This window comes from Rhodococcus sp. 2G, assembly GCF_001886355.1.
Classification (GTDB): Bacteria; Actinomycetota; Actinomycetes; order Mycobacteriales; family Mycobacteriaceae; genus Rhodococcus; species Rhodococcus pyridinivorans.
In genome coordinates, this window is sequence record NZ_CP018064.1 from 57,672 (window position 1) to 115,163 (window position 57,492).

Annotated in this window: 55 protein-coding genes, 3 pseudogenes and 1 riboswitch (1 of these 59 cut by a window edge); of the genes and pseudogenes, 25 read left to right on the forward strand and 33 right to left on the reverse strand. The window is 63.1% G+C overall.

The genetic code is table 11. From position 1 onward, the window contains the following. Window positions 1-128: 128 nt before the first annotated feature. From BO226_RS28490 to BO226_RS25125, 4 genes are all read right to left on the reverse strand, one after another. A complete protein-coding gene (locus BO226_RS28490; RefSeq protein ID WP_269666664.1) occupies window positions 129-254 on the reverse strand; it encodes a hypothetical protein in 126 nt (41 codons plus the stop codon). Between the two features lie 97 nt (window positions 255-351). After that, window positions 352-1,362, reverse strand: coding sequence for a prolyl aminopeptidase (pip, locus tag BO226_RS25115; RefSeq protein WP_071936606.1), 1,011 nt, complete (start codon window positions 1,360-1,362; stop codon window positions 352-354). Window positions 1,363-1,463: 101 nt separating this feature from the next. Further along, on the reverse strand, window positions 1,464-1,688 hold the full coding sequence (locus tag BO226_RS28495) for a hypothetical protein (RefSeq protein ID WP_071936607.1): 225 nt from the start codon (window positions 1,686-1,688) through the stop codon (window positions 1,464-1,466). Beyond that, on the reverse strand, window positions 1,606-3,060 hold the full coding sequence (locus tag BO226_RS25125) for a plasmid pRiA4b ORF-3 family protein (RefSeq protein WP_232238166.1): 1,455 nt from the start codon (window positions 3,058-3,060) through the stop codon (window positions 1,606-1,608). The genes BO226_RS28495 and BO226_RS25125 overlap by 83 nt, the downstream gene beginning before the upstream one ends. A gap of 187 nt (window positions 3,061-3,247) precedes the next feature. Between BO226_RS25125 and BO226_RS25130 the strand changes: the two genes are divergently transcribed. The 6 genes and pseudogenes from BO226_RS25130 (at window position 3,248) to BO226_RS25155 (ending at window position 9,715) form a co-directional block, all read left to right on the forward strand. Then, on the forward strand, window positions 3,248-4,375 hold the full coding sequence (locus BO226_RS25130; protein WP_071936608.1) for a hypothetical protein: 1,128 nt from the start codon (window positions 3,248-3,250) through the stop codon (window positions 4,373-4,375). A 442-nt stretch (window positions 4,376-4,817) separates the two neighbouring features. Beyond that, a pseudogene (locus BO226_RS28270) lies at window positions 4,818-5,552 on the forward strand (ABC transporter transmembrane domain-containing protein); the annotation flags it as partial. Between the two features lie 271 nt (window positions 5,553-5,823). Next, a complete protein-coding gene (locus BO226_RS28275; RefSeq protein WP_232238167.1) occupies window positions 5,824-6,492 on the forward strand; it encodes an ABC transporter ATP-binding protein in 669 nt (222 codons plus the stop codon). A gap of 296 nt (window positions 6,493-6,788) precedes the next feature. Beyond that, complete coding sequence (locus tag BO226_RS25140) at window positions 6,789-7,982, forward strand: IS110 family transposase (RefSeq protein ID WP_071936609.1); 1,194 nt, start codon at window positions 6,789-6,791, stop codon at window positions 7,980-7,982. Between the two features lie 643 nt (window positions 7,983-8,625). After that, window positions 8,626-9,030, forward strand: coding sequence for an AMIN-like domain-containing (lipo)protein (locus BO226_RS25145; protein ID WP_083543773.1), 405 nt, complete (start codon window positions 8,626-8,628; stop codon window positions 9,028-9,030). A gap of 208 nt (window positions 9,031-9,238) precedes the next feature. Then, on the forward strand, window positions 9,239-9,715 hold the full coding sequence (locus BO226_RS25155; protein WP_232238168.1) for a hypothetical protein: 477 nt from the start codon (window positions 9,239-9,241) through the stop codon (window positions 9,713-9,715). Window positions 9,716-9,878: 163 nt separating this feature from the next. Here BO226_RS25155 and BO226_RS25160 read toward each other — a convergent pair whose 3' ends face one another. Further along, window positions 9,879-10,451, reverse strand: a complete 573-nt coding sequence (locus BO226_RS25160) for a hypothetical protein (RefSeq protein ID WP_156895397.1) — start codon at window positions 10,449-10,451, stop codon at window positions 9,879-9,881. Between the two features lie 292 nt (window positions 10,452-10,743). Between BO226_RS25160 and BO226_RS25165 the strand changes: the two genes are divergently transcribed. Further along, the gene (locus BO226_RS25165; protein WP_156895398.1) at window positions 10,744-11,016 is read left to right on the forward strand and encodes a hypothetical protein; all 273 of its coding nucleotides are present in this window, start codon (window positions 10,744-10,746) and stop codon (window positions 11,014-11,016) included. 222 nt (window positions 11,017-11,238) lie between these two features. Here the strand turns inward: BO226_RS25165 and BO226_RS25170 are convergent, their stop codons facing one another. Both BO226_RS25170 and BO226_RS25175 read right to left on the reverse strand, forming a co-directional pair. Beyond that, complete coding sequence (locus BO226_RS25170) at window positions 11,239-11,685, reverse strand: hypothetical protein (RefSeq protein ID WP_156895399.1); 447 nt, start codon at window positions 11,683-11,685, stop codon at window positions 11,239-11,241. Between the two features lie 281 nt (window positions 11,686-11,966). Continuing rightward, a complete protein-coding gene (locus tag BO226_RS25175) occupies window positions 11,967-12,767 on the reverse strand; it encodes a DUF6924 domain-containing protein (protein WP_071936615.1) in 801 nt (266 codons plus the stop codon). A gap of 219 nt (window positions 12,768-12,986) precedes the next feature. Here BO226_RS25175 and BO226_RS25180 point away from each other — a divergent pair, with 219 nt between their 5' ends. Further along, on the forward strand, window positions 12,987-13,379 hold the full coding sequence (locus BO226_RS25180; protein WP_071936616.1) for a barstar family protein: 393 nt from the start codon (window positions 12,987-12,989) through the stop codon (window positions 13,377-13,379). Between the two features lie 281 nt (window positions 13,380-13,660). Continuing rightward, complete coding sequence (locus tag BO226_RS25185) at window positions 13,661-14,134, forward strand: hypothetical protein (RefSeq protein WP_156895400.1); 474 nt, start codon at window positions 13,661-13,663, stop codon at window positions 14,132-14,134. A 479-nt stretch (window positions 14,135-14,613) separates the two neighbouring features. Here the strand turns inward: BO226_RS25185 and BO226_RS25195 are convergent, their stop codons facing one another. Then, a complete protein-coding gene (locus tag BO226_RS25195; protein ID WP_071936618.1) occupies window positions 14,614-15,117 on the reverse strand; it encodes a hypothetical protein in 504 nt (167 codons plus the stop codon). Between the two features lie 223 nt (window positions 15,118-15,340). Between BO226_RS25195 and BO226_RS25200 the strand changes: the two genes are divergently transcribed. From BO226_RS25200 to BO226_RS27405, 3 genes are all read left to right on the forward strand, one after another. After that, a complete protein-coding gene (locus tag BO226_RS25200; protein ID WP_071936619.1) occupies window positions 15,341-15,826 on the forward strand; it encodes a hypothetical protein in 486 nt (161 codons plus the stop codon). Between the two features lie 252 nt (window positions 15,827-16,078). Beyond that, on the forward strand, window positions 16,079-16,522 hold the full coding sequence (locus BO226_RS27400; protein ID WP_156895401.1) for a hypothetical protein: 444 nt from the start codon (window positions 16,079-16,081) through the stop codon (window positions 16,520-16,522). 130 nt (window positions 16,523-16,652) lie between these two features. Further along, on the forward strand, window positions 16,653-16,901 hold the full coding sequence (locus BO226_RS27405) for a hypothetical protein (RefSeq protein WP_156895402.1): 249 nt from the start codon (window positions 16,653-16,655) through the stop codon (window positions 16,899-16,901). A 61-nt stretch (window positions 16,902-16,962) separates the two neighbouring features. On the opposite strand, the gene BO226_RS28280 is transcribed toward BO226_RS27405, so the two are convergent. The 4 genes from BO226_RS28280 to BO226_RS25235 all read right to left on the reverse strand — a co-directional run bounded on the left by BO226_RS28280 (window position 16,963) and on the right by BO226_RS25235 (window position 20,925). Continuing rightward, window positions 16,963-17,136 carry a hypothetical protein gene (locus BO226_RS28280; protein WP_232238169.1) on the reverse strand — a complete coding sequence of 58 codons (174 nt, stop codon included), beginning with the start codon at window positions 17,134-17,136 and terminating at the stop codon, window positions 16,963-16,965. 504 nt (window positions 17,137-17,640) lie between these two features. After that, on the reverse strand, window positions 17,641-18,411 hold the full coding sequence (locus BO226_RS25220; RefSeq protein WP_156895403.1) for a hypothetical protein: 771 nt from the start codon (window positions 18,409-18,411) through the stop codon (window positions 17,641-17,643). A 375-nt stretch (window positions 18,412-18,786) separates the two neighbouring features. Then, window positions 18,787-19,632 carry a bifunctional 5,10-methylenetetrahydrofolate dehydrogenase/5,10-methenyltetrahydrofolate cyclohydrolase gene (locus BO226_RS25230; protein ID WP_071936620.1) on the reverse strand — a complete coding sequence of 282 codons (846 nt, stop codon included), beginning with the start codon at window positions 19,630-19,632 and terminating at the stop codon, window positions 18,787-18,789. A 23-nt stretch (window positions 19,633-19,655) separates the two neighbouring features. Further along, a riboswitch (ZMP/ZTP riboswitch) is annotated at window positions 19,656-19,735 on the reverse strand. A gap of 284 nt (window positions 19,736-20,019) precedes the next feature. After that, complete coding sequence (locus BO226_RS25235) at window positions 20,020-20,925, reverse strand: aminoglycoside phosphotransferase family protein (protein ID WP_071936621.1); 906 nt, start codon at window positions 20,923-20,925, stop codon at window positions 20,020-20,022. 200 nt (window positions 20,926-21,125) lie between these two features. Between BO226_RS25235 and BO226_RS25240 the strand changes: the two genes are divergently transcribed. Beyond that, entirely contained in the window at window positions 21,126-21,605 is a 480-nt protein-coding gene (locus BO226_RS25240; RefSeq protein ID WP_064257580.1) for a GNAT family N-acetyltransferase, read from the forward strand. Window positions 21,606-21,637: 32 nt separating this feature from the next. Here BO226_RS25240 and BO226_RS25245 read toward each other — a convergent pair whose 3' ends face one another. Continuing rightward, a complete protein-coding gene (locus BO226_RS25245) occupies window positions 21,638-22,831 on the reverse strand; it encodes an IS110 family transposase (protein WP_064257581.1) in 1,194 nt (397 codons plus the stop codon). 415 nt (window positions 22,832-23,246) lie between these two features. Further along, window positions 23,247-25,424, reverse strand: coding sequence for a KAP family P-loop NTPase fold protein (locus tag BO226_RS25250; RefSeq protein ID WP_071936622.1), 2,178 nt, complete (start codon window positions 25,422-25,424; stop codon window positions 23,247-23,249). A 63-nt stretch (window positions 25,425-25,487) separates the two neighbouring features. On the opposite strand from BO226_RS25250, the gene BO226_RS25255 reads away from it, so the two are divergent. Continuing rightward, window positions 25,488-26,513: a phosphotransferase family protein gene (locus BO226_RS25255; protein WP_156895404.1), complete on the forward strand. Its 1,026-nt coding sequence runs from the start codon at window positions 25,488-25,490 to the stop codon at window positions 26,511-26,513. 86 nt (window positions 26,514-26,599) lie between these two features. Here BO226_RS25255 and BO226_RS25260 read toward each other — a convergent pair whose 3' ends face one another. Beyond that, window positions 26,600-26,965: a hypothetical protein gene (locus tag BO226_RS25260; protein ID WP_071936623.1), complete on the reverse strand. Its 366-nt coding sequence runs from the start codon at window positions 26,963-26,965 to the stop codon at window positions 26,600-26,602. 113 nt (window positions 26,966-27,078) lie between these two features. On the opposite strand from BO226_RS25260, the gene BO226_RS28290 reads away from it, so the two are divergent. The 3 genes from BO226_RS28290 to BO226_RS28295 are packed head-to-tail and all read left to right on the forward strand — an operon-like array spanning window position 27,079 to window position 28,614. Continuing rightward, complete coding sequence (locus BO226_RS28290; RefSeq protein ID WP_232238170.1) at window positions 27,079-27,237, forward strand: hypothetical protein; 159 nt, start codon at window positions 27,079-27,081, stop codon at window positions 27,235-27,237. Next, entirely contained in the window at window positions 27,228-28,388 is a 1,161-nt protein-coding gene (locus BO226_RS25265) for an Hsp70 family protein (RefSeq protein ID WP_232238171.1), read from the forward strand. Before BO226_RS28290 ends, BO226_RS25265 begins: the two co-directional genes overlap by 10 nt. Then, a complete protein-coding gene (locus BO226_RS28295; RefSeq protein WP_232238172.1) occupies window positions 28,348-28,614 on the forward strand; it encodes a hypothetical protein in 267 nt (88 codons plus the stop codon). The genes BO226_RS25265 and BO226_RS28295 overlap by 41 nt, the downstream gene beginning before the upstream one ends. A gap of 63 nt (window positions 28,615-28,677) precedes the next feature. On the opposite strand, the gene BO226_RS27410 is transcribed toward BO226_RS28295, so the two are convergent. Beyond that, on the reverse strand, window positions 28,678-29,721 hold the full coding sequence (locus tag BO226_RS27410; protein WP_156895405.1) for a hypothetical protein: 1,044 nt from the start codon (window positions 29,719-29,721) through the stop codon (window positions 28,678-28,680). A 539-nt stretch (window positions 29,722-30,260) separates the two neighbouring features. Here BO226_RS27410 and BO226_RS25280 point away from each other — a divergent pair. Beyond that, the gene (locus BO226_RS25280; protein ID WP_232238173.1) at window positions 30,261-30,866 is read left to right on the forward strand and encodes a transcriptional regulator; all 606 of its coding nucleotides are present in this window, start codon (window positions 30,261-30,263) and stop codon (window positions 30,864-30,866) included. A gap of 62 nt (window positions 30,867-30,928) precedes the next feature. Here BO226_RS25280 and BO226_RS25285 read toward each other — a convergent pair whose 3' ends face one another. From BO226_RS25285 to BO226_RS25290, 3 genes are all read right to left on the reverse strand, one after another. Continuing rightward, on the reverse strand, window positions 30,929-31,225 hold the full coding sequence (locus BO226_RS25285; RefSeq protein WP_071936626.1) for a hypothetical protein: 297 nt from the start codon (window positions 31,223-31,225) through the stop codon (window positions 30,929-30,931). Window positions 31,226-31,339: 114 nt separating this feature from the next. Then, window positions 31,340-31,516 (reverse strand): hypothetical protein, encoded by a 177-nt coding sequence (locus BO226_RS27415; protein ID WP_156895406.1) that lies wholly within the window; start codon window positions 31,514-31,516, stop codon window positions 31,340-31,342. A 382-nt stretch (window positions 31,517-31,898) separates the two neighbouring features. Then, complete coding sequence (locus BO226_RS25290) at window positions 31,899-32,864, reverse strand: ribonuclease HI (protein ID WP_071936627.1); 966 nt, start codon at window positions 32,862-32,864, stop codon at window positions 31,899-31,901. A gap of 204 nt (window positions 32,865-33,068) precedes the next feature. Here BO226_RS25290 and BO226_RS27420 point away from each other — a divergent pair, with 204 nt between their 5' ends. The 4 genes from BO226_RS27420 to BO226_RS25310 all read left to right on the forward strand — a co-directional run bounded on the left by BO226_RS27420 (window position 33,069) and on the right by BO226_RS25310 (window position 37,693). After that, window positions 33,069-33,653 carry a hypothetical protein gene (locus BO226_RS27420; RefSeq protein ID WP_156895408.1) on the forward strand — a complete coding sequence of 195 codons (585 nt, stop codon included), beginning with the start codon at window positions 33,069-33,071 and terminating at the stop codon, window positions 33,651-33,653. Window positions 33,654-33,871: 218 nt separating this feature from the next. Further along, window positions 33,872-35,386 (forward strand): DEAD/DEAH box helicase family protein, encoded by a 1,515-nt coding sequence (locus BO226_RS25295; protein WP_232238174.1) that lies wholly within the window; start codon window positions 33,872-33,874, stop codon window positions 35,384-35,386. A gap of 308 nt (window positions 35,387-35,694) precedes the next feature. Then, window positions 35,695-36,795 (forward strand): hypothetical protein, encoded by a 1,101-nt coding sequence (locus tag BO226_RS25305; RefSeq protein ID WP_198040691.1) that lies wholly within the window; start codon window positions 35,695-35,697, stop codon window positions 36,793-36,795. 10 nt (window positions 36,796-36,805) lie between these two features. Beyond that, a complete protein-coding gene (locus BO226_RS25310; RefSeq protein WP_071936631.1) occupies window positions 36,806-37,693 on the forward strand; it encodes a hypothetical protein in 888 nt (295 codons plus the stop codon). 110 nt (window positions 37,694-37,803) lie between these two features. On the opposite strand, the gene istB is transcribed toward BO226_RS25310, so the two are convergent. Then, window positions 37,804-38,568: an IS21-like element helper ATPase IstB gene (gene istB, locus BO226_RS27805; protein WP_064257733.1), complete on the reverse strand. Its 765-nt coding sequence runs from the start codon at window positions 38,566-38,568 to the stop codon at window positions 37,804-37,806. Between the two features lie 66 nt (window positions 38,569-38,634). Continuing rightward, window positions 38,635-40,176: an IS21 family transposase gene (istA, locus tag BO226_RS27810; protein ID WP_071934926.1), complete on the reverse strand. Its 1,542-nt coding sequence runs from the start codon at window positions 40,174-40,176 to the stop codon at window positions 38,635-38,637. A 240-nt stretch (window positions 40,177-40,416) separates the two neighbouring features. On the opposite strand from istA, the gene BO226_RS25325 reads away from it, so the two are divergent. Both BO226_RS25325 and BO226_RS28815 read left to right on the forward strand, forming a co-directional pair. Beyond that, window positions 40,417-40,716 carry a hypothetical protein gene (locus tag BO226_RS25325; protein WP_071936632.1) on the forward strand — a complete coding sequence of 100 codons (300 nt, stop codon included), beginning with the start codon at window positions 40,417-40,419 and terminating at the stop codon, window positions 40,714-40,716. Between the two features lie 195 nt (window positions 40,717-40,911). Beyond that, window positions 40,912-41,097: pseudogene (locus BO226_RS28815) on the forward strand (IS1634 family transposase); the annotation flags it as partial. A gap of 141 nt (window positions 41,098-41,238) precedes the next feature. Here the strand turns inward: BO226_RS28815 and BO226_RS27425 are convergent. Continuing rightward, complete coding sequence (locus BO226_RS27425) at window positions 41,239-41,391, reverse strand: hypothetical protein (RefSeq protein ID WP_156895410.1); 153 nt, start codon at window positions 41,389-41,391, stop codon at window positions 41,239-41,241. Window positions 41,392-41,547: 156 nt separating this feature from the next. On the opposite strand from BO226_RS27425, the gene BO226_RS25335 reads away from it, so the two are divergent. Then, window positions 41,548-41,940, forward strand: coding sequence for a hypothetical protein (locus BO226_RS25335; protein ID WP_071936633.1), 393 nt, complete (start codon window positions 41,548-41,550; stop codon window positions 41,938-41,940). Between the two features lie 166 nt (window positions 41,941-42,106). Here the strand turns inward: BO226_RS25335 and BO226_RS28300 are convergent. The 11 genes and pseudogenes from BO226_RS28300 to BO226_RS27440 form a co-directional block, all read right to left on the reverse strand. Then, a pseudogene (locus BO226_RS28300) lies at window positions 42,107-42,305 on the reverse strand (IS3-like element IS987 family transposase); the annotation flags it as partial. Window positions 42,306-42,420: 115 nt separating this feature from the next. Beyond that, window positions 42,421-43,584, reverse strand: a complete 1,164-nt coding sequence (locus tag BO226_RS25345) for a condensation domain-containing protein (protein WP_071936635.1) — start codon at window positions 43,582-43,584, stop codon at window positions 42,421-42,423. Window positions 43,585-43,715: 131 nt separating this feature from the next. After that, on the reverse strand, window positions 43,716-44,948 hold the full coding sequence (locus tag BO226_RS25350) for a class I SAM-dependent methyltransferase (RefSeq protein WP_156895412.1): 1,233 nt from the start codon (window positions 44,946-44,948) through the stop codon (window positions 43,716-43,718). Then, window positions 44,941-46,164, reverse strand: a complete 1,224-nt coding sequence (locus tag BO226_RS25355) for a hypothetical protein (protein ID WP_071936637.1) — start codon at window positions 46,162-46,164, stop codon at window positions 44,941-44,943. Before BO226_RS25355 ends, BO226_RS25350 begins: the two co-directional genes overlap by 8 nt. Further along, window positions 46,112-47,296, reverse strand: a complete 1,185-nt coding sequence (locus tag BO226_RS25360; protein ID WP_156895413.1) for a hypothetical protein — start codon at window positions 47,294-47,296, stop codon at window positions 46,112-46,114. The genes BO226_RS25355 and BO226_RS25360 overlap by 53 nt, the downstream gene beginning before the upstream one ends. Window positions 47,297-47,306: 10 nt before the next feature. Beyond that, window positions 47,307-48,590 carry a hypothetical protein gene (locus BO226_RS27430; protein ID WP_156895414.1) on the reverse strand — a complete coding sequence of 428 codons (1,284 nt, stop codon included), beginning with the start codon at window positions 48,588-48,590 and terminating at the stop codon, window positions 47,307-47,309. Further along, on the reverse strand, window positions 48,587-53,161 hold the full coding sequence (locus BO226_RS25365) for an AMP-binding protein (protein WP_071936639.1): 4,575 nt from the start codon (window positions 53,159-53,161) through the stop codon (window positions 48,587-48,589). The genes BO226_RS27430 and BO226_RS25365 overlap by 4 nt, the downstream gene beginning before the upstream one ends. A gap of 45 nt (window positions 53,162-53,206) precedes the next feature. Further along, window positions 53,207-53,713 (reverse strand): ATP-binding protein, encoded by a 507-nt coding sequence (locus BO226_RS27435; protein WP_156895415.1) that lies wholly within the window; start codon window positions 53,711-53,713, stop codon window positions 53,207-53,209. Between the two features lie 103 nt (window positions 53,714-53,816). After that, the gene (locus BO226_RS25370; protein ID WP_083543780.1) at window positions 53,817-55,196 is read right to left on the reverse strand and encodes a thymidine phosphorylase; all 1,380 of its coding nucleotides are present in this window, start codon (window positions 55,194-55,196) and stop codon (window positions 53,817-53,819) included. Continuing rightward, a complete protein-coding gene (locus BO226_RS25375) occupies window positions 55,106-56,404 on the reverse strand; it encodes an aminotransferase class III-fold pyridoxal phosphate-dependent enzyme (RefSeq protein ID WP_071936641.1) in 1,299 nt (432 codons plus the stop codon). Before BO226_RS25375 ends, BO226_RS25370 begins: the two co-directional genes overlap by 91 nt. Continuing rightward, window positions 56,405-57,492, reverse strand: the 3' portion of a protein-coding gene (locus tag BO226_RS27440) for a hypothetical protein (protein ID WP_156895416.1). It continues 211 nt past the right edge of the window; 1,088 of the gene's 1,299 nt are visible here — the last part of the coding sequence; its start codon lies beyond the right edge, outside the window; the stop codon is at window positions 56,405-56,407.

The window sequence follows — 57,492 nt, forward strand, 5'->3', positions numbered from 1 at the left end:
CCGGCCCGGTGCGCTGATCACCCTCGGCGTGTGTGCAGTCCTCGCTGTGTGCGACCTCTCCGTCCGACCGGCCTGCGCCCACAGCGGACCCGAGTCCTTTTGTCGCTCTACCGGACCGCACCGGCGGATCACCTGAGGTAGCGGGCCCGGACGCGGTCGAGACGCTCAGCGTCGGTGCCTCCGACGGCAAGATCGAGTAGATCGACGATACCTTCGACGTCGATACTTGTCGGTTCGACGACGAAGGTCGGCACGACACGCAACGCTACAACCCCCACCGATCCGCGACGGTCGAGACGGACAGCAATAGGTAGGTGGTGCGGCCGGTCGGAGGTCCGGTCCCGTGGGTTGTCAGCGACACCGGTTCGCGCCGATGCCTGTCGCGGGATCGACCGCGCCGTAGCCGGCGGGGTCCGCTGCAGCGAACGATGTGATCGCCTCGACGAACCGGCCGAGGAAACTTCCTCCACCGTGGCCGGCATCGTCGACGACAACGAGGCGGCTGCCGTCCCACCAGCGGGAGATTTCCCATGCTGTGTCGAGCGGGCCGGACACGTCGTACCGGCCGTGGACGAGAATCGTGGGGATTCCGGCGAGCCGGTGCATGCCGTGAAACAGTTGGTTCTCGGCCAGGAAACAGTCGTTGCCCCAGTAGTGGGTGACCAGGCGCGCGAACACCATCCGAAAGACGGGATCCTGGTACCTGCGCGAGGGCGTCCATCCGGGAGCCAGCGAGATGTGGGTGTCCTCCCATTCGCACCAGCGCAACGCCGCGTTCTCGCGGACAGCGGCATCGGGATGGGCGAGCAGGCGTGCGTAGGCAGCTGCGAGATTTCCGTCTCGCTCACCTTCTGGCACCGGTTCGACGAACCGTTCCCACTCGCGCGGGAAGACCCGCCGCATGTCGCGGGTGATCCACTCGATTTCCCGGCGTCTACCCGAGGTGATCGCACCTAACGCCATCCCGATCACTCGCTCGGGATGTGTTTGCGCGTAGGCCAATCCGAGAGATACGCCCCAGGAGACCCCGGCGATGACCCATCTGTCGATTCCGAGGTGTTCACGAAGACTCTCGATGTCGGTGATGAGATTGCCGGTGGTGTTCGTGGAGAGGTCGATAGCTGGATCGTCGACGCGGGGTGTGCTGCGCCCGCAACCACGCTGATCGAACAGCACGGCACGAAACAGACGCGGGTCGAAGTATCTGCGCATGCCCACGCTGCAACCGGATCCCGGGCCTCCATGGAGGTAGACGATCGGAAGACCTGCCGGATTGCCGACGTTTTCCCAGTACACCGAGTTGTTGTCGGATACTGGCAGGAATCCCGAGTCGTACGGTTCGATCGCTGGGAACAGATCCATTCGTGTGAGTCTGTCACGGCACACGCACCCACCCAGACCCCGATGGTGCGCTGTCGATGACGGTTGAGGAGGACGAGAGATGGGCGCGTTCGACCGTGCCGCTAGCCGGAGTGGCCTGCCTTGGCTGCGGTCAGAGTCTGCTCGAGCAGCACAGCGATGGTCATCGGACCGACCCCACCCGGCACCGGTGTGATGAGTCGGGCCGGTTCATGCCCGATACCGGACTGCGTGTCGTGGTCGGGGTCAGGGGGTGATGGTGGCGTGGGCGGTGGCGGACACGGCGGAGTGCAGGCCGGTGGGCCGGCCTTGGCGAGTAGACCCGGCAAGGATGCCGAACACGTCGAGGGTGGGATTGGCGACCGCAGCCGGAGAAAGGGAAGCCCTGCCCTGGGTGCGCCAGCCGAGCGCCTGCAGGAGGGCGGCGATCTCGGTGTGCCAGTGCTCGGCGGGAACACCGCCGGCGACCACCGCAGCGGTGACCCAGCCGGCCTGCCGGTCGAAGTCGGTCCTGCCGGCCGGCAGCCGGGAGATGATGTGCCGCCACAACAGCAGCGGTCGGTCCCGGCATCGGCGGGCAACGGCGGTCGGTGTCAGCCGCCCTTTGCGCACCCCGATCAGGCCGAGCGCTCGCGCGCTGGCCCGCAACCGGGCTACCGGGACGGTCATATCCTCACGATTCGCCGCGCCGATCCACCACCGGGTCACGCCGGTCCGGTCGGCGAGGTGCTCGACCAATGTCGGTGGCAGGTAGCCGGCGGCGGTCAGCTGCACCCCGTCGCCAAGCACCTCGAGCAGCAGCCGATACGGCTCGAGCAGCTGCGCGGCCTCCGACTCGCCGACCTCGACCACCGGATGGGTGCTCGCCCGTTCCAGCAGCTGCGTGAGCGTGGGGTCACCGTGGAGTTCGAGTCGGGTGCGTAAGGCGGCGAGCTCGGCGGGCACCGGAACCGGTGAAGCCATCGCCGCGGCGATCGCAGCCGTGGCCTCGGCCGGATCGAACCGGTCGGGATGCCAGTCGAGCGGCAGCCAGTGGTGGGCCTCTGCGGCGGTGTCGAACGGTGGCGGGACCGCCGCCGGGTCGCAGCCGCCGCGCACCCAGGCCGCCAGGTCGGTGTATCCCCAGATGCCCCCGCAGTCCTCGGGTGGGCAGGCATTGCGGCCGGTGATGCAGCGCGCCGCGGGGGGTGGTTCGTCGAGGACTGCTTCGACCTGCACCACGTGGCTCCAGCCGTCACCGAAGTCGTAGTCGTACCAGAGGCGATCACCGGAGCCGGTCAGCAGCTGATCGAGCCGCACTGTGTCCTCGAGCACCCCCTCGTCCCCGTCCTCGACGTCGAAGGCGGTCACGAAGTACGGGGACCGGGGATCGCTGCCGGTGCGGAAACGGTGCAGATGGCCGTCGAGCCAACCCATCGCAGCCTGGAGCACCCGGTGCAGTCGGTCGAGGGTCAGATCCCCGGGCAGCTCGAGCCGCCGCCACACCGGCGGCTTGGCGCCGAGCAGATCCACCCGGACCCGTACACCCCGGACCCGGTCCGGAATCGCCCCGACGACCGGGTCCGGGGTGCGCAGCAGCTCGTCGAGCCACCCCCGGGCGCCATCGGCCCGGATCGCGTCCACCACGGCCTGTTGCTGCTGCGGGGTCAACGCGGCGATCAGCTGTTCGGCGCGCCGCTGTGCATCATCCGAAGTCGCCACGATCACCAGTGAACCACCGGCCGTGCCCACATCCCCCACCGACCCGGTGCCGACAGATCTCGGCACTGCCTGTGTCGGCACCGACAAGACAGCGCAGCCAAACCAGGGAAGAAGAAAGGAGCCCCAGGTCGCTTACTCGAGGCAGAGGCGGCACTGGGGCGTTCGCGAACGACGATAGCATCCTTTCGTGACTGACGCTGTGACTGCCTCCACACGAGACGAGCTCGTATCGCTACTCACCATCGAGCGGCTTGCCCCGTATCTTCGTGAGAGCGACGGCAACATCGACCTCGCCCTCGAACTGTATTCGTGGAATGCGGCGATCGCCGCCGCAAGCATGGAAGTAGTCGCATACATCGAGGTCATGCTGCGCAACGCAGTCGATCGTGAGCTCTCGAGATATGCACACGAGGAACAGCGCAAGCTTCCGTGGTTCCTGGTGCCGTCCATCACCGGAGAATCGCACGACGCAATCAGCAAGAGCATCGAGGCCACTCGAACCCGACTTCGGGGACTCAGCGCGCACCGGGACTCCCGCGACCAGATCATTGCCGGTCTGTCATTCGGGTTCTGGACGGAATTGTTCGGATCGAAGCACGAAGACCTATGGCGCGCCGCACTCAGCAACGCTCTACCCGGAACACCGGCAGGAAGACGGAAGAACGTCACCGCCAAGCTCGAGCGATTGCGCCCCTTCCGGAACCGGCTCGCCCATCACGATTCCCTGCTCTCCCAGGATGTCCTGTTCCAACTCGAAGAAATGCTCACGCTCGCGGAGTGGATGAGCCCTGGTGCTCGAACATGGCTCGAACGCCACGAGAAGGTCAGCGACCTCTATCGGCAGCGCCCAGTCACCCCGATCGACACCCTCGTAGTCCCCGCGACCGAAGCGTGGGATCTGTACGAAAACAACGGCATCTACATCTGTCCGGCCGGACGGAACTTCCGACCGAGCAAATACTTGGCTTTCTACGCGAACAAGGAGATCAAGCCGACTATCGCACAAATCCTCTACCACAGAGACAACGTCGAATGGACCACTACCGAAGCCGCCCGCCTGTCGACCCTGGCAGGTGACGCGAACAAGAACGACCGAAAGATCGCAGCCGCAATCACTGCCAGCCGAGCCGCAGGCTGGACGGGTGGGCGTTATCAGATCTTCCTGCTGAGCCGGATCGGAGACCCCAGGACCATCGAGCTCAAAGCTGCTATCCCGCATCTCCACAGCGGACGTGGATCAGCGTTCGTGCAACGTCATCGTTATGTCTCGCATCATTCGCTCCAGTCAGCGAAGGACACCTCAGATGTGAAGTGAGCAGCGGAGATCGCAAGGACAAAAGGCGGCTACCCTTTCGCTCCATCAGCGTCGATACGCCGCAGGTCCACGCGCTGCACTACGGACAGGTTCGGCGAGAACCTACAGCTTCTGTAGGTTCCGCGGGAACGTGTCATCTTCCAAGGTCCATGTCACTCGGATCGACGCTGTAAAGTGCCTCCGACCAGCGAGGCTGGGGCCAGATACGTGCACGGGTCAGGTGGTCCTGTCGCGATACTTTTCCGTTGCGACAGATCTCCGCGAGGATGCTCTGGGCTGTCCCGGCGGGGTGCAAATCTAGGATTCGGGGGCGGGGCACTGCGGAAGCGAGGCCGAAGACATGAGCGATAAGGACATCGACGACCTTCGGGTGACCACCCGGCCACGGATGAGCGCGCTGTGGAATCTGACTCGAGGACACCGTCGGCCGCTGCTGGCCGCGATGCTGCTGTCGGTGGTGTCGGCAGGGCTGAGTCTGGCGCAACCGGTGGTGGTCGGCCGGCTGATCTCCGCGGTCGGGGATGGCGGTGCGGTCGCGATGTCGGTGTGGCTGCTGCTCGCGCTGCTGGTCGCTTCCGCCCTCGTCGGTGGCCTGCAGTACTTCCTGCTCCAACGCACCGCCGAAGGTGTCGTGTACTCGGCGCGCACCGCGCTGATCGGTCGGGTGCTGCGCCTGCCGATGCTCGAATACCGCTCCCGTTCCGTCGGTGATCTGGTCTCCCGCGTCGGCTCGGACACCACCGCGTTGCGTGCCGCGCTCACCGGGGGTCTCGTCGAACTCGTCGGCGCCGTCGTCCTCGCCGTCGGCGCGGTGACGGCGATGCTGCTGCTCGATCCATGGTTGACCGCCGGGACCGTCCTCGTCGTGCTGGCTGTGGTGGTGATGACGGTGCAGTTCGCACGCCGACTCGAGAAATTGACGTTCGCGACCCAGACGCAGCTCGGTGCGCTCACCGGTGCTCTCGAACAGGCCCTGACCGGGATCGGGGTGGTGCGCGCCGCGAACGCCACCGACCGCATCGACACCGACCTGCACCGCCGCGCCCGCGGGGTGTACGAGGTCGGCCTCGGCACCGCCAAGGTCGGCGCGGTGATCGAACCGGTCGGGCAGGTCGTCACCCACGCGGTGCTGCTGCTCATCCTCGGCGCCGGCGGGTACCGGGTGGCCGCCGGGCAACTCAGCATCGCCGAGCTGATCACGTTCGTGCTGTTCCTGCTGCTGCTCATGACCCCCGTCAACGTGGTCTTCGGCGCCATCCGCTCGCTGGCCGCGGCCTGGGGTGCGCTCGCCCGCATCACCGACATCGACCGCATCCCCGCCGAGGACGCCCACGACATCACCACCTGTGAGCGCCTGCCGGCGGTGTCCGACTCGCAGCCGATGCTGCGGGTGCACCGGCTGCGCTTCACCTATCCCGGGACCTCGCGCACGACCGGTGCTCGAGGAGGTGAGCTTCACCGTGCCGCGCGGCTCACGGACCGCGATCGTCGGCCCGTCCGGCGCGGGCAAGTCCACCCTGCTGGCGTTGATCGAGCGGTTCTACGATCCGGACGACGGGCGCATCGAACTCGGCGGCGTCGACATCGCCGCGCTGCCGCGGCGGGTGCTGCGCGCCGGCATCGGCTATGTCGAGCAGCACGGGCACGCGGTAGCGGGCAGCATCCGCGACAATCTGCGCCTGGCCGCCCCCGAGGTGACCGACCGGCAGTGCCGCGAGGCCCTCGACGCGGTCGGGTTGTGGGACCGCATCGACCGCGAACCCGACGGGCTCGACACCCTGATCGGCGACAACGGCATCCGCCTGTCCGGTGGGGAACGGCAACGCCTGGCCATCGCCCGGGTGCTGCTGGCCGAACCGCCGCTGCTGTTGCTCGACGAGCCCACCTCGAGCCTGGACAGTCGCAACGAGGAGTTGTTCCAACGCGCCCTCGAGACCATCGGTGGACGGCACACCGTGGTGATCGTCGCGCACCGGCTGGCCACCGTGCTCGACGCCGACCAGATCGTCGTCCTCGATGACGGACGCGTCCACGCCGTCGGCACGCACACCGAACTGCTCGAGCACAGCGAGCTGTATCGGGAACTGGCGCGGCGCCAACTCATCGGCGCGCCGTAGTTGTTCACTTCGATGCGCAGTCTCACCGCATCATCAATCGATACTCGCCACGCCCGTTACCTTCTTCGTAGTCCCGCACCGCGGGGCCACGGTCGCCAAGTTCGGTATGACTTCTCGCCCCTGTCTCTCGAATGATCCGGGGGGTGGTGTCGCCGAACCTGGTGACGTCGATGGACCGCTGATAGGGACAGGGCCGCCTGTTTGCATCGAGCACCGGGCAGGTCTCTTCGTAACGTGGGTGCCGGGTGTCGACGTCTGATCGGTGACCGTCCGGAGCGGAACGAAAGGCACGCTTCATGGACCCGACCTACGCCGTGTTCTGCGGCATCGACGTGGGCAAAGGCGATCACCACGCCGTCGGACTCGACCCCGCCGGCACCCGCCTGTTCGACAAAGCCCTTCCCAACGACGAAGCCAAACTCCGGGCCGTCTTCGACCGTCTCGCCGAACACGGCCCGGTGCTGGTGATCGTCGACCAACCGAACACGATCGGCGCGCTGCCGGTCACCGTCGCTCGCGCCTGCAGACACGCCGTGGCGTACCTGCCCGGGTTGACGATGCGCCGCGTCGCCGACCTGTACCCCGGCCAGGCCAAGACCGACGCCCGCGATGCATTCATCATCGCCGACACCGCCCGCACCATGCCGCACACGCTGCGCCGGGTCGATGTCGGTGACGAGACGCTGGCCGAGCTTGGGGTGCTCGTCGGATTCGACGACGACCTCGCCGGCGAGGCCACCCGCATCAGCAACCGCATCCGCGGATTGCTCACCGGAATCCACCCTGCCCTCGAACGGGTTCTCGGGCCCAAGATCGCGCATCCGGCCGTGCTCGAAATCCTGTCGAAATGCGGTGGTCCGGTCGGCATCCGCAAGGCCGGCAAACGCCGGCTCACCACCCTCGCAACCAAGCACGCCCCACGGATGGGCGCCCGTCTCGCCGAGGAGATCCTCACCGCCCTCGATGCCCAGAGCGTAACGGTGCCGGGCAGCAACGCTGCTGAGATCGTCCTGCCGAAACTGGCCGACTCGTTGAAAGAGATTCTGCAACAGCGCAAGAGCATTGCAGAAAATGTGGAGAGGATGCTCGAAGACCACCCTCTTTCCCAAGTCCTGATGTCGATGCCCGGCGTCGGCATCAGGACTGCAGCGCGCATCCTGCTCGAGGTCGGTGACGGCTCGGCGTTCGCTTCCGCGGCACATCTGGCCGCCTACGCCGGTATCGCCCCGGTGACCCACCGTTCCGGCTCGTCGATCCGTGGTGAGCACCCCGCCCGGTCCGGCAACCGCAAACTCAAACGAGTGTTGTTCCTGTCTGCGTTCGCCGCGTTGCACGACCCGACCAGCCGCGCCTACTACGACCGCAAACGCGCGGAGGGCAAGAAGCACAACGCCGCGTTGATCTGTCTGGCACGCCGTCGCTGCGACGTCCTCTACGCCATGCTCAAGAACAAGACCTTCTACCGCACCCCCACTGCTGCCGCCGCTTGACGAAACCATAGGGACACCCCCCGGGGCGCATCGTCAGCGTAGAAGATTCTCAGTCCTCGGCATTCCACCTATCCTTGAAGGCGAGCGTCCCGCAGGCGCTAAGTCCCTATAACCCGCGGTGCCGAATCGATCGACACCACCACCTCGGCAATCTGATCTTCTCCATCTTCAGCGCGCTCGCCCGCCCTGTTGGACGATCCCTAACCAGCACGCATTTCGCGTGCAGGAGCAGGGCTACCGCGACTCCTTCTCGCGCTCACGGTCGGGGCCCCGCTAGCTCTGCTTGCCGAGGGGGATGTCAGTGGCGCCAGACCTCGTGAGAAACGTCGTGCGCCTTCACGGCATAACGTCTTCACGTTAGAGTCCACTTGCCCACCCACCGAGGCGTTGGAAGGTCGTGGCGTCCATGCGGTCCGCTGTGCGAGGTGCGGCAGTCATCCTGTCACTCGGCGTCCTGGCGACCGGGTGCGCAGCAGACGGTAGTGGCGATGAACCCGCTGCAGTAACCGCTGACGCAGCCGGAACATCCTGTCAGCGGGTCGAATCGTTCGCCGGGACACTTCGAGTCGGAAACCCGACGCCGATGCCGCCGACCGATGCCCCAGCCGATCGAGCTCTGGCACCCGGCGAGGTTCCAGCGGGCGTGGTCTATCCCGTGCTCGACGCCGTCACCATCGGCCCAGGCACTGACTCGGAGGCGGACACGGTCACCTTGACCTTCGGCGGTGACGGGTCGATCGGTTGGTCCGCGCGGTTCGTCGACATCGCTTATCGTGAGGGCACCGATGTTCCCGCCCCGGTTTCCGGGAAGTGCCTATTACAGATAGACCTCAGTGGAGTGGACACCGGTGATATCTGGACCGGTGGGTCGCCGGTTCATCTGTTCCCTCCGGGTGCCTCGGCTATCGTCGAAGTGTTCAGCTATCCCAGTGACAACCACCTGGCCCAGACGTTCATCGGTACCCGCACGAGCACACCGGTGATCACCATCGACGCTGCCGATCCCACCGATACGCTCACCGTCACGGTCGACGCAGCACTACGGTAATTCCGGTGGTGGTGTCGACGATGCCCGGGAACGACGGCTCGCACACGGACAACGGACAGCTCGCAGCCACACGGATCAGTTCCGTCAAAGACACCGTCCACGACGCAGAACATCAGGTCAAGGACTGCACAGGCACGCTGTTCCCGGGAAAAGATGTTCCACTGCCCTGTGGCCATCGAGCGGTGGTTCAGGTCACTGGTGTCCTCGAGTGAACACCCCTGCCACCCTTGAGATGAACCCGATGCGCACCGACCGTCTCGTCCTTCCCGTCTCCCGCATGGTGCTCCAGCGCCGGGAGGACGGCAGGAATCTCGTCGCCGCCGAGGACGCACTGGAGATTCTGTACGAGGCCGAGCAGCAAGGCGTGCCGATCTGGAGCGAACCGGACTACACCGCGGTGACCGCCTTCGGCGAAGTCTTTCCCGGCGACGTCCCACATCCGACCTGGTGGGCGGTCGTCGGTACTGCGGCACCCGACACCACCGTCCATGTCACCGTCGACGACGAACAGGTACCGGACCCGCCGATCCACCGGCTGGCCGAGCTGTGGGCCTGTGAGTGGATCGCGCACCCCGCCGTCATCCGGGTTCACCGCAGCGATGATCATCCCGTCTCCCCGATCCGGATCGGGCGCCCGGATTTTCTTCCGCCGGCACGGTACCCGGAGTGGGAGATCGACAGGTGAGGAAAGAGATGAGCCGGCGAGGTCGCCACGCACACCGTGGGCCGGACCCATGCTCATCCTGTCGTCGACAGCATGCTCGCAGATCAGGCCGACGAGTTCGCTGCGGCGGTCGGGGTGGGGCTGCTGCTACGCCACCGCCAGCACACACGCGGTCCGGTGCCGCTCAAGACTCGGTGACCGCCGCGCAGGTGATCACCCCACGCACGGTCAGCGGCGCCGGATCGATATCGACTCCGGACCCGGTCGCGGTCAACGCGAACACCACCTGACGGCCCTCGTCGCGCACCTCGAGGTCGAGGCCGTCGGTGCTGTGGAACTGCACCTGCGCCCCCGACGAATCGACGAAGGTGCCGACCACCGCGTGTCGGGCCTGAGGGTCCGTTCCAAGGGAGGGTCGGGGTTCGAGGTCGACGATGGCGGCGAGGGTGAATTCTCGCCCCGGATCGCCGCCGCCGGCGTCGAACTCGGCGAAGGTACTCGTCGTTGCCTCGAACCACCGTTGCACCGACACCCGTTGATGGGAACAGGCGCTGGTACCGACGTCGGGCAGAATCACCCGGCCGCGCCAGCTGCCGTCGACCTCGAGCCACGTCCGGGTGGTGCGGCCGAGACTTCCGGCAACGCCGGCCGCGAAGGCTGGCCGCCGGTTCGGTCCGGTAGAGCAACAAAAGGACTCGGCTCCGGTGTCGGCACCGGCCGGTCGGGCGGGGAGGCACACGCAGTCAGGACTGCGCACACGCCGAGGGTGATCAGCACACCGGACCGGGACCATAAGGACGCCTGCATGACCTTGACCCTAGTGCCGGACAGTGCCCCTTCCGGGAAGCCGGTCGCTCCGCCTGTGGGGGGCGGTAGGTTGACCCCTACCCGCACCGTCGCCGTCGAGGGGGATCCCTGTGACTTTCCGAGACACGTCTCGACACCGATATCGGCCGGGAATCATCCGGGCGTTCGCGCCAGCAGGTGCCGCCGTCGGCCTGATCCTGTATGTCGCCGCCTTCTTCATTACGGCACCGACCGAGGTGTGCATGACTCGACTGGCATCGAGCATGGCCGGTTCCGAGGCGGTGATCGCGACCTCAGCGAGTGCCGGCAAGCAGTGGGTGGGGATCGTCGCATCCCGCTGTCAGTGGACGTTCGCGACCGGACCCCATGCGGGTGCTTCCGTGTCCGAGCGTGTCGTGGAATGGGGGCCGTCGGCATTGGCGATCGTTGGTCTTGTCGTCGCGGTGGCCGGCGTGTGGAGCTGGATGTGGTTCCGCACCAAGCACATGGATGGTGTGCGGACCGACCGCGGGTGACGTCACTTCACTATCACTGATATCCCCCGGGCGGACGGGACGTCGCGCCGGCCTGGTACGCGAACACGAATGCGCCAGGTGAACGCTCACGTTCACCACGTCCAGCGCCGTCGAGTATCGCCGGAGTCACCGGTGCCCAAAGTCTGCCGCGGTCATACGGGGTATCGGCCGAGCGCATCGCCTACAACAGCAGGGCCGACGACGCGGTTACGGATGCGGCTGCTACCGGCAGTGCGGGCCGGCCAGGGTGCATATCCAGGCTCTGTTGATCTTCCAGATGCCGTGTTCGGCCACGAGTGGGACGACGGCGTTGTCTCCGGGCGCGACAGTGATGGCCTGCGCAACGCCGCCGGGGGCGCCGGTGCCCACCACCGAGACCGCCAGAGCCTGTGCACCATCCGGTACGACGGTGGTGGCGCGCAATGTCGCCTCACCGGTGTGCGCGACCTGCTGGACGGGATCGGGTGTGTCGAGGCTGGCGCCTTCGAACAGACGCACTCGCGTATCCAGTTCGACGTCGTAGTCGAACGCGGCAGCGAGCATCTCGGTGACCTGCTCCGCGGACGGAATGGTGGAGGCGGGCAACTCGAGGGACGAGTGCGCCGGTGGGAACGCGTCCGCAGAAGTGGGGCACGCCCGGCGGTCGGCGCGCCCGGGTCGGTGCTGCACCCGCAGATCGCCACGAGTGCGACGATGGCGGCGGCGATGCTGCTCGGCAGGCGTGCGGTCATGGCAGGTCCTTGCCGGGTGGGCGGTGTCGAACAAGGTCGAGACGCCAGGACATCGATGCCGATCGAGCCAGGCTCAGCGTCGAGGCGGCCGATATCGCCCGGCAGCAGTTCGTTCAGCGGTGGGCTACGGCAGGGATACTGACTGCGTAAGCGTCACAGGGTGTGACGAGGTGACTGCGGCGCGATGAATCGACCAGCACCCCGAGACCTCAAAGGTGACTAGGTTGAGCGCTTGATCCATCGCTCTGCTGCGAGTACCCGCAGGGTGGACGGATCGAGGATCGCCCGCCAATGATTGTTCGGATCACCGCTCGTCAAAGAGAACTCGAAGGAGAGAACCTGCCGTTCTTCGCTGAGCGCGGCGAGGTACTCCGTGTAGCTTTCGTGCCCGTACACATCCCAGTACTTCAAGTACCCCGAGAGGGGGCGCAGGGACCTGTTCTTGCGGACGCGTTGGGTATCGACGAGGGTGGCGACCGCGCGAAATCCCGCCCGGGCGCGGTACTCGAGCAGGCCCAGGCGGAACTCTTCGAGCGTTCCCGGCCACGGACCGTCGCCCATCGCGTCGACGATCTCCTCGACCTCGATGGTGCGCTCCTGCGGTTCGGTGCGCTGCGGTGGGGTTGCTCGGTAGATTCCGTCCGGGTCGGCCGCGGTGAGGTAGTCCTCGATGTCGAGGTTGCTGATCCACAGATTAGCCACCACGTCCGAGACCGTGTGGGCTGCGAGCGGCAGTCTGTGCGGAGGATCGGTGACGGTGACGAGGGTGAACGGGTGGTCCGTCTCGGTGAGAGTACGCGTATCGGCGATGACGAGGAATCGATATCCCGGGTCGTCTTCGTTGAGGCGGGCGAGGAGTTCGTCGATGTCCATGCCGCCGAAGTCGGGGTCGTCGACGATGGTCAGTGGATCGGTGCGTTCGGACTCCTCACCGAGAGCTGTGTGCAGGACGTCGTTCCATGCCTGCTCGTTGTTGTAGTCGAGCCGCAGCAGTGGAATGTCGACGTCGGGGAAAGTCATCGGAGTCTCTCCTATCGCGAGCGTACGAATCGTGGTCGTGTCACGGAACGATTCGGTCCCGCGGCGCCGACCGTCATTCGGAGGTGACGCCTACCGGTTTTATCAGCTTGTAGCTCGGATCTTGGGAATGTGACCCGACATGGACTCTGTGGACGACCTACCGCCGATCGGAGTATGGAAGAGCTCGATGAGACCGGATCGGGAAAGGATGGAGTGGGAATGTCGCACAGCAATGCCGTGTACGTCATCGACGGCCGTCGAATTCGGTCGCTCGAGGATTTTTTCTGCGTGGTGGGCGGAACAGTGTCGGGGCCGGGTGGGTATTTCGGCCGCAACTTGGATGCCTTCGCTGACTGTCTGACCGGTGGATATGGCACACCCGACGACGGGAAGTTTTGTTTCGTCTGGCAGTACAGCAGCGAGTCACGCTCAGCTCTCGGGTACGCGGAGACCGTTCGCCAGCTCGAGATCCGGTTCGAGCAATGTCATCCCGACAATAAGGCGAGGGTGCGGCGAGAGCTGGACCGCGCGATCGCCGCGGAGGGACCGACAGTGTTCGACTGGCTCGTGGACATCTTCGAGTTCCGCAACGTCGAACTCGAACTTCAGTAGGAGAACGATTCCCACCGCAATCTTTTGACGACCGCGAATACTGGCTGCTCAGCCTCACCGACCCCAACCGGACACATCATCCCGCACCGAAATCCACACCCCCCAACCCGGATGTCACCATCGACAGTCAGGGCACCGTCTGGGCCACCGACCACGACCACATCCTTGCCGTGCACACACCCGCACCGGCAGCCTTCCGCCGCCGCTGTCCCTGGCAGACCTTCTCGACCCCCATCGGCCAAGATCGGGCCGGTCTGCCGGGGACGCTCTACGGTGGCCTCATGGGGCGAACGAGTGGACTGGTTGCAGCGTCACTGTCGATCGGGACGGTGGTCCTGACCGGTTGTGTATCGAACACCGAGAAGCCGGAGACCTTTCCCGCTACGGTCACGGTCGTCGGGAACGCGGAGCAAGCCGATCCACAGACCGGACAGTGCATCGTCGCCGCCGTCCCGGTCGCACCGAACGACACGGTGTGGATACACGGTGAGAGCGCGGCCGCCTCGGCGCGTTCTGTGCTGGAAGTCGGCACCGTCGACCGCAACGCCGACGGTACGGGCGTGTGTACCTATGTAGCGCACTTCGAGGCGGTTCCTGCGAATCAACGCGGCTACACGATCACTGTGAACCGGTTCGAGTCGCCCGCTTTCCACGCGGGCGAGATCGAAGACGGAGCGACGTTCTATCTACACGAGTTCCCGCCCGGCACCGACCCCTCGGGCATCGGTGACGGCGACCGCGTGGGGACACCCTGATGGGGTAGGAACCTCGGTCCGCAGCACCCGGCGCAACGTGCGATCATTGCGCAGGTCGTCAAGCTCGAGGATTCGCTGCGCTTCGGCAACGGCGAAATCGACGCATGCCACAGTGTCGGATGCGGTCGACGGCATCCGGAGAATATTTAGACCTCGCCGACGCTGCCGTGTTGTGGTGTCGCTTCGCAGCCGTTCGATTTCTACACCGCCGGCTACCAGCCACTGGACTTCGCGCCGGTCCGCATCGACTCTCCTTCGCCGCACGGGTACATCACTGCACCGCTCCTCGGCGGTAGCGTGCTGGGAGCGCTGATCGGCGCACTCGTTTACCGCCGGGGTCCGGCGATGTGCGGTGGCGTGTGCTGCCGGTCTTCGCTGCATCTCATGATGGGTTCTTCGCCGGTGTCTTCGTCAGCGGTGTCTGCCGCGGAGGGCCCAGCGATGCATCAACATTGCAGCGAGGACGACTACCGCAATGATCAGCAGGGATTTCTGCCACAGGGGCGGATGTCGTCGATGCCGATAGGCCGTGTCTGCGAGTCGGGCCGGTGAGGTGGCCCGTACACGGTGTTCGCAGCGTCGCGGGTGTATGTGTTGGTTGATTCGGTTGTTGCAGAACATGCTTCGACCGACCAGGGGGCGTTCTTCGTTTCGTGGGTCGAGACGAATGCGAGATACTCGATGCCGAGGGTGAAACCACGTCCGCACGCAGAACCCTGGGTGCTCGACGACACGACGGTGGTGGATCCGACATCCCCGGTGAAGACGTTGTGGACGTCGAACTCGTAGTAGACGGTGTCCCCGTCGGTGCGTTCTTCGGTGGCGGTGCCGGTGAAGGCGGCGGCAGCGCGGGAGATCTGTTCGGTGATGTACGGTCCGTTCGGCTCGTATGCGCATGAACAGGCATGGGCGGTGGCCGGGGCGGACAGCGGGAGTGCTGCCGCCACACCGACCGTCAGGAAGAACAGCAACCACCGCATCATGGACTCCGTTCCCCCGGGCCGATGACCGTTGGGTTTACGGCAGATTCTAGGCAGAAGGGCTCTGCGTGGTCTTCTCATGCCCCTGATTGCGCGTCGCACGGTGCCGATCCGTCTCCGTCTCCGGGGCCCGAGTAGTAGTCGGTCGGCCCCGGCTGTGTCCGTCTCACTTCTCTGCGATGTGTTGTCGCCCGCTCGGGGGCTGTTGTCATGCGATCCTGGTGCCATGTTCGTGCCCGACGAGCACTACCTGAACGTCTGGACGTTTCCGATCGCCGGACCGGATGCACCGCACGATGCTCCGGCGAATATGGTCGGTGCATGTCACGCCGTGGGGCGAGATCTGCAGTGCCGCTGGCACGGTCCCGACACCTATGTGCAGAACTGCTTGTGGACGGTGTCGGTGCTCGATTCCGGTCACTGCCACCTGTTGCTTGCCGCCGGCCCCCGGCCCCGGCGCAAAACTGTGGGAACCACGACGCTCAAGAGTCTCGGGTTCGGGGGTCTGCACATCGAGCAGTCGGTGCAGGAGTTGACCGTATTCATCGCCGGCGAGGTGCAAGATCAGTTGGCCGGTGGAATGCCTTTCGTGCAGTGGCCCATCAACGAGCAGCGACTGTTGATGCCGACGCTCCGAGACGGCAATCCTGTGTGGGTGGCGCGTAGCGCTGATCGCGTGATCGCCGACATCGGCGCGTTGTGCTTGAGGTGAGCGCATCCGACGTGCCCTACTCGAGCAGCAGCGGTCTGTCACGGTCGCGGCGACCCCGCAAGGACTATGCGAATCGCTGAGGCCTGGGGCACCGAAAGACCGGATCGATGCACCGACCGCGGCGACACGATCGAATAGCGTCGCTCGAGGCACACACCCGGCCCAGATTCGGATTATGTTCGGACGCGCAGTAAGCCGGATTCCGGTGTGCGGCGTCCCGTCCGGGCGTTTCGTATGGTGCATGATCTTGTGATGATCGTGATGCGTGGGGGCTGGGTCTTGCTGGTCTTTGTCGCTGTGTTTGTGGGAGTCGGGGCAGCCACCAGCCCGATGTTGCAGATCACGAGTTGCGAGATAGGGATGTATTCGCGGGAGGTCCCTAATCTCGAGGCCTGTAACGCGTCGATCTGGAGTTACTTCGGGATGGCGGCTGGGCCGGTTCTCGCCGTACCGGTGCTGGTGTGTCTGATGCCCGTGTTCTTGCCGGGGCGGCGTGTTGCCTGGCTGGCGACGGCCGCATTGTTCGGTCTTTCGATCGTGGGGTTTTTCGCGATGGTGTTTTCGTCGAAGCCCGGATTGGCTGATCTGTTGGGTTTCTTCTGGCCTGTCGCGTTCTTGGCAGTACTCGTGACCGGTCTCGCTCAATGGGTGGGCCGTCATCGGAGCGGCCCCGGCCACCTGCAACGTGCCCCGTAGCTGGTCGCAGAGAATCGGAAGGGTCTTGCGGAGTCATTTCCGTTCGGGTGGTTCCTGGACGATATGAAGTGACGCACGACTTGTTCTCTGGTGCGCCACCGGGGGTGGATGGCAGGACCACGAAGTTCAGATGGTGCCGCTGACGAGGGTTTCGGCGGCGGATGCGGTCGACCTGACGGAACAGGCGCTCGATGAGCCGGAAGTTGCCGCCGGTCAGCCGGGTGACAGCAGCAATGGCCTGGTGGTCGGTGAAGTCGGCGGGATCCAGTCCCTCGGCGAGGCTGTGCCAATGATGGGTGAGTACGAAGACCAGTTCGTGGGACAACAGCCGGTAGTGGCGGGCGAACCCGACTTCGGCGCCGCAGGTCGGGACCGGTGACTCACTCCGGGGTGTCTCGGAGTGGTCGAGAGGTGTACCGCGGGTTGCAGCGGCTCAGTGCTTACGGGATGGGGCGTTCGCCTTTGTCGATCCGCTGTTTGCGCAGGAGGTACTCGTCTTCCGAGATCTCCGCCAGAGCGGGCACGACAGGGCCGGCCCGCCTGCCGTCGATGGTGTGGGGGCAGTAGCCGACGGCAAAGCTTGCAGGCTCGTCCTCGAGACCGACCCAGTCCACCAGGATGTGGTTGCACTGCAGGATTGGTGATCCGGCCCGGATGGCCGTGGAACAGCATCGGAGGCCCCGTCTCGGGATTGAGGATGTCGCGGTCGGTGTCGGGGCCGCGATAGGCCACCGGCACACCCCGACGTACCCGCGTCGTCGCGATCGCCTCGTCCTCTCCCATGTCGTCAGTATCTCCTCCGACCACCATGTACTGCATCATCGGGAGATGACTTCCCGAGGCGTCGTCCGTTCTGGAACAGCGAGGACGGGTGGGGCGTCATCGACTGCGAACAGACCCCCGGAGGCTGCTGGGCGCACTTCAGCGAGGTCGAGGTCGAGGGCTTTTAGAAAACTCATCCCCGGCCGGCACGTCACCTTCGAGTGGCAGAAGGCGAGCAGCCCGGTCGAGGGCTTCGCATTCGTGGCGGAGCGCGTGCACCCGGTCGACGATGAGTGACGATCGTCGTCTCGCAGGTGGAATCGGGTGCGCGCCCCAGCGCAGGTGATCGTCGCGGGTTACTGCCCGTAGGGGCGCGGCGGGAGCGGGTTGATCTCGTCGCTGTCCCAGGTGACCTTCCGGAGGTTGCCGGTGTCGATGACCTCCAGATCGGGGTGCGCGGCCAACGCCCGGGCGTAGTCGGTGGATGAGCCGATATAGGTCGACATCAGGTCGATGTCGGTGGCGACGAACCATGCCCGGTCCTGCGGCCACCACAGGTTCGGACCACACCAGCCGAGTGTGCGGACGGCATCGCGCACGGTGCCGTGGACCAGGTAGTTGTCGCGCCCAGGAATATGTAGCCGCGGCGTGTTTTTCGACAGTTCGATGTCCGACAGTCCGCCGCGCCCTTCCCAGAACCCGAACCAACAGTCGTCCGGGGTTTCGGTGTGTCCGGCCAGCACCGTTGCCAACGCGACGAACTGTTCTTCGGGCATGTCCCCGATCTCGGGTGCATCGTCCCAGACGGTGTCCTTGCCGTCGCCGGCACCGCGGCTGATCCCGGCGTGCAACAGGGAAAACCACTCGACGGTCGGATGGATCACCGCCCCGGTCATACCCGCGACCTCGGTCCATCGCACCGGTACTTGTTCACCGGAGTCGGACACGACGCGCATCGCGGGATGCAGAACCCGCGTGTAGGCGGGATAGATCGGCGGCACCAATGAGCCGATGGCGGCATCGAAACGAGGCAACGCGGCGGTGACCCAGTCACCGGCAGAGACATCATCGAGGACGTCGTGTGCCTGCCACACCAACCCTTCGTCCTCGTTGTTCGAGAGCATCACGACTCACTCGTCCAGCGGTTGAATACGGGTAGCACGGAAGGAGTAGCCGCCCTGCCGCGCGGGTTCCCAGTCGAGTTGGACGGCCGCGCCCACGGCCGGTGCGCGGAATCCCGTTCCGTCGATGGGGCTGAAATGCGCCCAACACCCACCAGGAGTGTCACGGGAGTCCAGCACTCCCCACCCGAGCTCGGCGTGCCACTCCCGTACCGTTCCCCTTGTCTGTCCCACGACCACTACGGTCTCAGGGTCTCGGCAAGGAAAGACTGACCGAAACGCCCGACGGCGGTGTGACGCTCGTTCTTCGGCTGAGCATCGGCACCTGTCCTGTTTGACGATTGTCGAGGAGAACGTTTTCGCTGCGTGCTCGATCGTGGGTCAGTCCGAACAGGCTGACTTGGCCGCGGTGAGTGTCTGTTCGAGAAGAACTGCGATCGTCATCGGCCCCACGCCGCCGGGCACTGGTGTGATCAGTCGAGCTCGCTGAGCTGCGCCGGCATAATCGACGTCCCCGACGTTGCCGGGGTTATAGCCTGCGTCGATGACCACCGCACCGTCCTTGATCCACTCACCACGGACAAGTTCGGGTCGACCGACGGCAGCGACGACAACGTCGGCTTCTCGAACGCGTTCGGCAAGGTCTCGAGTACGTGAGTGGCAGTAGGTGACGGTCGCGTCTCGAGCGAGGAGCAACATCCCAACAGGCTTTCCGAGGATCGGGCTGCGCCCGACGACGACCGCGTGCTGTCCAGCCAAGGGAACTTCGTAGGCGTCAAGAAGATGAAGGATCCCGCCCGGCGTGCAGGAATGAAAACCTCTCTCGGTGAAAGCCATTGCTGCGAAGCTGTGCATGGTGACGCCGTCGACATCCTTCGCTGGTGCGATCGCCTCGAACGCGGCGCGCTCGTCGATATGAGCTGGGACCGGGTGCTGCAATAAGATTCCGTCGACGGTCGGGTCCGCGGACAGAGCTGCAATCTCGGCAACGAGTGCGGCGGTGGTGGTCTCTTCCGGAAGTTCGACGTACCGCGATTCCATGCCCACCTCCGCGCACCGGTTGCGCTTCATCCGGACGTAGGTGTGGGAGGACGGGTCGTCGCCGACGAGCACGGTCGCCAGGCACGGGCGCCGTCCGTGTATCTGGGTGAACTGGGCAGTCTCTCGGGTAACCGTCTCCAAGAGCGCAGCCGCCACATTCCGGCCGTCGATGATCCGAGCAGTCATAGTCGGTCCTCTCGATCGAAGTCGAGGGACACCCAGGCGGTCGATGTCTGCTCTGCTCGCACTCCCCGGTGGTTGCCCACCCGCGCCAGTCGTGCGAGGCAAGCGTAACTGCGCGACTCACCGATGGCTACCGCCGCCGAGTGTCGACTCCCCGCGGACGAGCTCAGCCGACCGGGATTGATCGTCGGCTGCACCAAGGATCCCGGATTTGAGTAGATGCGCTCCCGGGCGCCGGGCGGCAGCGGTGATCGCAGCGCGTGACATGCCATCGCTGATTGCCCTGCGGATCAAGTCGTTTCGCATGGCCGTCAGTCGGCGTGATCCCAGTGGTCGAGGGGTGCTGTTTGAGGATCGCCGAACAGAACACTGCAGCCAGCGACGAGTTACTTAGCCCGATGTCAGGACGCGATCGAGCGTCGCCCGGCCCAAGGGACCCCATGTCGGTTTGCCGCCAGGAAGGCCCTGTTCCCCGTTCTGGCCCATCAGGATGAGGAAGAGGCTTTTCAGGGCAGCCAGCCCGCGGGCGCGCCGGATCGTCGCGTCGTCCGCCTGCGCGTATCCCTCGAAAAACCGTGAGGACCTGCCCGCGGGGAGGAGTAGCCATGCGGCTGCGAGATCCCAGGCCGGGTCGCCGGCGAACATGTCCCCGAAGTCGATCACGCCCGAGAGCGTCCCGTCCGTAACGACGACATTCGCGGGATGGAGGTCACCGTGCAGCCATACCGGCGGCCCATCCCACCCGGGAGTTGCAACAGCGTCGCTCCAGACTTCCCGGATTCTCCCGGCGTCGACGGCAAGATTTTCGGGGGCAACGGATTCCATGTACCTCTCGAAACCGTCCGTGCACTCCCTGGGGTGAGCGCCGCGGTCCGAACTGGTCGGCGCCTCGGCGGGCGCCTCCACGTGGAGGGCCGTAAGGAAGCCGGCCAGAATGTCGGCTGCGTGGTCGCCGCGAGTGATCGAGGTGCCGTCCAGTGGCTGCCCGGGGACCCACGTCAGGATGGTCCAAGGCTTCGGGAAGCGGGCGGACGGTTCGCCCACCCGCACAGGGGTCGGAACCCGGAGAGGCAGGCGCGGAGCTAGGACGGGAAGCCACCGGCACTCCTTGCGCTGGAGATCCGGCGCGCGTTCGGTGCGAGGTATGCGCACGGCCAACTCGTCGCCGATGCGCCACATCTGGTTGTCCCAGCCGCCCGCCACCTCGCGGATAGCCAGCCCAGCAAGGTCGGGGTGCTGGTCCTGGAGAAGTTCGCGGACCAAATCTGCGGTCATCTCGATCTCGGGGCTGGTCATACCAAGCCACGGTACGTGAGCCGTTCGCCAGCGTTTTGGTTCCCGTCGTCCATAGATGCCCAGGCGGTACTGGTGAGACGTGTCCTGTTTGACGATCCCCTGACAGGGCACCAGTCAGGGGGGGTGTCCCTATGTTGATGTCAACCGACCGGGGATGCCACTGAAGTGCGGTCCGGTAGGGGCTGGAATAATCGACATGCATGGAATCCGTTGTGACACTGTCAGGTGGGGACGCGGGTGAGCTGCTGACGTTGCAGCGTGCTGCATATGTGACTGAGGCGCAGGCCCACGACGACGTGAACCTTCCCCCGTTGATGCAATCCCTCGACGAGTTGGTGAGTGAGCTGACGCAGCCCGACGTGCTCGCGTTCGGGTTGCGCGATGACTCCCAACGTCTCGTCGCCGCCGTGCGCGTGTATCTCTCTCCGACGGAGCCTCATACCGCCGAGTTGGGAAGGCTGGTCGTGGCCCCGGACATGCAAGGCCAGGGCCGGGGCAGTCGACTGCTCGAACTGGTGGAAGAGCGACTACCTGAGCAGATCACTGATCTGCAGTTGTTCACAGGTGAGCGCAGCCTCGGCAACCTGCGGCTCTACTCCCGATTCGGGTATCAGGAAACGCACCGCACTCCGACTCCGGGCGGCTATGCGCTGATCCATCTGGCGAAGCAAGTGCGCTAACAACGGGTCAAGCCCCAACTCGTGGTCTGTGCTCATGCTGCTTCTGCGATTGGGGACCGGTAGAAGGTCTTGTTCTTGAGCATGGCGTAGAGGACGTCGCAGCGCCGCCGCGCAAGGCAGATCAGGGCGGCGTTGTGCTTCTTGCCCTCGGCGCGTTTGCGGTCGTAGTAGGCGCGGCTGGTCGGATCGTGTAACGCGGCGAATGCGGACAGGAACAACGCCCGTTTGAGCTTGCGGTTGCCCGATCGGGCGGGGTGCTCCCCACGGATCGACGACCCGGAACGATGAGTCACCGGGGCGATACCGGCATAGGCCGCCAGGTGTGCCGCAGACGCGAACGCGGAACCGTCACCGACCTCGAGGAGGACGCGGGCTGCAGTCCTGATGCCGACGCCGGGCATCGACATCAGGACCTGGGAAAGAGGGTGGTCGTCGAGCATCCTCTCGACATCCTCGGCAATGCTCTTGCGCTGCTGCAGAACTTCTTTCAGAGAATCTGCAAGTTTCGGCAGAACGATCTCGGCGGCGGCACTGCCCGGCACCGTCACAGATTGCGCATCCAGGGCGGCGAGGATCTCCTCGGCGAGACGGGTGCCCATTCGCGGAGCGTGCTTGGTTGCGAGTGTGGTGAGCCGGCGCTTGCCGGCCTTGCGGATACCGACCGGTCCACCGCAGCGCGACAGGATTTCGAGCACGGCCGGATGCGCGATCCTGGGGCCCAGGACGCGTTCGAGAGCGGGGTGGATTCCGGTGAGCAATCCGCGGATGCGGTTGCTGATGCGGGTGGCCTCACCGGCGAGATCGTCGTCGAATCCGACGAGTACCCCGAGTTCGGCCAGGGCCTCGTCACCGACATCGACCCGGCGCAGCGTGTGCGGCATCGTGCGGGCGGTGTCGGCGATGATGAACGCATCTCGGGCGTCGGTTTTGGCCTGACCCGGGTAGAGGTCGGCGACGCGGCGCATCGTCAATCCCGGCAGGTACGCCACGGCGTGGCCGCAGGCTCGGGCCACGGTGACCGGCAGAGCGCCGATCGTGTTCGGTTGGTCGACGATCACCAGTACCGGGCCGTGTTCGGCGAGACGGTCGAACACAGTCCGCAGTTTGGTTTCGTCGTTGGGCAGGGCTTTGTCGAACAGTCGAGTGCCCGAAGGGTCGAGTCCGACGGCGTGGTGTTCGCCTTTGCCCACGTCGATGCCGCAGAACACGGCGTAGGTCGGGTCCATGAAGCGTGCCTTTCGTTCCGCTCCGGACGGTCACCGATCCGACGTCGATACCCGGCACCCACGTTACGAAGAGACCTACCGCAAATCCGGTGGCCGTGTCCCTATCAGCGGTCCATCGACGTCACCAGGTTCGGCGACACCACCCCCCGGATCATTCGAGAGACAGGGGCAAGAAGTCATACCGAACTTGGCGACCGTGGTCCCGCGGTGCGGGACTACGAAGAAGGTAACGGGGCGGACTCGATCGCTTGTCCGTTTCAGGAGTCGAGTGCACGACGATCTGGCCGAACAGGGGTGTTGTGATGAGGTCTTCTGGTCTTTGGGGGTCAGAAGTGGTGTGCCCTATCGTGGGTGTATGCGTTGGGCGCGCTGGCGGCGGTGGTGCTGGTGACCGTGGAGCGATCATCAAGTCTGGTCAATCGGGTTGATTACCCGTTATTCCGAGCATGATCGAGTGCATGGCGAACTTCGCCTGCGCCAGCCGTGCGTCGATCGAATAGTCCTGCCGGTCCGGGAGATCGTCGACCGACGGTGGGTCCGGAAACTGCGTGATGTCCCAGTGTTCGCGCGGGTAGATCTCTTCGAACGGTTCGTGATAGAAGCCCTGCAGTTCTTCTCGCAAATTGCTGTCCTTGGCCACCATTCGAGCTGCGACGTCGAGCTGGGTCAGTCCTGCGCTGTCGATGCGGCGTCGTAGCTCTGTGTACATGTCGGTGGTCAGGAAGTAGATGAAGCTCAGTACCTGACCCTCCTGAGGCGGTTGCGGGGAAGTCAGATCAGCCATGCACACTCCTAGCACTTCGTCACGCACATCGGTGACGGCCGCGGCGATCGGGGCCGGGTAGTCGTCCCTACCGCGGCGGAACTCCACGAGAATCTGGGTGATGCCGCGTAGACCGACGCACTGCCGTGCCTGGTTCATCGCCGCGCGAGCGTCGTCGGTGTCCGAGCTGGCGTCGACGGCCTGTCCAATGAGCATTGCAGCAATGTCGTGACCGGGACCGGGCAAGGATAAGTCGCCGTGCTCGTTGAGCAAACACGGCCATAAATGTTCGAGGGCGGCCAAGACACAGCCCGGTGGGGCGTCGGTGACGGCGTGTCCGAGTTCGCGGCGCAGCTTGCGTAGGGCGAGCCGCTGATCGCCGCCGCCGGCGGCGATGAACGTACGTAACACACCGCCTTCCGGGAGGCTTCCGTCGCTGAGCAGCGACGAGACTTCTTTCGCTGCTGTGACATCGCTAATGTCTCCGACGGGCAGAGTAAACATGAAGTAGCGGTCGAAGAACTCGTCGTGGTGCACCTGCGGGGTGGTGCTGAGTGGGCGAGTACGGGAATACAGCTGGTGTGGAAGCTTCGGAAACAGGTAGACCAGGATCTTGTAGACGTCGGTGAGCTCGGGTTCACTCATTCCCGGGGCTTCATTGCGTAGGCGTGTCAGCCAATCTTCGGCGGTGTCGCGTGGGGAATCTGACAGCACTATGGCGCGGGGTGCGTCCCCGACGAGCTTGGAACGCCAGGTCGGCAGGCGATCGTAGATCTGTTCGTGGTGCAGTCGCAGATAGGTGATCAGCGCGGCGTCGAGAAGATCGAGATGCCCTGGCCCGAGTAGTGCCATCAGGACGTCTACTTGAGCGCACCAGCGGTAGATCGCACGCAGTGTGGTGTTGTCGATGAACGGGAGCAGGGCCAATAGATCGTCGATGAGATCCCAGTTTCGGCCGGACCTGGTATCGGTGCCGGTGAGGTCACATCCGTATCGGTGGGCGATGGCGGTGATTTGTCCGGTGACTTCGCGGCGACTGTGGGCAGATTGCAGTGGTGGTAGCTCGAAGGGGTACTGCACGATCTTCTCGAGGTAGGCACGAGCTCGGTCGGGATCGCTGCCTGCGAGATCGGACGCTCCGATCAGGTCCAGCATGGTGCGTTTGTCATAGGAGAGCAGGTAGTGGACACCGGGAAATCTGCCGAGTAACCGAACCGCTTTCATCACCGCGAGTAGTTCGTCGGTGTGCAGTCGGTCGAGGTCGTCCACTATCACCAGGACTTTCGCGCCGGTGCGTTCGATGGCTTTCGACAATGCGGCGAATTGCTGGCGGAACGGATTAGGTGTGGGCTTGTAGTTTCCAAGCTCGTCCAGGGTAGATGAGGTAGCGGTATCCGCGATCTTCTGCCAGGTGCCGGTGCCGAACCTCTGGTCGAAGAATCCTTCAGCAGCTGTCTTCATCACCGAGGTCGCCACCGGTGCCGCGGACATCAGCATTGCGCGGGCTGTCTTTCCGCGCTTGCCCTTCTCGGGCATCGCAGATGCGATGACTTCGTAGAACTCGCCGGTGAGTGAGCCGAGGTCGGTTGCTGCCCAAGGGGTGAACTCGACGACCGCCCATTTCTCGTCGCTTTCCAACGCGAGTCGAATCATGGCCAATACCGACGTCTTTCCGGCGCCCCAGGCGCCGGAGATCCCGAAGACTACACTCTGTCCGGTTCCTGCCAGACGGATACGATCCGCGATCCGGCGGGAAAACTCACTGCGTTCAAGTTTGTCCTGCTCAAACGAGGTGATAGAGCTGTCGGTGTTAGCGGGGCCAGCGGTCATGTCGGGAATGGAATCACACCGTTCCGAGCAGCTCGATTCGGGTCGGGCCCGAGAACCGCCTGAGTGGATTGCTGGGGTTCGGGTGTGCGTTTTAACGCATCGTCAACGGCCCGCTCCGAGCCGGAAGGTGCGGGATGCGAGACTTCGTCGATGAGCTACCTCCCCCACGACGACGCGACTCGGATTCTGGAGCGCTGGACCGGCGGGGTGGGCCCTCGACTGCTGGGGCAAGGGATGGAAGGTGCCGTCTACGCGATCGGCCGGAATCGAATTGCGAAGATCTGGTTCGACGAATCGGAAGCATCCCTGCAGCGGCTTCGGCGCTTCTACAACGCCCTGGCCGCCACGTCCTTCCGGTTCGAGATCCCTCGAATCCATGAGATCCATCGCGTCGAAGGCCGCTGCGTCACGATCGAACAGCGGCTGGCCGGCACCAGCCTGGCCGACCTCCTCAAGACCGGGCACACCAGCCTCGACGACGCGCGGTCCACACTTGTCGACGTACTCGCCGAGCTGGCGGGAAACGGCGCGTTGCCCGCAGCGCGAGCCCTACCGGTCATGGACGAGAGTGTGCCCCTCTATGACATGACCGAGGACTTCCCGACCGCTCTCGCAGACGTGGCCGAGCGTCGCCTCGCCCGGTTCCGGCGGACGCTCGACAGTGCTGTCGACGAACTCGACAAGAAAGCTGTCGCGTTGCGCGCTCGTCTGCACGAGATCGACAGCCGTCGTCGCTCTGTCATCCACGGCGACCTGATCCTGGGCAACATCCTGATCGGCGAAGCCCGCACCCCTACCGCCGTGCTCGACTGGGGATTTTTCACCACGGAAGGAGATCCGGCCTTCGACGGCGCCGTAGCGGCTTCGATCTTCGACATGTACGGCGCCGGCGCCTTGAACACCGAACTCGATCTCTATGCGCAGCTCGAAGACCGCCTGGATTATGAACGCGAGACGCTGTTGGTCTACCGCGCGGCATACTCCCTGATCACCGCGAACGCGTACGACGCCGACGGTAACGACGGGCACTTCGCCTGGTGTGCCGACGCTCTCAACCGACCGGACGTCGTCGACGCTCTCCTGGCTTGATCTCTTGTCGGCAGTCGAGGCTGGTTGTCGCTGGTTGCTTGTCTGGCACTGTGTTTCGGTACCTGAGGGAGCGACTGCTCCCACTTTTATTCGGTCCAGAGGTCACCGTAGGGGAGCTCGCCGAAGCGATCGATCGGCCATGGAACCCGCTCGCCGTTGACAGAAAATCTTACGGTTCTGCGCGGCGGCTGCCTGCGCGGACGGACGTCGACAGCACGGAACGAATAGCCGTCCTGCGGTACCTGCTCCCACTCGAAGTCAACGATTTCGCCGACCTGGAGGTCGGAACCCTGTCCGCGGATCTCGATCGATTCCCCGCGGGCAAGAGGCGGATGATTGAGCGTCCAAAGATTGCTGAAGTGCATCCAGCACCCGCTGGGGGTGTCCGACGATTCGATTACGCCCCACCCTTCTTCGCCGTGCCAGATGGCGACAACACCCACGCTCGTCATCCTGGAACCGTAGCGCGCCTGACATGCACGCCAAGGACCGACGCGCAGCGAATTGTCTCGTCGACCGATCGTGGATACCGCAAGACAACCGCTAGCGGGTCCAGAGATCTTCCGTGCGCCTGCGCACCGTCTACAACCAGGCGCTACCCCGGCACAACAACCACCCTCCGGCGGAGGTCGTGCTCACCCACCCCGAGGCCTGGTCCCAACGCGAACTCGACGTGCTGCGGCACGCCGCGTCCCTGGCGGTCTCGGCGGCAGCGTGTCGCTGATCTCCGAACCCCGCGCCGCCGCGTTCTACTACTCGCGTCAGCACGACGCGAAGATCGTCAAGGGCTCGACGATCGCGGTGTTCGACTTCGGCGGCGGCACCCTCGACATCGCCGTGCTCACCGCGACGAGCGAGTGGACCTTCGAGGTCATCCGGGCCGGCGGCGACAACACCCTCGGCGGCAAGAACCTCGATGCCACCGTCGCCCGGTGGGTCGACGAACGCCTGCGCGACGACGATCCGGATCTGGCGGCGTGGTTGCGCACCCCGGACGGCCTCGACGCCCGCCGCACGCTCGACGATCAGATCCGCCGCGCAAAGGAATTGCTCTCCGAGCATCCCTCGGCGACGATCCGCGTCACCGGCAACGGCGCGGATCTGGCCTTCACCATCACCCGCGACGAGTTCGAGCAACTCATCGAACCGCAGATCACCCGCGGCGTGCAGTTCGCCGGCCAGGTGCTGCGCGATGCCGGGGTGGACCGGTCGGGTCTGCAGGCGCTGTATCTGACCGGCGGTTCCTCGCGGATTCCGTATGTGCATCGGCGGCTGTCCGAACTCGGTTCGATCGCCACCCTCGACGACCCGAAGACCGTCGTGGCCAAGGGCGCGGCAGGGTTCGTCGCCGGCGGACGCACCACCGAACCCGCCGCCGACCTCGACACCGAGGTGCTGCGGCCGGACACTCCCCGCCCCGCAGCACCTCGACCCGGCACTCCTCGACCGGACACCCGTGCAGCCCAGCACAATCCGCTACCGGCGACCGGACTACTCCGCTCGCGATCGTCCCGCCCCCGACTGTTCGCCGGGGCCGCCCTGGCCGCGGTCGCCGCCGGGGCGGCTGTGTTCATCGCGGTCGATCGCGAGACCGGCCTTCCCGCCACGGCCGCCGCCGTCGCCGAGACCGCTGCGCCCGCCGACGGACCGCTGCCCGCGGCGAGCGCCGAGTCGCACCATCTCAGCGCCACCACCGACGACGTGACGGCGCTGCTGCCGACCACACTGCTCACCTCGTCGTCCTCCTGGCGACAAGAGCGGGTTCTCGGGCGAAGGCGCGCTGCAGTTGCAGTGCAACCTCAACGCCGACTCCGCCCTCGGCAAGAGCATCGGGATGGAGCGCTACGAGTACGTCAGCGTCACCGCGTGGCGTGACGACCAGTACGCCCGGTCGAACTTCATCCGGCTGCGCGACACCACCGACGGCACCATCACGATGATCTCCGGCGACAGCACCCGTCTGATCAACTACGACGACTCGGTTAACACCTCTGTCCGCTACACCGTCATCGACCGCTCCACCGGCCTGAACGCCACCTTCCGGATGAACTCCGTCGAGACCGGCACGACGTTCCTGACCGAACTCGGCTGGACCAGCTGACCGTCACCACGGGGACAACAGGGTCAGCGACGCCGACGAGCGTTGCCGTAGCGCTCGACGTGCTCACTCGCTCCGTGCGGGCTCGTTGATCAGGCGGGCGCAGCGCACCACGATCTGCCAGAGCGCATCGATGTCGACCTCCGCGAGGGGAAAACCCCGCATGGCGCCTTCGTGGTCCTGGCCGACGAAGCGTGCGAGTTCGGCGAATCCCGGATGGGCTCGCATCGCCGTGTACTGGCGCCAGTTGCCGTAGGCCATCAGCTGGCCGGCCTTGTTGACCCATAACTGGATCGGGGCGAACCGCAACCCGTACGGGTGCAGGAACACCCCGCCTTGCCCGTAGGTACCGAACCACAGGTCCTCGTGGGAGCCGAGTCGCTCGTCGAGCCCGTCGAGTAGTGCGAACAACCGCTCGGCGATGGCCCGGTCGGACGGGGACGCGATCGCGTCCAGGAAGGATTCCTTGGTCCAGCTGTCCTTCTGGTGTGCCGCTTGGGACTTGGCGTGGGCGATTTCCCCGCCGTAGGTGGACGGGACCAGGATCTCGACACTGCCGTGCCGAGCGTAGGCCAGCTGCAGTGCGGTGACGCGGACGTCGTCGCGGGTAATGCGGTTGAGGTACTCGACCAGACGCCGCAGGTCGGCGTCGATCAGATCGACCGCCAGGCACAGGTGGATCCGGCCGTCCTCGAGGTTGCGGTCGAGCCGCTCGCGGGCAGCATCATCGAGCTCCGACAGATCCGGGCCGCCCTGGCGGGACCACTGCCGATGGAACGCCTCGGGGCCGGACTGCCAAATCGCGGCGGCGTAGTCGAGGACCTGACCGATGACCATGCGGCGGCGTTCGGAGTTCGATGCCAGCTTGCATTCGACCACGGTGATCTCCCCGGCCGGGTCGACGATGCACACATCGGCCGGGCCGGCGACAGTGGACAGCTCCCGCAGCGCCAGAGCGCTTTCGGGGACCCCGGGAACGTGCTCGGGGGCGCCGGCGATGATGGCCTGCAGGTGATCTTCGTTCGTGTACGCCGTCATCTCCGGCGACGACCAACTGCCGCCGGTGCTGGTATCGCGGATCAACAGCCGCCTGTCACTGACTCCTGCCATCCCCGCCTCCACCCTTCCGTCGATGCTCAGATGGACCGTATCCGATCACCCCGGTGCGCCCGGCTGAGTTCAGGTCCCGGTACGGATGTCGGTGGCAGGCCGTGGCCGGACGTCGTCGGGTAGCAGCGACGCGTGCAGGGTCCCGAGGGCGCGGCGACGGTCGATACCGCTGGGCCGCGAGCTCCGATCAGTTCAACGGTGCCGCTCCGAGCTCGCCCGGCGTGGGAAAGGCGAGGCGAAGGTGTTCGGGTCGACAACGTCGTGGTCGTCGAAGGTGTCGATTGCGCTGCTCACGAGCGGTCTCCCTTGGTGATCCGATGGTTCCCGCGCACGGTAGCGAGGCGGCTATCCAGCGCTCTCTGTCGCCTGAGCCTGATCGCTCGAACTATCCATTTCCAGACCTGTCGCAACAGCTCTCTTCAGCCGAATATACCACCTAGCGGTAAACGTATCTCTAGGGCATTTTGCACTAGTAGTACACAATCCATACCTAGCGGCGTAACTTGTCTATCGCAGTCGCCACATCGAAAGGATGAAACATGTCCCCCATGCTCATTCAGCAGGACTCGGATCACAAGGCAACGCTGACCGTCAGCCGACAGAAGGCAGCAGAACTGCTCGGCACTTCGGATGCAAGCGTGCAATTCCTCCTCGAATCGGGCTACCTTCCCGATCTCGACGTCAGCAGGCTGCTCACCATGGCGAACTACCCCCTGCTGTACACCGACGGCGACTACCCGGTCCTGCAGCAGGCATTGGCGTCCGCAATCGAGCCGGAGCCCTATCTCAATCGCACCCAGATCGGTGAGAGCGTCAAGCACACCGACGCCGAATGCGTGCTCGCCAACCAGGGCGCATGGACCAATTTTCGTGACTCCGATGTCCTTGCCGCACGGTTCCTTCCGGTGACCCTCCGGAAGTTCACCGTCTCGGTGCTGCACGTCACGGGGATCCTTGGCTACAACGGTGACCGGACCGTCTATGACGCCACCCTCGCGGGCCGGGTACGGGAACTGGGAAAGCCGGAACTGAACTTCATCGACCCCAACCTCTCGCCCGCGGACCAGGAAATCGTCCGAACCCTGCTGACCTCACGCAGCACCTCGAACGTCCCCGGCCCGTGCGGGAAGCTCAAGACCCTCTGAACAGCGACGCATGACGACCTGTGGCCCCGAGGGAAACCTCGGGGCCACAGGGGATTTCTGCGTCAGGCGACGGTGTACCGGGCCGCCCGGATCGGCGGAGGAGTGTCACCGTACGACCGGGACAGCATCTCGTGCCGCCACGACGTATCCGCCGGAATGTAGACGCCGTTGGCGCGGGAGTGGTGCGCCGGAATGCCGAGGGTGTCCGCGAGGCGGGCCCACTCGGCGAACGGGATGATGCCGTCCTTCGCGCGCCGCGCCTTCGGGATGGTGTTGCGCATGCCACCGTCCTTGTCCCGCAACACCGAGTAGTGCGTGCGGGTGCGGGCGAACAGCGCGGCCCGGATCCGGTACTGCACATCTGCAACGTCGTGGAGGTCGGTGGGGCGGTCGGAGTTGGCTCCGCCCTTGCCTTCCCGTTCGAACGTCGTCGGCCATGCGACCGACCGGCCCCTCGTTGTCCTTCGGCGGCTTCACTGACGGGGTGTTGATCGGCTCGCCCGACGCTGATTCTCGAACAGGTCTTCCTTGTGGGTGTCCTGCCGCTGGGCGCGCAGGTTCTGGATGCGCGAGTAGTTCATCCGCTCGAGCGGGGCGCGGGGCGCGTCGTAGGCGGTGTCCGACGTGCGGTCGCGCCGCAGCTCCGCCATCGACACCCCGGGCCGCAGTGCTGTGTCGCCGGTCGGTGCGGCCCCGTACGCGTCGCCGAGGCTGTGCAGCGCCTCACCGATGTGCTCGCAGCGACCACCGCTGCTGAACTTCCCGCAGGTGCAGGCATCCCGTTACCGCCGGCCTGCGGGAATGGGGACACTAGGTCAACGCCGGACTCATCGCGCCAGACGGTGGCCTGGCCGGAGACGGTCGCCTCGGGGTACCGGAAGCTGACCGACGGGGCGGCGCGGCCCGCGGCGACCTGATCGCGGACATCGCGCGTCGGCGGCAGTTCGCGATGCCACCGCTGGCGAGGCTGTCACGGTCTTGCTCGAGGAGCCGGCGCGCTTCATCACCGCGACTTGCGCTGTCTCTGAGTATTCAGGCGGCGATGTCCTGCCGGATGTTGTCGAGTACGTGCGATAACGCGCTGGGCGGGATCCGGTAGGTGTTGTATCGGCGGACGCTGCGGGCAGCGCGGTCGGCGGCTTCGTTGTGCAGATTCCCGTCGTGTCCTTTCACCCATTCGAAGCTGATCCTGCGATCGGTGATGGCCCGGACGATGCGCTTCGCGACGTAGTTGATGTAGAGATCGGTGCGGTAGTCGCCTTGCGGAGGTCGATTGTTGATTTCGTCGATGTCCATGTTCATAAGTTCGATGGCGTTGAGGCTGTCGGTGCGGATCGTCAAGCGTTGCAGCGGATAGGTCTGTACGGCCAGTTCGATTGCCAGCAGCTCGGCGACCAACGGGTCGTTCGGTGCTTCAGCGTCGAAGTGCGCGTGGACCTCCCCGTTCCTGGTGACCACACCCATTCCGCATCCCGGGTGGTTGCTCGAGACCGATCCGTCGGTGTAGATGACGAGATGTTCGCGACGTGCCCGTTCGATCTGTTGGATGTGCGCGATTGCGAGGTCGCTTCGCCACTGGTCGGCCACAGTGGCCGACCGCTCGTAGGCGGGAATCAAACGAGAACCGAGGGCGTCATACAGGTTCGTTGCGAAGGTCGCGAGAGGAAACGATTCGCTCTCGGCGCGAAGGTGGCGGCGGACGAACGCGTCGCCGATATATACCAAGACGTCCCGATGGTGGGCCTCGGCGTGGGAGTAGATCTCGGCGAATGCGTTCAAGATCTCCATCGCCGCGGTGTCGGATGTCGAACTGCGCGTGTCGGCGTAGAAGCGGGCAACAGGAGTGTCGGCGTCGAGAATGAGGGCGACGATCAGCCGGTGGCAGGCACCATCGGGATCATGACGGTCGACGACACGGACCGCTGCCGTCAGCGCATCTGCCGGCGTCTTGGTCAGGGGACGGTTGCGGATCTGCAGGGGTGTCGGGGCATTCATCATCGTTCCTTCCAGCGTGCGGACTTGTGGTGAGGTGACGGTAGAAGGCATCGTGTGGCCGTGCGGCACCAGGAACCGCACGGTGTCCGTGCTGCGGTGTAGCGCACGGCTGTTCGCGCCCCCAAGGTCTGCCAGAATCCGGCTTCCTACAGTGGCAAGGCACGACCGGTCCGTCCGCACTACGCGGAAATCATGTGGGGAGCTGCGATGACTGCACCAACTGCCACGGTGAGCTACACGGAAGAAAGCCGCCGCCTGTTTCTTCGATCCGTGGCCAACAAGGTCGATGAAGTGGCCAATGCTGCCAGCGCTGGACCCTGGCTGCTGTCACAGACCATCAACGATGCGATCCAGGTCCGACCAGCTCCAGACCACTCGGAACGACACCTGTGCGGGTTGATCGATCCGAATGACGCACGCGCCGCGGTAGCCGCAGATCCGGAAAACCTGCGCTCGTTGGCCAATGTCATGCGCGAAGCTGCAACGAACACGACAACGCCATCGGTCATCATCGATGCGCTCTGCGATGTGGCCCAACGGTGGGACACCGCGATGTTGCTGCGTTGCTCTGGCGTCCTGCAAGCCGTACCCGACCACGCCGCCACCGCACCCTCGAACGGCGCCTCGGGCACATCCACCCCAACCGACGCTGAGCATAGAACTCGTGCTGGAGAGGCAACAGAACCAGCAGCATCGCCGCAGAAAGACAAGGCAGATTCCGGCTCTGCGGCTACGGCAGGTTCGGCCGGATCGACCGCCGAGATGTCTTCTGCCGACAGCGTCTGGACCTGATCGTTATGCCGCCGCGCGCACGCTCTCGCCGAAGTACCCGCACGACGTCACCACGAAGCGCTGTATCCGCTCGACTTGATATGCCGGCTGCTGGCCCGGGTGAGCGGATCTGGGTGCTTGAAGACGTTCCCTTCCGGTGTACACCTCCGGGTTCTCGCTACTACCGGGGCCTTCGCGCCTACGCCTATGTGGGGCGACAGCTGCCGGCTCATCTGGGGATGTTCGCGTCGAAGGCGTACAGCTATGCACGGTGGACCGAAGATGAACTCAACGGGGTACGGAGCCGGGGTGCTCAGGCCGCGCCGAAGACGCCGCGCCCTCTCCAGATCGAGGGCGCTAGAGGTATTGCCTCCGCGTACAAGAGCGGATGGCGCGGAATACTCGTCAGCGACGACATGGGGGTGGGTAAGACCGGCACGGCAGTGCTCGGAGCGAAAGCAATCTGCCACCTCGGAGGTGGCAACACCATCCTGGTCACGGTCGACCGGCCAGCCCGCATCACGATCCCAGCCTGGCGGGACGCGATCGCCGCCTACGGCGGTGACGGTGGGTTCCGTTGGCTGATCATGTCGTCCGACCAGCTCAAGAAGCTGCTCGGACCCAATGGCCAATCGCGCATCCACTTCGACGTCGTGATCAACGACGAAGCCCACCAGTTTCGGCACATCACATCCGATCGCACCCGGTACATGCGGCGGATCAACAAACTGTCAGCGCCACCGCGCAAGGCACCATTCGTCATCTCGCTGACGGCCACCCCAGGCCACCACCCCGGCGAATACACCTACCTGTCGTCTCTACTCGCGCAAATCCACGGAGAGGCACCTGCCGCGTGGGCTGATCTCGGGGCACGGCTCGTCGAGATCGGATTGCCACTAGAGCCAGGATGGGACAAGGGCAAATGGCAGTGGAATGCGGAGGCCAAGCAGTCCCCAGCACTACAGACCAAAGCAGTGACGGTTGTGCGGGAGTGGATGGAAAATACTGATCCGCCCGTGATCCTGCACCGCGACGCACCCTGGGGGCCAGCCCCCATCGATGGGTTGCCGGTCGACTTCACGGCCGAGCAGTGGGCGTCTTACAACCAGGACTGGGCAGAATTCCGAGCAGAGATGCGGCTGGCCCGCACCGGCAGGGATACCGCCCGCGGACGTGCAGCGCTCATCAGGTTCCGACAGAAAGCCAGTTTGCTTCGTGCACCGCAGACCGCCGAGTTGGTCGCTGCGACTGTCGAGCGTGGCTACCAAGTGCTCGTCGCCACGGAACTGACCACCACCGCCGCCGAGCCAGTTGCGGAGCTCCTCGAAGCTCAAGGCATCGGAGTCTCGCGGATCTTCGGTGGCGGCGACCTCGAAAACGAGCGATTGCGTTTCCAGCGGGGCCAGAACCCAGTTGTCGTGTTCAACACGGCATCGGCCATCAACCTGCAGGCCTCAGAGATGTTCACCGACGGCACCTACGCGTCCTCTACACCCCGAGTCGGGTTCTTCCACCAACCTCGTTACTCGGGCATCGCTGCCCGCCAGACGATCGGCCGGGCGCATCGGGACGGGCAGGTGTGTCCCTGGTCGCTGATCTACGCGGCAGGGACTGTCGAAGAATCGGCAGCTCGAACGATGATCGACCGCCTCTTGGTTACAGCTACCAGCGTCAACGGTGACATCAGTGCTTTGGAGGCGATCGCGAAGTTGTTCGACGCGGACTGGTTGCCGGCCTCAGCGCTCGAAGAGTGAGCACCCAAGGCGTGCGATCTTTGTCCGATTTCGCTTGACCGGTTCACGCCGTGAACTATCATGTGGACTGTCGCTTCTCCACGAGCGAGAGTGACACCCCAAAACGCGGGCGCTGACCAGAAGCCCTACGGCGCCTAGGTTGCCCCGCGTCTTGTCCCTGTGGTTGGGACTAGTTGATTCTCCGATAAGTGTGATGGCCCGCTCCGGCGGGCCATCCGCATCTCTACCGCCTCCGCAGCACCCACCATCGACAGAACGAGCCTTCTCACAATGGTGCGAACCATCCACCACGAGGAGGCGTCTGCTCTATGTGTAAGGCCAAACCGGGTCGCCGCTGCCCCAAATGCCGGGCGTCTGCTCTGACGGCGCAACAGGCCACGGTCCGCCGTCTGCACGCCAAGCTACAGACCCTCAAGCCCGGAACTTCGGCACACAGCCAACTACTGCAAGAACGAGACCTCGCTGCCCGGGAACTGATCATGCGGCAGGCTGATCTTGACTCCACCGAAGAAGCCCGCGCGGACCTCGCCGCTGAGATCGAACGACGGCTCGCTACCAACCCCCGCGACAAGGAACTTCCTCGCCTGTCCAAACGCCTGATCGAAGGGCGGCTGATGGAGGCCTACCGCCGCGATCAAGTCGCCGCAATGCCCCCGCGCCCAACCCACCCCGCCGCACTCACCGCATACAAGGAACTTGGTGACGCCCGATACGACATGGCCCGCTGCCGACTGCGCATGGACATGAACGGGGGAAACCAACGGGAATGGGAGTACTGGTCGCGTCGACACTACGAAGCTGCGGAGAACGCAAACATCGCCGCCGCTCGACTGCAGGTGATCGAAGAATCGGGCGACGCACACGCCTGGAATGCACTCAGCGACTCGGAGCGCAGCGCGGCCCGAGTACAGGCCGCCCAGGACGAGACCTTCTCCACTCCGGCCGCACCTCGCCCACTCGAGGACGTCCTCCAGGACTATGCCGACCGTCAGGAAGGATTCGTGCCGATTCCAGATGCGCTCGCCGAAGCGGCCCACCCGCCGTACCCACCGGCGGCCTCATTGATGAAAAACGACCGGCCCACCACTGCAGCTGGTGTGGACGACACACCCGACACCAACAAAGGGACTGGACCGTCCGCATCTCGTGACACGACCCGAGAACCAGCATCTCCGCGCAACCCCGAACCAGGACCCCGCGCCATCGCAGCACAGAAGAAGCGCCGCAACCAGCGGCGACGCAGCGCTCGACAGCTCATGTCGCAGATCCGGTCCACATCCAGCCGTCTCAACCCGGATAGGTTTGCGAGCAAATCCGGATACAACACATCCGCCGGCGGCGCCCCGAACGGTGACTCGTTGGACTTCACCGGCATGCTGTTGCTGATGGAATTACTGCCGACCAAGTGAAGGAGAACTCGTGCTCTTGCGTAGATCGGCCCCGGCAATCGCGATCCTCGGCGCCGCCGCGGTCGCCTTGTCAGCATGCGGGGGAACCAACGACGATGCCCCCGCAGACACCACCGCGACGACATCAGCCGCAGCCGACAACGATGGCACGAGCCTCCCCGCACCAGTCGCCGACTTGGCGGCACTGACCACCACGCTCGCTTCCGATCCGTGCGATTCGCAGCTGACCGAGCCGGTGATCGGCATCGTCAAGTACCAGTACCGGGACCTCGGATTCTCCGCAGACGACATCTCTGTCGACACTGCGACGGGAACCGGCCCCGGCACGATGACCAACTGCACTTTCACGATCGACGCCGGCGCGGGGGAATGGACCGTACCCACGGTCTCTATCGCCACACTGCCCGCTGCGGACAACGCCCTTTCCACAGCTCAGGACGGGGGCAAGATCGCGCCTATCGAACCCGCCCCCGAGGGACTGGACATCCGGCCGCCCTGCAGTGAAAACGACCCGCTCAACCCCACCCCGTGCAGGTACACCCGGATCGCGTACGACCAGGTTGGACTATCGGTCGAGGAAGAAATCGCAGCTACCGGCAAGACCTTCCTCGACACCACCGGCAAAGGCCGCGAACTGCCGGACTCCGGGTACCGCACGGTCGAGCCTGTCGACGCATTCGGAATCAGGAAACTTCCGAGCACGGAAGTTGTCGGCGATAACTGGGTGATGCTCGCGCGCATCGCGCCCCGGAACATGTCGCTGTCCCAGCAGCCGGTCGACGGCTACGTGATCACCGCTGCGACCACTGCCGGAGCAGATCCTGCTGAGGACGACAACGCAGAAGAGCTTACGGACGCAATCAACAGCTACCTCAACGAGAACACTCCGCAGTTCTAACTGCCGCGCGACTGTCGACCGTCGCGTAATTCCCCAGGGGTTTCCGTCATGGAATTCCCCATGTCCGGGTGTGCTGAGTCGAGGGTAGCCGGGCCGGTGCCCGGGTTGGTTCAGTTCGCGGCCGCGGTGCGGTTCCCGGGGCGTTTGCGTGGCCGGTAGGACGGGCCGTCCATCAGGATCTGGTGGCTGGTGTTGATCAACCGATCGAGCAGGGACTCGGCCACGACCGGATTCGGGAACAGCGGATACCAGTCTTTCGGGGCCCGGTTGCTCGTCAGAACCAACGGCTTGCCGGCGATCGCCCGGTCGGATACCAGATCGTAGAGATCATCGGACTGGGTGGTGGTGTGCTCGCGCATCGCGAAGTCGTCGATGATCAACACCAGCGGCCGGGTGTATTCGCGCATCCGTTGGCCGATGGTGCGGTCGGCGTGTCCACCGGCCAGATCGGCGAGCATCCGGGAACACTTGACGAACCGCACGTCCCCGCCGCGTCGGGCCACATGATGCCCTAGCGCTTGTGCCACATGGGTTTTGCCGACGCCGACGGGTCCGTAGAGGATCACCGACTCGCCGGCGTCGAGCCACCGCAGCGCAGCGAGATCCCGCAGCATCGCGGCCGGGAGCTTCGGGTTGGCGGTGAAGTCGAAGTCCTCGAAGGTGGCCTGCTGCTCGAACTTGGCCCGGCGCACCCGCCGGGCCAAGGCGGCGGTTTCGCGGCGGGCGATCTCGTCCTCGCAGAGCACCTGCAGGAACTCGAGGTGCCCGAGCTGCCCGTCGCGGGTTTGCGCCAGGCGCGCGTCGAGGGTGTCGAGCATGCCGGTCAGCTTCAAGGTTTTCAACGCAGCCCGCAGGCTGGGATCATGGATGGTCATGACAGGTGTCCTCACAGCATCTAGTGAAAGTAATTGCAGTTCAATATTTCTGGCGATATGAACGGATCAAGCGGATCGTTCGGTGTCGAACGCGGCCGGCCCGCGCAACAACGCCGGCGCGGTGACCCCGGCATCGGCGACGTCCTGGCCGTCGTGTTCGGTGCCGGCGACGAGGATGCCCTTGACCGTGCGATAACGCGGATCACCGACCTCGAGGGCACGGGCGCAGGCCGCATCGATGCGGGCATCGTCGTAACGCGACCGCAGCCGGATGATGCCCTGGATCGATCGCAGTCGATGGATCGCGTTGACCTGGGACAATTCGTCGACGATCGCGACCGCGCCGGGTCCGATCTGCTCGGCCTGGACCCGGCACCACACCACCGTCTGCAACGTGAACGCGGTCTTCTCCGGCGGATAATGCTCGGGATTGGTCGCTCTCCCGGACAGGCGGCGCACATGGGTGGCCACGACCTGCTCGTCGTGGAAGATCTGCACCACATCCCCGGCGGTGCGCACCAGCAATCGTCGGCCGATCAGCTGCCACGGCGCCGAATACAACGCCTTGCCGGCCTTGACGTGACAGTCCGGGGCGAGTTTGCCGGTGGAGTAGACCACCGGCTCGAACCTCCTGGGCGGCAACGGCGTCAGGGTGTGCTTTTCGACGGCGTCGAACACCACCGCCGGGTGCGCACCACCGAGACCGCGATGCTGATGCCGGCCGTAGACGTCGGTGCACCATGCCAGTGCGGCGGCCTGCATCTGCGTCAGCGAGGTGAACTCGCGGCCCCGGAAGAACGAGTCCCGGATATAGGGCATGGGCCGTTCGATGCGTGGTTTGTCCTTGGGTTTGCCGGCCCGGGCCGGATCGATGAGCACCTGATAGAAGTCGGCGAGTTCGGCATAGGCCCGGTTGATCTGCGGATCGTAGAGATCGGGGCGGTCCACCCCGGTTTTGAGGTTGTCACACACCATCCGCGCCGGAGCGCCGCCGAAGAACTCGAACGCGGCCACATGCGAAGCGCACCACGAGGTTTGATCCATCCGCAGCACCGGTTGGACGAACAGCATCCGCGAACACGCCAGGATCATCGCGAACGCCCATACCGCCACCCGCCGATCCGTCGCCGGATCGCGCCACATCCCCAACTTGCCGTAGTCGACCTGGCCCTCGTCGCCCGGCGGAACCGGGCCGCGGGGAAAGGTTGCTTTCGACGCCGCGACCCGTTCGGCGAATCGTGTTGCGATATATCGCCGCACGGTCGATTCCGACACCGGGACACCGTGGTCGTCGCGCAGGCGTTGAGCGATCGTCGCCACGGTCACCGACTCGTCGAGTTGGCCCTCGATCCAGGTGTGGTGGGCGGCGATCGCCGGCCAGGTCACCGCCCGTGCCGTCGGGTCCACCACTTCCGGGAACCAGGACGTGATCAACTCGCGCCACAGGTTCTCGTCGAACTTGTCGCCGTCGCCAGGGGTCAGTCCCGCCGCCAGCGCCGGGGCCAAGTACTTGCGGATGGTTTTGCGGTCGAGTCCCAGGGCTGTCGAGATCTGCACCTGGGAGCGGCCGGCATGCCAATGCCGGAACAACTCCATCAGATCGGTCATCGTCCACGTTCTCCTTGCCACCGTCGGGCCCCTTCCCAGGCCCTCGGTGGACCTTGGGAAGAAGCGAACCTGCAGCAGCACCCACACCCCGGCCGACACGCCCCGAGGGTGGGGAATTACGTGACGGCCGGGTGAGGAATTACGTGACGGGTCGACCCCTCAACCTGGGGAATTACATGACCGCTGACAGCGACCGAACCGCTGCCGTCACACTGTCCGGGAACGGAAAGGAGGCGGCCGATGCAACTCGTGCTCGGCATCATTGCCGCGTTGATCACGATCTCGCTGGTGCGCTCTGCCTGGGCAGCTGGCGCGGCGCGTTCGCTGTTGTACGTGCCGGCTGCGTTCATCCCGATGGGATTCACCTATTTCGGATGGAACGACACCGGCGGTGGGATGTGGGTGGCATGGCCGTACTACGTAGTCGCCACTGTGGTGTTGGCACGCCAACTCGTGCTGGTGTCGCGTCGACTGCCACACCGAGGTCACTACGACAAGGTCGCGTCGTGGGCCGAACCCGCGGCGAGCATGGTCGCGTAACCGACTGGACATAGGCAAGGGCGCCCGGCATTGAAATTCTCCAGGAAACAAGATCTTCGACTGCTGGGCGCCCCGGCTACGACTGACTCGTCGACGTGTTACTTCTCGGTGAGCCCGAGCTCTTCAGAGAGCATCGGCCAGGACCGGTGGAAGGCGTCCTGCCAGTAACCCCACGAGTGAGTACCGCCAGGTTGCACCGCACTCGCGATCGCCCGCTATCTCCAGGTTGAGACCGGGACTTCGCTTCGCTCCCTGGTTCGGACCCTGCGCCCGCTCCAGGAAATCACTATCACCATCGCCGGCCACCCCCATACCGCTACCGACCCTCTCGACCCGGACGCGGTCCGCATCCTCACCGCGCTGGGTCTACCGACCCGGTGATCGGAGCGGGGCACTAAATCTGTGCAAGTCAGGTCTCACGGCCGCGACGGTCGTCCTGGCGGTCCCGGGGTTCGAAGCGGTCGCCGACGCCGTGGCCGTCCGCTGATCACGGTGAGCGCTCCGGGAGCGCCGATAGGCGTATCAGGCGGCGAGTTCGCGTCGTACTGCTCGACGTTCCCGGAAGTTGGCACGTTCCTTGATCCGCTTCGCTTCCCCGGGCTTCCAGTTGGTGGCCTGGCGGCTCACGCGGGTGAAGGCGTCTCGTTCGTCTCCGCCGACGGTCTTGCGCTTCATGGCTGCTCCTGCCGTTCGCTGTGCTGTTGTGATGACACAGCTTTCGCAACCGGTCGTCGCGGGTGTTTCACACCGATAGGCCGTGCTCCGCTGCCTCGGCTGGCGAACCGAACCCGTCGTTGCACCTCGCTTGACCCTTCACACACCGGGAGGCCTATGAACATTCCATCCACGCCAGAAGACGCGCAAAACACCGCACTCAGGTCCCGAAAAGTCACGCTGTCCGGCCTGCTCGGTACCGTCCTCAAGTACTACGATTTCCTGTTCTACAGCACCATGGCCGCACTCGCCTTCGGGGGTCTGTTCTTTCCCATCGGTGAACTCGGCTGCCTCAACCATCGCAGCTTCGGCATCCTCGCCGCCGGCTATGCTGCTCGCCCACTGGGTGGAGTGATCTTCGGCCACTTCGGCGACAAACCCGGCCGCAAATCGATGCTGATCGTCACCATGGCGATCATGGGCGGAGCGAGTTTCCTGATCGGCCTGCTCCCCCCTTACGTATCCATCCCTACGCAGCCATCGAGATCCTCGCGCCGATTCTCCTCGTGACATTACGAGTCGTGCAGAGTGTCGCGATCGGAGGCGAATCGGGCGGAGCTGCACTGATGGTCACTGAGCACGCGAATCGGACCGTCGCGGACGCTGGGCAGGGATCATGCAGCTCGGCTGTCCCCTCGGGTTCGTCTTCTCCACCGTTGTGATCATGGCCATCAGCCTTGAGTTCTCGATTCCTCGCCCTGAGCCGGCGGAGTTCCGGCCATCTCGCTGGTCACCCCCGGGCGCTTGCCCGCGTCGACCTGGTCACGGCGGACCCAGTTCAGCAGCGTCTGTGCCGACCCGAGGGCCAACTTGTCAGCGACCGACTCGATCGCCGCCCACTCCGAGGAATACTCGCCACGCCCCTCGGCAACCATCCGCACCACCCGCTCACGCAGCTCGGACGGGTATTTCCTCGAACCTGATATGACTCCATCCTTCACAAGCGATAACGTCTCTGGACACACCGAGGAGATTCGTCTCGTGCACCTGCTACTGATGGTTTATTGCGAGAATTAACGAATCGGAGAGCGACGCCAAGAGCAGCTCGACCTGCCTTCTGTCGACAGTGCCCGCATCGAACTCAGCAGTGGCTTTCGTCGTGCCGCCCTCATCCTCTCGTACGGATATGAACACGTCGCTGCCCATGCCAGGCCGGGCACTAGCCTTAGCGAGAAGAAACTCACCGCGGTGTGCTGTGCCAGCCTCCGCGCGCCGCAGAGGGCGGACTTCGAAGTAGATCGCAGCCCCCGCTGACTGGTTCGTCCAATCAAGATCGAACCGTCGCCCCAGTTGCACTAATGGCAGTGCGCCGTCCACGATCGTCGCGAATTCTGCGTCGACGATTCGGCGGCGCTCGCTGGGCGTGAGCCGGGAACTGCGATCGATCAACGCGACGGGAACGCCGAAACTGAACAAACCGCACGAATCGGCATATCGCACTCGCGACCTGCCATGAACGGACGCACATACCGCGGCCACCTGTCGGTCGAAAACTGTCGTCAACGCATCGAAGAACGAGGCCATGCAGAACGTGTAGACGCTAACTCGCTCGCTTCGTGCAGCATCCGTCAGCGAACGCCACGTCACGGCCGTCTTGCATTCGGAAAAAGTCGGCTGATCAATAGAGCAGGGGTCGGCTCTCAATAGTGCATCGACTCGAGGCGGGTAGCCGCCTAGCGTGTCCATGCTACGTTTCGCACGCGCGACACATTCTCGGCCTTCCTCGGACGCCAGCGTCAGTCGTTGCTCGTGACAGTAGGCCAAGTAGTCGTAGCGGGGATCGGCATGTCGGATGCCAGGGTCCGACAGAATTTCCTGCATGGTCTGGTCGAGTCCAACAAACGAACGTTCGTCCATCGCTACATGGTCAACGGCGACGATGACCGCGACGATATTCCCGGAGCGGCCGATACAAATAACGAGAGCAGCCAATCCTTGCGACAGATCGAGTGGTTCGAAATAAGCGTTCGATTCTCTCGCCAACGTCTGAGGATCGGAGTCGTCAACATCGCGGATCTCGACGAAGTTGGTAGTCATCTGTTGCACTGCGGATTGCATGTCCAGCACGTCCACCCGCGTATCGGATTGAAATCGAAAACGCAGGATATCGTGCCGAGCTATAAGCACCGCGCACAGTCTCGAAACGAATTCCATCGAGAATGGTATCTCGCTACTTGCGTGCCACCGCAGAGCAATCGGCCGTCGGCCATGGCCGGCGACGGTGGCGAGTCGCGATTCTAACTGCAGGCTGGGCGGAACCTCGATACGAATAGCCACTTCACTCCTCACTTCGAACGATTACGAGATGTTGGCAGACGTCGACGAGTGCTGTAGGCCTCCAATGAAACGGTGGCCACGAGCGGCTCATTGACGCAGATCCGGTCAGACGAGAGCCGTTCCAGCACAATGTCACTTGCTCGATTTAGGTCTTCCGCGGGCACTCGACCGAGGTATGGGACGTAACCCGACTGCAACCGTGCAATGATTTCCTGACGTGACACTGCCACGGACCAACTGCCGACCATTTCACGCTTGACTACCAGGCCGAGTTGCTGCAGATTCTTATCTATGGCGGCGTCTGCGCCCTTGCCATATAATCGAAATCCGAAGTAACCCATCCTTCGAAGTGCGTCATGGAAAAGGCTCTCAACAGCCTTGAGTTCTTCCTCCAAATCCACCCGAGAAACCAACCGGAGCAGAACCCCTCCGTCTTTAACGACGCGCAGCGCCTCCAGGGCAGCTCGTACGGGACTCGGTGCAAAACAGAATACCTCGTGCTCAATCGCGCAGTCGACCGCTTCGTCCACCATAGGAAGTTGAAGACACGTGGACTGCGCCACCAAGATCTGTGGGTCATGCGTGGTTGGCGCAATGAACTCTCGCAACATGTCTCGGGAGATATCCGTCGCAACCACCTTCGCGCCCAGATTCACCGCAATCTCCGAGAGTGCTCCTGTCCCGCAACCAATATCGGCAACAACCGACGAGGGTGACACCGACGTCGAGAGTGCGCTCTTCACGGCTGAAAAAAAATCGTCACCTCGGAACCGGCGGCGATTGTATCCGGAAGCTTGTTCGGCGAAGTAGTCCTGTCCGTACACGCTCCAGATCCGGCAACCGGTGCCGCCGCAGCCATAAAGCTCGCTATACAGCGACGCCCGCTGCACAGCATGCGCAACCCTAAGCTCTGACAACCACCCGGCCAGACCGAGACACATTCCGATCTGAAAGGCTCGAACTACCGAACGGCGGTGGGGATCGTCGAACGGCTCGGACCAATCCTTGAGTAGAGCCCTCAGCTCTCGGTCGGCCGCCACCTCACCCAGGTCTGGACAGATCATCGAATGCACTCGGGCGCCCAGGCCCGCTCTGAGCAGCAGAGAGGAGTCTGCGACCTCAAGCTCGCCACCGTGCAGAAGTCGGCTACTTACACTCTCCAGGATACTCGGCAACCAGCCGGCAATAGACTCGATGTGTTCCTCGGACAGCAGCGGAACATGCTCGAACGTGCTATTCAACCGGCACACCGTCCCATAGCGGTGCGCCGAACGATCCCCGCAGCCTCTTGAGGGAATCCATACTGACAGCACCAAGATCGCCTCGGCTGACCGAAGAGATCATGTCCGCAACAATAGTCATGCTCTCCGCAGTGGCGCCGAGTAGCGCCATCTCAGCGGTACCCAGCCGGAGCGATGGCCCTCCCAAACGCGGGAGGCTCCTCTGTACATTCAGGAAGATTCCCGCGGACGCAAGTACATCCGCAACCTCGAACCACGAATTGGCGAAGCTTGCATCGGGGCCTACCCAGACCTGGTGGGATTCGACACATCCCGGCGGTGCGGACTCGACCGCCACGCCTCGGACGTCGAGGGCACTTGCTAGTGATCGACTGCAGTCCAATACCCGCGCGGCATACTCCACGCCGTAGCACTGAAACTCCAACGCCGACAGCGCAAGAGATGCCTCAGCGGCGAGGTGGTGGCTGCTCAGGATGTACGGCTGCGCAGCACCCAGGTCCTTGTTCACCCCACCATCCGACGTCATGATGCAGCCCTTGTGCGGACCTGGGAAGGTTTTGTGGGTTGACCCACCGAAGGACAATGGGCCGTCGACGGCGGGGCGGCTGTGTGCGCCTCCGAGGATCAATCCGAGCGTGTGACTGCAGTCAACATGTACCCACGCGTCCACCCCTCGCGACCGCAGTTCTTTGGTGGCTTCCGTATACCTGGGCTCTACCACAGTGTTCTGGACGTCCAGATACACGCCTACCACCAAGCGCGGGTCCAAGCTCGACAGGGCGGATCGAACATCGAAGACGCCGTACTCGTCGTAACGGATCGGTACGGGAATTCCTCCGACCATCTTGATAATCTCGCCTGTCGCGTAGTGACCGCCACTCGCCTCCTCGACATACAAGATCATCCCCGGCCCCCGCCGAGCCATCGCGTACAGCACCAGATGCATGGCCGACATCCCCGATACGGGCCGCGTATTGACGAACTGGGATTGGCTCAACTCCGCCAGCGCAGTCCTTCCCGCCTCGACCAGGCGTGCGGCCCGGGCGCCTGCCGGGAACTCATCGGTACCGTTGGAGTCGGATCCGAAGTGATACCTGTTCGCCAAATCGGACCCCAGAAGCGCCGCAGCCCGCGGGCTCAACCTGTTCTCGCTGGGTGTGAGATTAACTATCGAGCCGCGCTCCGCCTCGGATAGATCGGAAAGCAGCGTTTGCACCCTCGAAATCATTTCTATTATCCTCGTTGCTCGCTATTGAAACTAGCACTTCCGTCGGATGCTGCAGGCCATGAATAGGCCGGAACATGCCAGCTGAATACGCGCCGAAACCTCGAAAGATTAAGCGATCGCCGACAACGAACTCCCGCGCTTCCTCGACGATTAACCAGACGTCACCCTCGTAGCACGTCGGGCCCGCTATACGGCTGAGGCCAACCCGACGACGGTCAGCGGCGCCAACAAATCGGCAGCCAACGAATTCGATGTCGGTCCAGCTATTCAGAGAGAACACCGATACATCCAGAGTGACTTCTTGAAAATTACTGTTCCTGGACACCGACACGACGTTGCATACGACGTACCCGGAACCCATTACTGCATCGGCGCCCGGCTCCAGCTCGAAAGTCTGGACGTACGGCAAGAGCTCGGTAGACAACACTTGTCGGACTTGCCTTGCGCCGACATTTCGAAAGAGTGCGATCATCCCGCCTCCGAGACTCACCGTTTCGACACGCGGGAGATATAGGATCGCTTCACGAAGGAGTCCAATAAGCGAGTGGAGTTGCGCGATATCACTCACGTTCGCAACGTGACCCAATACGTGACTTATACGTCCCCTCTCGCGAACGCTGAGCGTGGACAGTTGCCCGATCTCGATACCAAACCTGCTTGCCGGGTCGGTGCGCACGCGTAGCCCGATCGATTTCACGCGGCCGACGTATGCCTTGAATTGAGGGATGGAATTGCAGAACACCACGCCGCCCGACGTCTCGCCGACTACCCGGCGAAGGGTATGCGAATCTCCGGGGAACACGAATCTAAAGTCGTCAAACCCCGCAGTCTTGGCGGAGGAGTACTCGGCAACGCTCGAAACCGAAGCAAAATCGACAACAGACGCCAAATAGCTAAGGACCGAGGGCGTCCGGTTCGCCTTGACTGCAAATCCGAGGCCATGCTCCCCTACTGTTTCACGATACTTCTGGACGGAGCATTCGATGTCGATCGCATTGTAGATCAGAGCCGAATCGTTGGCACCGATACCGATGGACGGCAATGATTCCAGGAGCGTGTCCACGTCGAGGTTCTTCGACGCCCAATCGAATCCGGAAACAGCGGTCAGCGACTGTGCCACGATCGGGTACTTAGGCACGGAGGTTCCCTCCTCTCGACATCAAATCAAGACCTGCCTTCGCGGTTCGGAGCGCTCTTTCGAGGGAGGCAGGAGGCTCGGAGATGTTGACTCGAACTCCAGCCTCATTCGGATAGAGCCCGGTCCAAGCGGCTTGGTTCCCACCAAACATGAGGGTCGGGTTCAACTTCAGCCGAAATTTGCGGCCTACACTGTTGCATGTTGAGACGAGGTTTTCGTACCCAATCGTTCGACCGACAGGCACATGGGTCGAATATCCCGCGTAGGGCTCGATCTTCGTCAGATCACATTCGTCTGCGATCCATGAGCGTTCGATAACGTCCCAGCCAGATGCCAGTCCGCTCCTCAAAGTCCCGAAATGCGATGCCATCGAATCCGCAAGTGAGGATATTGCGCGGGCTGCATCCGTACCGACGTGTGCACCGACCCAGTCGACATCCGCTTCTTCGCCAGTAACTCGACTGTAGCCTCCGACTGCGAGCACGTAAGACGTCGACACGAGCGAGCCATACGGATTGAGACAATAGGATCGCGCGAATCGGCTCTGGTCGATACTCTCGATCAGTCGATCGTCCCAGGAGACAACGACTCCGGGTCTGAGGCCGGGGAGGGACAGATCCTTGCTGGCGGTAAAAGTCACAACACAACGCTCAAGATCTGTCTTTCTCAGTTTTTCACCGAGAGACATCAAGGGGAACTCATGAACTCGGTGACCGATTTGAAACGCAGTATCGAAGAACAAGTAGCCGGGATCAATCTCCGGTTCCTCGAACATTCTTCCCGATACTCCGCTCGGCATTACCGAGACCAACGCAATCGGTCCTCGCGTTTCGGCTGGGCCCGGAAAGGTGCTCCCGTATTCATTGTAGTAGAGAGAGACCGGCATACCGTTCACGGCACTCGATTGTTCGAAGATGTAGTAGGAAGGTAGCGGCAGCGCAACACTGAATCCGTTCGCGGCCAAAAATTCGATGACGAGGCTGACCCCTTCAGTCGCTCCCTCGGTGAATCGAACGTGGGATGGTTCGACATGCACATTCCAGATCCTGGACAGGGCCTGCGCAACCACCGCACGCTCCTGCTCCTGCCAGGGGCCACTGTAGTCGACCAGCCTAGATCGGTACCATTCCTCGCCGAGGCATTGTCCGAGTATCAGAAGCGAGTCTTTATTGGGATCGACCAGGCATCGCCCTTGCCCGATTTGACCAGCATCGGAATCAACACCAGCTCTCACCTGCTTGTACACGTCGACGCACTCGGCATTTTCGGTGTTCATACGGCACACTCGCGGTCGAATTGGGAGATCATTTCCGAGAGTTCCACCAGGTATTCCTCGATGGCTGCGAGAAGCCAACCGGGATCGGTTCCGGCATGGAACTCACACGCTGTCACATCGACACGGAATGTTGCGCGATCGCTGGTTTTCTCAAACCAGCAGTTCAAGGTGATGCAGTCGTTTGTTACGCTTTCCTCACCGAGCACGCGGAGAAGTGCGCCATCGGCATGGTCTTTTGCGCCCTGCACGCCGAGGAAGTTCAGCAGAACGTGCGGTCTCTGCGGTTCGCCCTTGGTTGAGTCGAGCCGATAGCCCCATGTCAGGTTCTTCTCGATCGGTGTGGATGTCCTACGAATCTTGATGGCGGATATCGAGGAGTGCCATGTGTTCAGATCCCAGGCCATGGGAATCGCTGAGGTGATGCCGTCCACCGAGACCGGCCACTCGAATGCGTACCAGCCGATTCCCGTCTCGTCGGGTAGACCCAGGCGGGGTATCCCTGTCCTACCGTGACCTTCGAGCAGGATTTCGTTCGTTGGTAGGAATTGCTTGACGCCGGTGGAGCGGCTCCCTAGTGCTCGAACGACAGCAACCACGACGATATCCAGCAGATCACCGCCGAGCAGGTCGGCGTACCAACTGTTTCTGACGAACGCGAGACCGTTCTCAAATTCCAATCGATGGCTCGTATGCAGGAAGTCCCCGTGTCTTCTGCGTTCTGCGATCACCTCCACCCAGTCGCGTCTACCGCGAGCGCGACCGAGTTCCCTCTCAAGTGTTTTTGAACGTGCGTACCAGTCGACTTCGCGCTGACGTGCTCCGGTGCTGGTCGCCAACCCGTCACCTGTCACGACTGCTCTCTCAACGATTCGCCAGGAAACCGGGTCCATGACCAAATGCGACACAACGAGAACTACATCGGTTCCGCCACCAGGCCGCGGCGCGACGCCTGCGGCGAACACGGTGTGCTCGCGGTTCTCACTTGCCCACACTTCTTCAAGAACGGTCTCTGAATCGGTTCCGGCCGAGAACTCCATTATTCGGAGGACCGTCTCGTCGTCGCGAGGGTCCTCGGCAGCGACCCTAAACGTCAACGTCGGGACTGCGCCGCTGTCTGATTCGTCTGGGGCCACAACCTTGGCTGTCAAGAGCGGATGTGAATGGCTGAGTACGGCGAGCCGGCGCCTCAGTTCAGCTGGGCTCGCTTGAATCGAGTAGGCCTGCGCGTAGCAGAATCGCAGGAGTTTCTTGAGGTCTCTTCCTGCCGCTTCCCACGCCGCGATCGCTATCGGTGGAAGCCCGACAGTCAGGTTAGGGCCATCACCCACCCACTGGGATTCGCTGACCGGGAGCCCACGAGCGTGGCGAGTGTTCGGATCCTCGCCGAGATGCATCACTGTCACATCTATAAGACGTCTGCTACCTCGCAGGTCTGCTGCTGCCACCCGCCAGCCCCGTACATGCATCCGGGCGACGACATCGATCGTCGACAAGCTGTCACCGCCGAGCTCGAGAAAGCTCGCCGTCAACAAGGACGCGGTGAACTGGTCGGCGAGAACCTCTCGCACGACCTCGGCAAGAACCTCCTGGCCGGGGCCGACGATGAGGTCCTCGGAGACCGGATCTTTGAGGACAACCGGCTGTTCTGGAAGGATCGCCACCTGGGACCAGACTTCGTCCCAGTCAACCTTGCCGTTGACGTTGTATTTCAGCGAATCCACTGCCATAAGGCGGGCCGGCACATGGCTCGCTGGGACGCGTTCACTGAGTTGCCTCCGGATCTCTGCGACATCTGCAGAATCATCGGCAGCCACGACCACAACGGCTTCGAGTCTGTTGTCCCCGGAGACCCGCGCCGCGCAGTGTTGTACACACTCCAACGCCAGCAGTGATTTCTCTACCTCAGTGAGGTCGACCCTGTTTCCGCGGATCTGAACCTGCCGGTCGTTTCGGCTCACGAAGACCAGACCCTCTACATCATCGATCCAAACCAGATCGCCGGTGGCGTAGACCGAATGAGCGCCCGCCTCGTTGACGAGCTGCCGTAGCGCCGGGTCGATCGTGCGACCTCCGGAAAGGTAACCCGCCATCAATTGGTCGCCATAAACAACCAGCTCACCGACTTCGCCGGGTCGAACCGGAATACCGAGGTCGTTGACGACCAACCCGGTGACCCCCGGAAGAAGTCTCCCGATCGGTGCAGACGACGAGGTCCCTCGATCCACCGGTACCTGTGCGGACTCGGCCGGAAATTCATAGAAGATTGCGGTGTCGACTGTGTTCTCTGTGGGACCGTAGGTGTTCGCAAGAACGTCGGTATTCCGCCGGAGTTGCTGCCACAGCGACATGGGCACCGCCTCACCGCCGAGCAATACTGTCGTCGGACCAGGATTCGCGTGTGTCCACAGACCTGCAGTCAGCAGCGCCTGCGCATGAGACGGTGTCAGGTCGATGACGTCGATCTGATCCGCGACGAGACGAAGCGCCATCTCCTCTGGGTCTCGTCGCTGCGCTTCGGAATACACGTGCGTGTCGTAGCCCACAAGCAGAAAGCACAATTGCTCATAGAAGGCATCGAATCCAAAAGACGCGGTCATCGCAGCTCGACGAGGCAGTCCAGCGCTCCTTGTTCCACAGAATTCGGGGTCGTGAAGCGTGGATATCTGGCTGCTCAGAAACCGCTCAAGCGCACTCCGACCGACTGCCACGCCCTTGGGCACGCCGGTACTTCCCGATGTAAAGATGACGTACGCAATCTCGGCCCAGTCGATGTCGTTCTCACTCGATACAGTCGGCTGCAGATCGGTGTCTTCCGTTTTGAATACCTCGACGACAGAATCCATTCCGCTCCTACCGATGCTGTCTGCAGGCACTGGGAGCGTCGTGGACGAGTCGGTACGAATGATGTACTTCGGCTTGGCCAGCTCTAGGATCTGTCGGATGCGAGCCGGCGGGTGCTCCTGGTCGATCAGCGTGAAAGGGCGCCGCGCTTGGAGCATAGCCAGAATAGTGATCACGGTTTCGAGCCCCCGGCCGGCGACTACAGCAATCAGGTCGGGGGCTTGGATCACTGACTCGAGGTACCGGCGCCTGGACTGGACGTGGACGAACAGGTCAGTGCTTGGTACTGATCTGATCGCCCCCGACTCTTCATGAAACCTCACCGTCGGTGCCGGCACGTGCGGAAGGCTCCCGATCAGATCGCCACGGAGCAATCTGTCGAGCGCAACGCGTGGCCTAGGGCTGAGAGCCCCGATAGCCTCCCACTGCGCCGCGGCGAAGAGCGGAACCTCTCGCAGAGCAAGCTCGGGAGACGCAAGCCAGTTTCGACAGAAGCAGACAAAGTCATCTAAGTCCAGCGTCGGCTCTACAGACTCGCGATCAGCCGCACGAGGCAGAGTTAAGGTCATCTCGCCAGCAGGCCCGAGATCGATCTGCAGGCCTCCTGGCTCACGAGGGCCCGTAGCTATCGACACACGATGGGTGCCCGACTTCGAACCGAAGAAGGTCCTGATATTGACCCCGATACCTGCCAGCATCCGCCCATCGGCACCGTCCACTCTTGCGACGAGTTCCTCTCCGCGGAACCTCGAGTGCTTGCCGACCTCTCGGAGTACTTCGGCGGTACGAGCTGCAAGCCCGAATAATGTTTCAGTCCCTCCGTCGGTGGCAACCTGGATCGGTAGAACGTTCACCAACATGCACGGGACGGCTGCCAATGTCGGAAACCGGAGACGGTTGCTGAATGGCATCGCGAAGGTCACCTTGTCGACCCCCAGCCGGTAAGCGACGAATCCTACGTAAAGTCCGGTCAGAACCTCTAACCGATGGCAACCGACCGACTTCGCCGTCTGCGTCAGCGAATCCACGAGCAGCCGATCGAGTAACCGCGAATCGGAAAGTGCACCATCAACTTCCCGCCTGCTTCTGTACGGGTAATCGACCACCACATCGAGCGCACTTCGCCAGTACTCCCAGTCGTTGGCATAGTTTTCCGAGGAACGATAAGCCTCTTCGGCAAGAAGCTCTTCCGGAGCACTCTGGCTTGGCTCGTAGGGGTCAACTCGATCGGGAGCATGCTCAAGTGCGAGCTCGGACTCGATCCGATCCTGAATCAGGCTCGCACCGTACCCGTCGATAATAATATGGTTGTACATCTGGACACAGGCTGTTTTGTCTGCGCCAAGTGGAACGACCACAATTAAAAATAGCGGAACGTCGATAGTCGCAGCCATGGAAGGTGCATAGCTGTCCAGCATTGCCCTCGCTGTGTTGATCACATCGCACGGCGTAGATACGTCGATATTCGCCACGAGAACGACACGATCCAATGGGTCATGCGCTCGAGTCTGGACAATCCGACCTGCGTGTTCACCCTCGCCGTGATGGACACGCGTATAAAGGATCGGCACCTGACCGACTACCCGTCTCGCTGCATCGGCGACGTCCGAGGCGATTGCCTCATAGACTGACAGTTCGCAAACCACCCATACACTAGGATCAACAGAAAGCTGGATCGCGTTCCAAATTGCTTCCTGTGCAGCGGTCAGTCGAAATATCGGATTTCTCATAAGCACCCCCAAGACACATTTGTCAGGAGATCGATGGTCAATACCTCAGCATGGTATTAGCTTCGCCACCGAATCCACCGTCAGGTCAATACTCTCCATATTGTTATCGACAATGTTGAATCGATGAGAGATCCACGAAGCCTGCTGATAGTCACTGTACCTATGCAGCCGCCATCGAAGCGCATCCGGTTCTTCTTGATCCGTGTGCACCCTCTGGGTGTGCACATCGAGTCCGACGTGCAGGGAAACTGGAAGCAGTCGAACCCTCGACGAAAGTCCACTACTGATTTCCTCCCAGTACTTCTCAATCAGAACGGTCTGCGGAACAATAATCAAGGTACCGGGAACCTCGGCCGCGATAGATGCGATAAGCTCTACCGATAAACGCCGCCATGCTTTCCAGTCCTGAAAATCGCTCCGAGGCGAAACCTTCTGCAGGGAGGACCGCAGAATTGATCCCACTTCTTCGGGATCAACCATCACGGAGTTCGGAAACCTGCCCGCAAGTCTCCTCGCAACAGTGGTCTTTCCTGCACCGAACGCGCCGTTCAACCAAACTACGGTGGAGGGTGTCGAAGTCGCAGCAACTCGACCATTTAAGTGATTCATTACATTCTTTCGCTTGTTCGGCGATCCCTCATTAGGGCGCACTTCACTAGGAAACAACTTCGATAGAATTGCATGCCTGCAATTCCATGTGGGCACCGATTGGATTACTGGACCAGAGCGTAGCGATTACGTCTCCTGCCGACACCTTGGACTCCAATTCGATCTTGAGCTCGATTCCAGCCAACGGGTCGACGCAATCGTCGATCGCATTCTTGGCGAAACCTAGCGCCGCCGCGATCTCAGCCATTCCCAGAGGATCAATTCGTGCGACCACCCCGGATTTATTTGCACGAACCGCTAGATGCTGCGGTTTTAGAGATGAAAAGTAGAGCTCCGGGTCGTTGACGAATCCAGAGTCTGCACCCTGTCCTGACAGCCATCTCTCAAAGGTCGCCAGCGCGTCACCATTTTCGATTACCGTACTGATCCTGCGATCTGCATTTGCTGGATCGAGCGCCGCCACTTCCAGCAGCGCTCGGCAGACGGAGTAGACCTCCTCAAGCAATTTCGGATGCCTTGAGTGGCCACCGAGGAACCTTCTCGCCTCAAGAACCTCGAGCAGGTTCCCGACACAGTACCCCGCTGGCGAATCTATTTCGGAGTAGACAATCTTCGAGTTGATTTTATATGCCCGCGATAGGGCGTAAATCAACTCACCGAGTCCCCGTGCCGATGCTTCGTCAGGAACCAGACCGGCCTCGCCCCATTTGATGTGATAGACGACTCGTGTGGATCCTGCAGCAACTTTCTTCGAAACGATGCTCGCAGCGATCAGAGCGACAGATTTTACGGCGCCACAGAGGTCGCGTATCCGGTAGGTGGCCGAGTCGCCTGGACACAGATCATTCGTCTGGCTCCCGATGACCAGATTGGTTCGGGCGAGAATCTCCTCAAGCTCTGAATGCGCAAGTTGTACCCTGAATCCTGGAATGCTGGAGAGTTTGTCGGCAGTACCTCCTGCTAAACCGAGAGCCCCCCCGCTAAGCTTCAGCACCGGGATCCCCATCGCAGCGATGATCGGCAACGCCGTCAACGACACTTTGTCTCCGACGCCGCCGCTGCTGTGCTTGTCAACGACGACGGGCTCGCCACTTTCACGACTTGCCGGCTCTACCTGCCGGCCCGACGCGATGTACGCGTCCGTGAGAGACTTCACCTCGTCGAAGTCCACACCGCGGGCCGCGAAAGCACCTAGCCATGTCGCAATAGTGAGATCCGAGACGGTGCCTTCCATGAATGCCGCAATAGAATGTCTCACTTCGTCATCGGATAGTCGTCGCTGGTCGAACATCTTCTCTATTGCTGGGAAAACAGTCCGATCCTTCGACGGTCGCCTCAATTTTTCTCCTCTGCAATTGTCGCTCGGCCGAGTTCGATTTCGCTCGTACCGGCCGCGATGACATCTATCGCCGCAAGTAGATCGCATTCGGCCGACGTCAGTGCCGGAATGAGCATCAATGAATTTGACTGCCTGCGAGCGACCACGCCCCGGTCGGAACAGAAACGAGACAGCGTGAGGGCATCGCCATCGGTATGCAAATGAATAGAAACACAAGTCCCAAAAGTGTGATGCCCGACGCCCTGTTCAGTGAATACCTGGCTGGCATCCTTAACGACCTCAGCGACCCGACTAACACGGGACCACACGCCGTGGTCGTCGAACTCTCCAAGAGAAGCAATCGCAGCTTCGGCCGCCAGTGCATTCCCCGACATCGTGTGTCCGGCGAACACGCGAGGAAGACGCGATAGCTCATTGGCGATCGGGGTGCTCACCAGGGTGACACTCAGCGGTACGGTGCCGTTTGTCAGCCCCTTGCTAAGCGTGATCAAATCAGGATTGATCCCGGAGGCCAACGCAAAGGAGAGTGCCCCCCCACGCCCGAACCCGGTGAAGACCTCGTCGACGATCAGGATCGCGCCCTGCTCTCGGCAGCTCTCTTCGGCGATCCTAAGGGTTTCCTGCGGCAATGTGTACCCGCCCGCCACATTCAGCCACGGCTCGATTATCACGATCCCTGCAGGTTCAGCGCCGTAGGAACAGCCACTGATTGCGTCTGCCAGAGACTGGGTGAACGCTCTGGCATATGTCGCGTAATCGTCAACCATGTGCATCCACCTCGCACAGTCGACGTAGCGAACCTCAACACCAAGCCCGAGTGCCTTCGGCGCGAATTGTCCGCCCATGGACAAGTGGCGGAGCAAAGACGTACTGCCGTGGTATCCGTGACTCAGCACGACGATCGGAACGTGACTGCGTCCTCGGGCTTCCTGGATCTGAGTCGCCATGCCGACGGCAGCCTCGTTCGCCTCGCTCCCGCTGTTCGCCAGATAGGCAGCACTGCCCCAGCTCTCAGTGCGTTCTGTCAGCAAGCGTGCCAGACGCTCCGCGTTCGGATTGCTGAATGTGCTCGCATCGTATGAAGCGAGCACATTGAGTTGATCAGCAATGCTTGCGCTTACCCTTGCATTGTGAGCGCCGAGTACGCTGCTCATCGCCCCTGAGTTACCGTCGAATTTGGCAGTACCGTCACCGCGCAGCTCTACGGTATTTCCGAAGGCGCGATGGACGATTGGAGCTACTTCCCCGGCCTTCGACCATGGGCGGATAAATCGCGGCGCACCCGTGTTGCGCATCTATCCAATTCCTTCCGCTGTATCGTTCATGGCACCGCAAGCGTCTCGACGTGCGAGTAGATCCTCGATTGCGGCAACAAGTGGGGCATTGCTCTTTTGATAATTGTAATTCTCCAGGCGCTCACGTTGAATCGAATTCCGGACCGTCCATGCTTGACTCAAGCCCGCGGCTACAGATTTGGCAGATTCGCGATCGACAGGGATGGCCAAACCATCCCGAACGAGTTCGTCGGACGTAGGATTTCCTTCATCGATGATCATCGGCAGACCGAATGCTCGTGGTTCCCTTACACGGAGGCGGACACATGTTTCGTTCTCGATACCGTCTCGGCCAATACACACGTACCCACGAGGATGCACGTGCACGTTTTCATCGGCGCTCACGAGAATTTGATCATAATCCTTGGTGGGTTGATCGCACGAATCGATGCGGAGCCGGTAGAGTACGACGTGCTTATCTACGCCGATCGAGCGCGCATATTCGAGAACCTCGTTCGGTCGTTGCACGGAGCCCTCACCGAGGTCCGGTTCTCTGGATCGAACATCTGGGAAAGCCACCAGGAACTCTTCTCGGATACTGGAATCGACATGCGTTATCGCGTCGAGCACGATCTTCCAGTTCATATACGGCCATAGGCCGCCGTTCCAGACGACGGCTGGTTTTATTGTGGGAGGCGTCATGTCGCCCTCTGGATGGTTGCGCAGCGTCCGTCCAGCTTCTCCGACGGTGTATCCAACCGGCACCGTGGCGATCAGATCGCGGAATCTTGCGGTGTCACCATCGATGACGTCGACTCGGCCAGCGGAAACCAACACACCCGCCAATACAGCTTTTTCTATACCGGATCGAGCAAGAAAATACTGAGCTTCATGAACCAGGGTGTTAAACGTCTCTACGTGCCTCTGGTGCTGCACGATTCGTTCGCGCGGTGCTTTGTCCGCGTCATAGAGAAGGTGCTCGATCGGTGGTGCGATCTCGGCGATTATCGGAGTGCCGAGATCGCGGACGATTTCAATGCTTCTCGGCTGAGCGAAATCATACATTACTACGAGATCTGCCGACCGAAGAACGTACTCGTATGCGTTCT

Excerpts from the sequence above, each read along its gene's own strand:
- pip (WP_071936606.1), bottom strand. The coding sequence starts at position 1,362 with ATGGATCTGTTCCCAGCGATCGAACCGTACGACTCGGGATTCCTGCCA.
- BO226_RS25140 (WP_071936609.1), top strand. The coding sequence starts at position 6,789 with ATGGACCCGACCTACGCCGTGTTCTGCGGCATCGACGTGGGCAAAGGC.
- BO226_RS25165 (WP_156895398.1), top strand. The coding sequence starts at position 10,744 with ATGACTCGACTGGCATCGAGCATGGCCGGTTCCGAGGCGGTGATCGCG.
- BO226_RS25175 (WP_071936615.1), bottom strand. The coding sequence starts at position 12,767 with ATGACTTTCCCCGACGTCGACATTCCACTGCTGCGGCTCGACTACAAC.
- BO226_RS25180 (WP_071936616.1), top strand. The coding sequence starts at position 12,987 with ATGTCGCACAGCAATGCCGTGTACGTCATCGACGGCCGTCGAATTCGG.
- BO226_RS25185 (WP_156895400.1), top strand. The coding sequence starts at position 13,661 with ATGGGGCGAACGAGTGGACTGGTTGCAGCGTCACTGTCGATCGGGACG.
- BO226_RS25195 (WP_071936618.1), bottom strand. The coding sequence starts at position 15,117 with ATGATGCGGTGGTTGCTGTTCTTCCTGACGGTCGGTGTGGCGGCAGCA.
- BO226_RS25200 (WP_071936619.1), top strand. The coding sequence starts at position 15,341 with ATGTTCGTGCCCGACGAGCACTACCTGAACGTCTGGACGTTTCCGATC.
- BO226_RS27400 (WP_156895401.1), top strand. The coding sequence starts at position 16,079 with ATGATCGTGATGCGTGGGGGCTGGGTCTTGCTGGTCTTTGTCGCTGTG.
- BO226_RS27405 (WP_156895402.1), top strand. The coding sequence starts at position 16,653 with ATGGTGCCGCTGACGAGGGTTTCGGCGGCGGATGCGGTCGACCTGACG.
- BO226_RS25230 (WP_071936620.1), bottom strand. The coding sequence starts at position 19,632 with ATGACTGCTCGGATCATCGACGGCCGGAATGTGGCGGCTGCGCTCTTG.
- BO226_RS25235 (WP_071936621.1), bottom strand. The coding sequence starts at position 20,925 with ATGACCAGCCCCGAGATCGAGATGACCGCAGATTTGGTCCGCGAACTT.
- BO226_RS25240 (WP_064257580.1), top strand. The coding sequence starts at position 21,126 with ATGGAATCCGTTGTGACACTGTCAGGTGGGGACGCGGGTGAGCTGCTG.
- BO226_RS25245 (WP_064257581.1), bottom strand. The coding sequence starts at position 22,831 with ATGGACCCGACCTACGCCGTGTTCTGCGGCATCGACGTGGGCAAAGGC.
- BO226_RS25250 (WP_071936622.1), bottom strand. The coding sequence starts at position 25,424 with ATGACCGCTGGCCCCGCTAACACCGACAGCTCTATCACCTCGTTTGAG.
- BO226_RS25260 (WP_071936623.1), bottom strand. The coding sequence starts at position 26,965 with ATGACGAGCGTGGGTGTTGTCGCCATCTGGCACGGCGAAGAAGGGTGG.
- BO226_RS28295 (WP_232238172.1), top strand. The coding sequence starts at position 28,348 with ATGGAGCGCTACGAGTACGTCAGCGTCACCGCGTGGCGTGACGACCAG.
- BO226_RS27410 (WP_156895405.1), bottom strand. The coding sequence starts at position 29,721 with ATGGCAGGAGTCAGTGACAGGCGGCTGTTGATCCGCGATACCAGCACC.
- BO226_RS25280 (WP_232238173.1), top strand. The coding sequence starts at position 30,261 with ATGTCCCCCATGCTCATTCAGCAGGACTCGGATCACAAGGCAACGCTG.
- BO226_RS27415 (WP_156895406.1), bottom strand. The coding sequence starts at position 31,516 with ATGGCGGAGCTGCGGCGCGACCGCACGTCGGACACCGCCTACGACGCG.
- BO226_RS25290 (WP_071936627.1), bottom strand. The coding sequence starts at position 32,864 with ATGATGAATGCCCCGACACCCCTGCAGATCCGCAACCGTCCCCTGACC.
- BO226_RS27420 (WP_156895408.1), top strand. The coding sequence starts at position 33,069 with ATGACTGCACCAACTGCCACGGTGAGCTACACGGAAGAAAGCCGCCGC.
- BO226_RS25295 (WP_232238174.1), top strand. The coding sequence starts at position 33,872 with ATGTTCGCGTCGAAGGCGTACAGCTATGCACGGTGGACCGAAGATGAA.
- BO226_RS25305 (WP_198040691.1), top strand. The coding sequence starts at position 35,695 with ATGTGTAAGGCCAAACCGGGTCGCCGCTGCCCCAAATGCCGGGCGTCT.
- istB (WP_064257733.1), bottom strand. The coding sequence starts at position 38,568 with ATGACCATCCATGATCCCAGCCTGCGGGCTGCGTTGAAAACCTTGAAG.
- istA (WP_071934926.1), bottom strand. The coding sequence starts at position 40,176 with ATGACCGATCTGATGGAGTTGTTCCGGCATTGGCATGCCGGCCGCTCC.
- BO226_RS25325 (WP_071936632.1), top strand. The coding sequence starts at position 40,417 with ATGCAACTCGTGCTCGGCATCATTGCCGCGTTGATCACGATCTCGCTG.
- BO226_RS27425 (WP_156895410.1), bottom strand. The coding sequence starts at position 41,391 with ATGAAGCGCAAGACCGTCGGCGGAGACGAACGAGACGCCTTCACCCGC.
- BO226_RS25335 (WP_071936633.1), top strand. The coding sequence starts at position 41,548 with ATGAACATTCCATCCACGCCAGAAGACGCGCAAAACACCGCACTCAGG.
- BO226_RS25345 (WP_071936635.1), bottom strand. The coding sequence starts at position 43,584 with ATGGAATTCGTTTCGAGACTGTGCGCGGTGCTTATAGCTCGGCACGAT.
- BO226_RS27430 (WP_156895414.1), bottom strand. The coding sequence starts at position 48,590 with ATGAACACCGAAAATGCCGAGTGCGTCGACGTGTACAAGCAGGTGAGA.
- BO226_RS25365 (WP_071936639.1), bottom strand. The coding sequence starts at position 53,161 with ATGAGAAATCCGATATTTCGACTGACCGCTGCACAGGAAGCAATTTGG.
- BO226_RS25370 (WP_083543780.1), bottom strand. The coding sequence starts at position 55,196 with ATGCGATCTACTTGCGGCGATAGATGTCATCGCGGCCGGTACGAGCGA.
- BO226_RS25375 (WP_071936641.1), bottom strand. The coding sequence starts at position 56,404 with ATGCGCAACACGGGTGCGCCGCGATTTATCCGCCCATGGTCGAAGGCC.